This is a genomic window from Paraburkholderia sp. SG-MS1, from assembly GCF_012275575.1.
In the GTDB taxonomy this organism is placed as follows: domain Bacteria; phylum Pseudomonadota; class Gammaproteobacteria; order Burkholderiales; family Burkholderiaceae; genus Paraburkholderia.
In genome coordinates this window covers 1-45,898 of sequence record NZ_NPIH01000038.1, presented here as the reverse complement: position 1 = coordinate 45,898, position 45,898 = coordinate 1, and the positions used below count along the sequence as shown (strand labels likewise).

38 protein-coding genes and 1 pseudogene are annotated in these 45,898 nt (G+C 61.7%); 13 read left to right on the top strand and 26 right to left on the bottom strand.

What is annotated here, in order from left to right; translation table 11 throughout:
* Nucleotides 1-313: 313 nt before the first annotated feature.
* From prpR to CIC12_RS03155, 4 genes are all read left to right on the top strand, one after another.
* A complete protein-coding gene (gene prpR, locus CIC12_RS03170; RefSeq protein WP_168662092.1) occupies nucleotides 314-2,305 on the top strand; it encodes a propionate catabolism operon regulatory protein PrpR in 1,992 nt (663 codons plus the stop codon).
* A 251-nt stretch (nucleotides 2,306-2,556) separates the two neighbouring features.
* Entirely contained in the window at nucleotides 2,557-3,639 is a 1,083-nt protein-coding gene (locus CIC12_RS03165) for a tartrate dehydrogenase (protein ID WP_168662090.1), read from the top strand.
* A gap of 468 nt (nucleotides 3,640-4,107) precedes the next feature.
* Nucleotides 4,108-5,466, top strand: coding sequence for an MFS transporter (locus tag CIC12_RS03160; protein ID WP_168662088.1), 1,359 nt, complete (start codon nucleotides 4,108-4,110; stop codon nucleotides 5,464-5,466).
* Between the two features lie 226 nt (nucleotides 5,467-5,692).
* Nucleotides 5,693-6,019 (top strand): hypothetical protein, encoded by a 327-nt coding sequence (locus tag CIC12_RS03155; protein ID WP_168662086.1) that lies wholly within the window; start codon nucleotides 5,693-5,695, stop codon nucleotides 6,017-6,019.
* Nucleotides 6,020-6,102: 83 nt separating this feature from the next.
* Here CIC12_RS03155 and CIC12_RS03150 read toward each other — a convergent pair whose 3' ends face one another.
* From CIC12_RS03150 to CIC12_RS03125, 6 genes are all read right to left on the bottom strand, one after another.
* Complete coding sequence (locus CIC12_RS03150) at nucleotides 6,103-7,260, bottom strand: glycoside hydrolase family 53 protein (protein ID WP_168662084.1); 1,158 nt, start codon at nucleotides 7,258-7,260, stop codon at nucleotides 6,103-6,105.
* A 141-nt stretch (nucleotides 7,261-7,401) separates the two neighbouring features.
* A complete protein-coding gene (locus CIC12_RS03145; protein WP_168662082.1) occupies nucleotides 7,402-9,366 on the bottom strand; it encodes a beta-galactosidase in 1,965 nt (654 codons plus the stop codon).
* A 54-nt stretch (nucleotides 9,367-9,420) separates the two neighbouring features.
* A complete protein-coding gene (locus tag CIC12_RS03140) occupies nucleotides 9,421-10,272 on the bottom strand; it encodes a carbohydrate ABC transporter permease (RefSeq protein ID WP_168662080.1) in 852 nt (283 codons plus the stop codon).
* A 43-nt stretch (nucleotides 10,273-10,315) separates the two neighbouring features.
* Nucleotides 10,316-11,221 carry a carbohydrate ABC transporter permease gene (locus tag CIC12_RS03135; protein WP_168662078.1) on the bottom strand — a complete coding sequence of 302 codons (906 nt, stop codon included), beginning with the start codon at nucleotides 11,219-11,221 and terminating at the stop codon, nucleotides 10,316-10,318.
* Between the two features lie 65 nt (nucleotides 11,222-11,286).
* Nucleotides 11,287-12,540 (bottom strand): ABC transporter substrate-binding protein, encoded by a 1,254-nt coding sequence (locus tag CIC12_RS03130; protein WP_168662076.1) that lies wholly within the window; start codon nucleotides 12,538-12,540, stop codon nucleotides 11,287-11,289.
* 129 nt (nucleotides 12,541-12,669) lie between these two features.
* On the bottom strand, nucleotides 12,670-13,809 hold the full coding sequence (locus CIC12_RS03125) for an ABC transporter ATP-binding protein (RefSeq protein WP_168662074.1): 1,140 nt from the start codon (nucleotides 13,807-13,809) through the stop codon (nucleotides 12,670-12,672).
* A 204-nt stretch (nucleotides 13,810-14,013) separates the two neighbouring features.
* Between CIC12_RS03125 and CIC12_RS03120 the strand changes: the two genes are divergently transcribed.
* Complete coding sequence (locus CIC12_RS03120; RefSeq protein WP_168662072.1) at nucleotides 14,014-15,054, top strand: LacI family DNA-binding transcriptional regulator; 1,041 nt, start codon at nucleotides 14,014-14,016, stop codon at nucleotides 15,052-15,054.
* On the opposite strand, the gene CIC12_RS03115 is transcribed toward CIC12_RS03120, so the two are convergent.
* The 3 genes and pseudogenes from CIC12_RS03115 to CIC12_RS03105 form a co-directional block, all read right to left on the bottom strand.
* A complete protein-coding gene (locus CIC12_RS03115; RefSeq protein WP_168662070.1) occupies nucleotides 15,027-15,755 on the bottom strand; it encodes a haloacid dehalogenase type II in 729 nt (242 codons plus the stop codon). The two genes, CIC12_RS03120 and CIC12_RS03115, sit on opposite strands and share 28 nt — an antisense overlap.
* A gap of 59 nt (nucleotides 15,756-15,814) precedes the next feature.
* Nucleotides 15,815-16,009, bottom strand: a pseudogene (locus tag CIC12_RS03110) (4-hydroxythreonine-4-phosphate dehydrogenase PdxA); the annotation flags it as partial.
* Nucleotides 15,991-16,656 carry an MFS transporter gene (locus CIC12_RS03105; RefSeq protein WP_274597539.1) on the bottom strand — a complete coding sequence of 222 codons (666 nt, stop codon included), beginning with the start codon at nucleotides 16,654-16,656 and terminating at the stop codon, nucleotides 15,991-15,993. The pseudogene CIC12_RS03110 and the gene CIC12_RS03105, both read right to left, overlap by 19 nt.
* Before the next feature lie 482 nt (nucleotides 16,657-17,138).
* On the opposite strand from CIC12_RS03105, the gene CIC12_RS03100 reads away from it, so the two are divergent.
* On the top strand, nucleotides 17,139-17,282 hold the full coding sequence (locus tag CIC12_RS03100; protein ID WP_168662068.1) for a hypothetical protein: 144 nt from the start codon (nucleotides 17,139-17,141) through the stop codon (nucleotides 17,280-17,282).
* 138 nt (nucleotides 17,283-17,420) lie between these two features.
* On the opposite strand, the gene CIC12_RS03095 is transcribed toward CIC12_RS03100, so the two are convergent.
* Together CIC12_RS03095 and CIC12_RS03090 are read right to left on the bottom strand one after the other, a co-directional pair.
* A complete protein-coding gene (locus CIC12_RS03095; protein WP_168662066.1) occupies nucleotides 17,421-17,987 on the bottom strand; it encodes a hypothetical protein in 567 nt (188 codons plus the stop codon).
* Between the two features lie 12 nt (nucleotides 17,988-17,999).
* The gene (locus CIC12_RS03090; RefSeq protein ID WP_168662064.1) at nucleotides 18,000-18,746 is read right to left on the bottom strand and encodes a hypothetical protein; all 747 of its coding nucleotides are present in this window, start codon (nucleotides 18,744-18,746) and stop codon (nucleotides 18,000-18,002) included.
* A 331-nt stretch (nucleotides 18,747-19,077) separates the two neighbouring features.
* On the opposite strand from CIC12_RS03090, the gene CIC12_RS03085 reads away from it, so the two are divergent.
* Entirely contained in the window at nucleotides 19,078-19,476 is a 399-nt protein-coding gene (locus CIC12_RS03085) for a hypothetical protein (protein ID WP_168662062.1), read from the top strand.
* 74 nt (nucleotides 19,477-19,550) lie between these two features.
* On the opposite strand, the gene CIC12_RS03080 is transcribed toward CIC12_RS03085, so the two are convergent.
* Together CIC12_RS03080 and CIC12_RS03075 are read right to left on the bottom strand one after the other, a co-directional pair.
* The gene (locus CIC12_RS03080; RefSeq protein WP_168662060.1) at nucleotides 19,551-20,543 is read right to left on the bottom strand and encodes an ABC transporter substrate-binding protein; all 993 of its coding nucleotides are present in this window, start codon (nucleotides 20,541-20,543) and stop codon (nucleotides 19,551-19,553) included.
* Between the two features lie 95 nt (nucleotides 20,544-20,638).
* Nucleotides 20,639-21,715 (bottom strand): zinc-binding dehydrogenase, encoded by a 1,077-nt coding sequence (locus CIC12_RS03075; RefSeq protein ID WP_168662058.1) that lies wholly within the window; start codon nucleotides 21,713-21,715, stop codon nucleotides 20,639-20,641.
* A 151-nt stretch (nucleotides 21,716-21,866) separates the two neighbouring features.
* Between CIC12_RS03075 and CIC12_RS03070 the strand changes: the two genes are divergently transcribed.
* Nucleotides 21,867-22,811 (top strand): AraC family transcriptional regulator, encoded by a 945-nt coding sequence (locus tag CIC12_RS03070; RefSeq protein WP_168662056.1) that lies wholly within the window; start codon nucleotides 21,867-21,869, stop codon nucleotides 22,809-22,811.
* Between the two features lie 376 nt (nucleotides 22,812-23,187).
* Here CIC12_RS03070 and CIC12_RS03065 read toward each other — a convergent pair whose 3' ends face one another.
* The 3 genes from CIC12_RS03065 to CIC12_RS03055 form a co-directional block, all read right to left on the bottom strand.
* Complete coding sequence (locus CIC12_RS03065) at nucleotides 23,188-23,511, bottom strand: hypothetical protein (protein WP_168662054.1); 324 nt, start codon at nucleotides 23,509-23,511, stop codon at nucleotides 23,188-23,190.
* Nucleotides 23,512-23,700: 189 nt separating this feature from the next.
* On the bottom strand, nucleotides 23,701-25,083 hold the full coding sequence (locus tag CIC12_RS03060; RefSeq protein WP_168662052.1) for an undecaprenyl-phosphate glucose phosphotransferase: 1,383 nt from the start codon (nucleotides 25,081-25,083) through the stop codon (nucleotides 23,701-23,703).
* Between the two features lie 41 nt (nucleotides 25,084-25,124).
* On the bottom strand, nucleotides 25,125-26,642 hold the full coding sequence (locus CIC12_RS03055) for a mannose-1-phosphate guanylyltransferase/mannose-6-phosphate isomerase (protein WP_168662050.1): 1,518 nt from the start codon (nucleotides 26,640-26,642) through the stop codon (nucleotides 25,125-25,127).
* A gap of 618 nt (nucleotides 26,643-27,260) precedes the next feature.
* Here CIC12_RS03055 and CIC12_RS03050 point away from each other — a divergent pair.
* Together CIC12_RS03050 and CIC12_RS03045 are read left to right on the top strand one after the other, a co-directional pair.
* Nucleotides 27,261-28,508, top strand: coding sequence for an O-antigen ligase family protein (locus CIC12_RS03050; protein ID WP_168662048.1), 1,248 nt, complete (start codon nucleotides 27,261-27,263; stop codon nucleotides 28,506-28,508).
* Between the two features lie 90 nt (nucleotides 28,509-28,598).
* The gene (locus CIC12_RS03045; RefSeq protein WP_168662046.1) at nucleotides 28,599-29,234 is read left to right on the top strand and encodes a phosphatase PAP2 family protein; all 636 of its coding nucleotides are present in this window, start codon (nucleotides 28,599-28,601) and stop codon (nucleotides 29,232-29,234) included.
* Here CIC12_RS03045 and CIC12_RS03040 read toward each other — a convergent pair.
* From CIC12_RS03040 to CIC12_RS03015, 6 genes are all read right to left on the bottom strand, one after another.
* Nucleotides 29,210-30,400: a glycosyltransferase gene (locus tag CIC12_RS03040; RefSeq protein ID WP_168662044.1), complete on the bottom strand. Its 1,191-nt coding sequence runs from the start codon at nucleotides 30,398-30,400 to the stop codon at nucleotides 29,210-29,212. The genes CIC12_RS03045 and CIC12_RS03040 overlap by 25 nt on opposite strands.
* A 51-nt stretch (nucleotides 30,401-30,451) precedes the next feature.
* Nucleotides 30,452-31,768, bottom strand: a complete 1,317-nt coding sequence (locus CIC12_RS03035; RefSeq protein ID WP_168662042.1) for a lipopolysaccharide biosynthesis protein — start codon at nucleotides 31,766-31,768, stop codon at nucleotides 30,452-30,454.
* Nucleotides 31,769-31,797: 29 nt separating this feature from the next.
* A complete protein-coding gene (locus tag CIC12_RS03030) occupies nucleotides 31,798-32,808 on the bottom strand; it encodes a glycosyltransferase family 2 protein (protein WP_168662040.1) in 1,011 nt (336 codons plus the stop codon).
* A 120-nt stretch (nucleotides 32,809-32,928) separates the two neighbouring features.
* Nucleotides 32,929-34,374 carry a hypothetical protein gene (locus CIC12_RS03025; RefSeq protein WP_174771883.1) on the bottom strand — a complete coding sequence of 482 codons (1,446 nt, stop codon included), beginning with the start codon at nucleotides 34,372-34,374 and terminating at the stop codon, nucleotides 32,929-32,931.
* Nucleotides 34,375-34,395: 21 nt separating this feature from the next.
* Complete coding sequence (locus CIC12_RS03020; protein ID WP_168662038.1) at nucleotides 34,396-35,514, bottom strand: glycosyltransferase family 4 protein; 1,119 nt, start codon at nucleotides 35,512-35,514, stop codon at nucleotides 34,396-34,398.
* 66 nt (nucleotides 35,515-35,580) lie between these two features.
* Complete coding sequence (locus CIC12_RS03015) at nucleotides 35,581-37,905, bottom strand: polysaccharide biosynthesis tyrosine autokinase (protein WP_342030501.1); 2,325 nt, start codon at nucleotides 37,903-37,905, stop codon at nucleotides 35,581-35,583.
* Nucleotides 37,906-39,241: 1,336 nt separating this feature from the next.
* On the opposite strand from CIC12_RS03015, the gene CIC12_RS03010 reads away from it, so the two are divergent.
* Together CIC12_RS03010 and CIC12_RS03005 are read left to right on the top strand one after the other, a co-directional pair.
* Nucleotides 39,242-40,201, top strand: coding sequence for a helix-turn-helix domain-containing protein (locus CIC12_RS03010; protein WP_168662036.1), 960 nt, complete (start codon nucleotides 39,242-39,244; stop codon nucleotides 40,199-40,201).
* A 21-nt stretch (nucleotides 40,202-40,222) separates the two neighbouring features.
* Complete coding sequence (locus CIC12_RS03005; RefSeq protein ID WP_446727938.1) at nucleotides 40,223-41,251, top strand: ATP-grasp fold amidoligase family protein; 1,029 nt, start codon at nucleotides 40,223-40,225, stop codon at nucleotides 41,249-41,251.
* 157 nt (nucleotides 41,252-41,408) lie between these two features.
* Here the strand turns inward: CIC12_RS03005 and CIC12_RS03000 are convergent, their stop codons facing one another.
* The 4 genes from CIC12_RS03000 to CIC12_RS02985 form a co-directional block, all read right to left on the bottom strand.
* Nucleotides 41,409-42,116: a substrate-binding domain-containing protein gene (locus tag CIC12_RS03000; RefSeq protein ID WP_168662034.1), complete on the bottom strand. Its 708-nt coding sequence runs from the start codon at nucleotides 42,114-42,116 to the stop codon at nucleotides 41,409-41,411.
* Nucleotides 42,117-42,131: 15 nt separating this feature from the next.
* Complete coding sequence (ligK, locus tag CIC12_RS02995) at nucleotides 42,132-42,815, bottom strand: 4-carboxy-4-hydroxy-2-oxoadipate aldolase/oxaloacetate decarboxylase (RefSeq protein WP_168662032.1); 684 nt, start codon at nucleotides 42,813-42,815, stop codon at nucleotides 42,132-42,134.
* Nucleotides 42,816-42,817: 2 nt separating this feature from the next.
* Nucleotides 42,818-43,843: an amidohydrolase family protein gene (locus CIC12_RS02990; protein ID WP_168662030.1), complete on the bottom strand. Its 1,026-nt coding sequence runs from the start codon at nucleotides 43,841-43,843 to the stop codon at nucleotides 42,818-42,820.
* Between the two features lie 80 nt (nucleotides 43,844-43,923).
* Nucleotides 43,924-45,285, bottom strand: a complete 1,362-nt coding sequence (locus tag CIC12_RS02985) for an MFS transporter (protein ID WP_168662028.1) — start codon at nucleotides 45,283-45,285, stop codon at nucleotides 43,924-43,926.
* A gap of 374 nt (nucleotides 45,286-45,659) precedes the next feature.
* Between CIC12_RS02985 and CIC12_RS32900 the strand changes: the two genes are divergently transcribed.
* Nucleotides 45,660-45,898, top strand: a 239-nt coding sequence (locus tag CIC12_RS32900) for a hypothetical protein (RefSeq protein WP_238812343.1), incomplete at its 3' end; no start/stop codon positions are given.

The following is a 45,898-nucleotide window of genomic DNA, read 5'->3' as shown; positions in this document are numbered from 1 at the left end:
GTGCACAGCGCGGTGTTGCCCGCCGTCACGCCGGACAGCGCGACGGATTTCTTCGGTTTGAATGCGCCTGTGTCCGGCGTGCTGTTGTCTGCTTCACTCATCCGTTGTCTCCAGAAGGCATGGTGGGGGTTTTGACTGGCATCCTTAAACGCAAAGAACGGGCCAGCCGGGATACAACGCGCTAAGTGCCTGATTTAAAGGGCGACAGCCGCCACACCATAGCTACGACCCATTTCACAAATGAAATTGCCATTTCAGTTTGGGAATGGGCGCGCATAATAGACATACTCTCCCACCCTGCCGCGAGCCTCCCGTGAGCACACCGCTTTTCGAACCGTCCCCGCGCCCGCGTATCTGGGCGCTCAGCATCAGCCGCCTGCGCGATCTGTTCTTCGACATCGCCGGCGAATACGTCGAACGCGCGGACCTGCGCATCGTCTCGCACGGTTTCGAAGACGCCGTGCGGGAAATCGAAAGCGCGGGCGCGGGCCGCCCCGACGTCGTGATCGCGGGCGGTTCGAACGGTGCATATCTGAAAACACGCGTGTCGGTGCCGGTTGTGCGAATCAACCCGACCGGCTTCGACGTGATGCACGCACTCGCGCGGGCGCGACGCGACGGCGCGCGGGTTGCGCTCGTCACGCACGGCGAGACGCCCGACGAAATACGGCGCTTCACGGCCGCCTACGCGCTCGACATCACGTTCGCGTCGTATCAATCCGTGCAGGACGCGGAGAGCGTCGTGCTCGACCTGAGCGATCGCGGCGTCGACGTCGTGGTCGGCCCCGGCCTCGTCACCGATCTCGCGGCGAACGCCGGGATGGGCGCGGTGTTTCTCTATTCGCGCGCGTCGGTGCGCGCGGGCTTCGACACCGCGCTCGAAGTCGCGCAGGCCACTCGCCGCGAAACCGTGCGCCGTCAACGGCTCGACAATCTGCTGCAACATCTGCGCGACGGCGTCGTCGCGCTCGATGCGCAGGGCCGTGTCGAAGTGATGAATCAGCGTCTTGCCGGCGTGCTCGGCATCGACGCGACGAAAGCCGCGGGCCGCGTACTGCTCGAACTTGCGCCCGATCTCGCCGGCAGTCTGCCCGACGCGGACGGCGACAGTTTCTGCACGGTACGCGGCGCAAGCTATGTCGTGCATCGCGGGCCGCTCGCGAGCACCAGCGCGGCGGCGGGCACCGTGCTGACGTTCCAGGAATCGCGTGCGCTCGAGCGGCTCGACCGCACGTTGCGCGCGCGCCAGCGCGTGCAGCAGTTCACCGCGCGTTACCGGCTCGACGACATCGTCGGCGCGTCGGAATCGATCGAGCGGGTGCGCTCGCTCGTGCGGCGCTATGCGAGGTCGGACGCGACCGTGCTGATCCTCGGCGAGAGCGGCACAGGCAAGGAGATGGTCGCGCAGAGCATGCATCAGTTGAGCGCGCGGCGCGACTTCGCTTTCGTCGCGATCAATTGCGGCGCGTTTCCCGAGGCATTGCTGGAGAGCGAGCTGTTCGGTTACGAAGAAGGGGCGTTCACGGGTGCGCGCAAGGGCGGCAAGGCGGGGCTCATCGAAGTCGCGCATCGCGGCACGCTGTTTCTCGATGAAATCGGCGAAATGCCGCTGTCGTTGCAGAGCCGCCTGTTGCGTGTGCTGCAGGAGCGCGAGGTCGTGCGACTCGGCTCGACGGAGCCGACGCGCGTCGATATCCGGGTCGTCGCGGCGACGCATCGCGCGCTGACCGAGGGCGTCGAAACGGGCAGTTTCCGCGCCGATCTCTACTACCGGCTCAACATCCTGAGCATCGCGCTGCCGGCGCTGCGCGAGCGGCCGAACGATCTGCTGCCACTCGCCGCCGAATTGCTGCGCCAGGCCGCGGCGCGTGAACCGAGGCTCGCGGCGCGCGTGCCCGACGTGGTGACGGCGGAGCATGTGCTTGCCGGTCTCGGCGGATCGTTGCGGCGTTATGCGTGGCCGGGCAACGTGCGTGAATTGCAGAATGTGATCGAACGGATCGCGGTCGAACTCGCGGACGCGGACATGGGCTCGGAGACGGACGCGAGCGCGGGTGCGCAAGCCGGCAGCGCCTTCGTCGTCACCCGCGAGATGCTGCACACCATCGCGCCTGAAATCGCCGACGCCCACGCGCGCCCGGCAAAACCCGCTGCGCTCACGCTGCGCGAACGCAGCCGTCATGTGGAAGCCGACCAGATCCGTGCCGCGCTCGCGGCCCACGACGGCGATCGCGACGCGGTCTGCGACGCGCTCGGCATCAGCAAGACGACACTGTGGCGCAAGCTCAATGCGGCGGCCCGCTAGCGCACGTGCCGCCCATCTGAAACCCGCTTCGCGCTGCAGAATCGCCGCGACGTAGTGCAGCGCGCGTCCCACGAAAATAGTCGCGAGCGGCGGACGTACGCCGCCGACACTGACATCGACAGCGCCTGCGCCGCCGCGCTGAAACTGGATGACTTAACCAAAGCCGCCATTTTAGATAGAACGACGGGAATAGAATAAGCGCCGTTAAAGCGTCGAAAGCCCTGATCGAAGCCCCCAAGGAGGAGCACAACATGTCGAAGAAATATCGGATTGCCGTCATACCCGGCGACGGCATCGGCGTCGAAGTCATGCCGGAAGCCATTCGCGTGCTGGACGCGGTCCAACAGCGCTTCGGCATCGAACTCGAGTACCAGCACATCGAATGGGCGAGTTGCGACTACTACGCAAAGCACGGCAAGATGATGCCGGACGACTGGAAGACCCAACTGCAATCGGCCGATGCGATTCTGTTCGGCGCGGTGGGCTGGCCGGACACCGTGCCCGATCACGTCTCGCTGTGGGGCTCGCTGCTGAAGTTCCGCCGCGAATTCGACCAGTACATCAACCTGCGCCCGGCCCGTCTGTTTGCCGGCGTGCCTTCGCCGCTCGCGGGCCGCAAGGCCGGCGATATCGATTTCTGGATCGTCCGCGAGAACACCGAAGGCGAATATTCGTCGGTGGGCGGCGTGATGTTCGAAGGCACTGAGCGCGAATTCGTGCTGCAGGAATCGGTGTTCACGCGGCACGGCAGCGAGCGCGTGCTGAAGTTCGCCTTCGATCTCGCGCAGCGCCGAGAGCGCAAGCAGATCACCGTCGCCACCAAGAGCAACGGCATCGCGATCAGCATGCCGTGGTGGGACAAATGCGCGGCCGGCATCGCGGCGCAGTATCCGGAGGTCAAATGGGACAAGCAGCATATCGACATACTGTGCGCGCGCTTCGTGCTCAATCCCGACCGCTTCGACGTGGTGGTCGCTACCAATCTTTTCGGCGACATTCTGTCCGACCTCGGTCCGGCATGTACCGGCACGATCGGCCTCGCGCCGTCGGGCAACCTGAATCCGGACCGCAAATTCCCGTCGCTATTCGAACCGGTGCACGGCTCGGCGCCCGATATCGCCGGCAAGAACATCGCCAATCCGATCGCGATGATCTGGTCGGCCGCGATGATGCTCGATTTCCTCGGCCAGTCGAGCGGCAAGGAACGCGAAGCGCACGACGCGATTCTCGCGGCGATCGAAGCGACGCTGATCGAAGGCCCCCACGCCGGCGACCTCGGCGGCAGCGCAAACACGACCGAAGTGGGCGAGGCGATCGCGGCGAAACTGGGCTGACGCGGTCTGCCTGCTTCCTGCCAGTTAACGTTCAGCAATGAAGTTCTGGCCATCCTCACGGGCGCCGGGGTTGAAGCATTCAAAGCGGCGCCCTGCCCGTTCTTTCCTCTGCAGCCGGCGCACTGCGCGTGCGCCGCGGCATGCACGATCGCCGCACCGTTCCGGGCCGCTGCCCTGAGCCGATGTGCGCTCGCAACATCTCGGGTAATCCCGCCTTGACCCCCGGTTGCCAGAATACTTACAGTGCGAGTTCGTAGAAAGAATCGCCGTTCTATATACGAACACGCCTACAAATCAGTCATGCCACCGCCACGGCAATCGCCGGTTACGGCTTCCGACCGCGCTGCCGTCGTCATGCAAACGGTTTGCGGCGGCGGGGGCATCGTGCATCGCTTCCAAACGGCGTACGATCGTGAAAGAAAGGAAAGGCTCGTGTTCCACGAGCCTTTTGACAATCGGGAGACCATCATGAGCCGCAGCACTGCTGTGAACGTTCAGACATTCATCAATGAACACCCCTTCTCGCCGTTCCAGTGGCTGGTATTTTTCATGTGCTTCATCATCGTCCTGCTGGACGGTTTTGACACGGCCGCCATCGGCTTCATCGCGCCTTCGCTGATCGGCGAATGGGGCATCGCCAAGCCGGCGCTCGCGCCGGTGCTGAGCGCCGCGCTGTTCGGCCTCGCGTGCGGCGCGCTCGGTTCGGGCCCGCTATCCGACCGCCTCGGGCGGCGCGTGATGCTGCTGGGTTCCGTGCTGCTGTTCGGCGTCGCGTGCCTCGGCTCGGCCTTTTCGAACAACATCGAACAACTGACCGCGCTGCGCTTCATCACGGGCGTCGGCCTCGGCGCGGCCATGCCGAACGCCGTGACGATGATGGGCGAGTTCTGCCCGGACCGCCGCCGCGCGACCGTGATCAACCTGATGTTCTGCGGCTTTCCGCTCGGCGCCGCATTCGGCGGTTTTCTCGCCGCGTGGATGATCCCGCATTTCGGCTGGCGCAGCGTGCTGCTGCTCGGTGGCATCACGCCGCTGCTGCTGACGATCCTGCTGGTGAGCAAGATGCCGGAGTCGGTCCGCTACATGGTGGCGAACAACAAGCCGGTCGAGCGGATTCGCGCGGCGCTCTCGCGCATTTCGGGCGACGCGGTGCAGGCGAGCGCCTTCACGATGACCGAAAGCGCGCCGCAAACCGGCAGCAAGGGTCTGGGCGTGGTGCTGTCGCGCTCCTACATCATCGGCTCGGTGATGCTGTGGGTGGCCTACTTCATGGGTCTCGTGATCTTCTACGCGTCGATCAACTGGATGCCGATCCTGTTGAAGGACGCCGGGCTCACGCCGCAACGCGCGACGCTGATTTCCGCGCTGTTCCCGCTCGGCGGCGTCGGCGCGGTGGTGTGCGGCGTGCTGATGGACCGCTTCAACGCGAACCGGATCATCGCGGCCTGCTATGCACTGACTGCGGTGAGCGTGTATTTCATCGGCCAGGCGGCCGGCAACGTGGGCGCGCTAGTGTTCATCGTGTTCGTCGCGGGCGTGCTGATGAATACCGCGCAATCGTCGATGCCGGCGCTTGCCGCCGCGTTCTATCCGACCGAGGGCCGCGGCACGGGTGTCGCGTGGATGCTCGGTGTGGGCCGCTTCGGCGGGATCGCGGGTTCGTTCCTCGTGGCCGAGCTGACGCGCCGCCACTTCACCTTCGGCGGCATCTTCGCGACTGTCGCGGTGGCCGGCCTGCTGTCGTGCGTGGCGCTGCTGATCAAACAGGCGGCGCGGCCGCATGTGGCGACGACGAACACGTCGAAGGCGGAGTCGTTCGGGCATTGAACGACGCGCGCGGCAAGAACGCGCCCGCCGGATCCGCTGTTTCCCGAAGCCGCCCGCCTGGGCGGCTTTTTCGTTTCCACCGCGTGCCAGCAAAGAGGGCGGAGGGTAAAAAAAGCGTGCCTCGCTACTTCCCGATAAACTACGCGGCTGTTTACCCGTGTGACCGCCGCGCTGGACGATGCCATCGTGGCGGCCGCACCGCTCATCTCAAGTCAGGATTCCAGTAATGAAACGCGTCGTCGTCTCCGCGCTGCTGGCGGTATGCCTTGCGCAACCGGCCGCACAGGCCGTTGCACAGACCGTCAACGATCAATGTTTTGCGCTCGGCGATATCGCCGGTCAGGTCGCCTCGTGGCGTGCCCACAAGAAGACCAAGGCCCAGGCGCTCGACCAGGCGGCCAGATACTACAAGGACCCGGCCGACTTGCAGGCGGTCGACGCGATCATCGAAAAGATTTTCAGCGCGGGCGCGCCGCGCATGACGCCCGACCAGGCCAGCATGACGTTCACGTCCGAGTGTCTGAAGAAGAACGGGCAGGCAGCCTCCCAGTGACGCCTGCCAGCGGCGCACGGGGCGGTGTGATCTGGCACGGCCCGCGCGCCGGACGCTAAGCGGCGCTCAGGCCGGTGCGGATGCTAGCGTCGGCGAAACGCATCCAGCGACGGCAACGCGTTGCCGTGAAAATCGAACAACGTGTTGTTGTCCCACTGATCGCCCGCACCGTTCTCCCAGCCGACGTTCGGCGTCGGAATCCATTCGGGCTCCCACCAGAACACGCCTTTGCCGCGGCCGTCGGGGATCGCCTTGACGACGTCCGTTACCGCACCGAGAAACTGCGCCTGCCCCGCCGGAGTCTGCGCAAAGGTCGAGGTGCCGACGTTGGTCATCGAGTTGGGCTCGGAATCGCCGTCGCTGGTGGTCCACGGATAGGCAGTCTCCACCACCATCACGTCCTTGTCGTAGCGCGCCGCCAGATCGTTCGCGTTGTTCTGCAGGTCGCTCAGCGAGCCTTGCCACTGCGGGTAGTACGACAGACCGATCACGTCGAACGTCACGCCGCGCTGCGTCGCGCTGTCGAACCACCAGCGGCTCTTCGCGTTGTCGCCACCGCTGTCGATATGCAGCATGACCCTGGTGCGCGGATCGACGGATCTGACCGCGTCATGCCCTGCCTTCAACAGCAGCGCGAGGTTGTCCAGCTGGTCGTACTTGCCGAGCGGCCACAGCATGCCGCCGGTGATTTCGTTGCCGATCTGCACCCACTCCGGATGCACGCCGTCGCGCTTGAGCATCTTCAGCACGTTCGACGTGTACTCGGACAGCAGCGCGCAGGTCTGCGTGATGTCCTTGCCTTCCCACTCGTGCGGCGGATACTGCTTGCCCGGATCGGCCCACCAGTCGCTGTAGTGAAAGTCGATCAGCACGCGCAGGCCGAGCGCGGCCGCGCGCCGCGCCAGCACGCGCACGTGCTCGGCATTGTTGTAACCGGCGGCGGGACTCTGATTGGCCGGAAAATAGTTCGGATTGCCAGGGTCGTTCCAGACCTTGATACGAATCGAGTCGACACCATGGCTCTTCAGAATCCGCAAACAATCGAGCCGCTCGCCATGCTCGTAGAACTTCGCGCCGTTCGCTTCCAGTTCGAGCAGCGTCGAGACGTCCGCGCCCATCGCAAAGCGGGCATCGTGCGCGGCGGATTCCCGCTCTCCCGCGATGGCCGGCATCCCCACCGTCGTGCCGACACCCGCCGCAGCCGCCGATGCCAGCCACCCCAGCATTTCTCTTCGGTTCATTCGTCATCCTCCATCTATTGAATGGCGGCTCTTCTCGAGGCCGCCTGGTCCGGTGTGATGCGCCTGTGTTTCAACCTCCGGTCTTGCCACTTCTCCGACTACCCCTCTGCCAAGCCGATCCGGTAGGAACGGTCCGCTATTTCAGGCGTCTTTCCATACGCAGACATCGCCGGTGTTCAGGCGCGGCGCGCCGAGCACGAACGTCGCGTGGGGCGGCGCCGGCGCCTGCACCGGCTGCTCGCCGAAGTTGAACGCGAAGGTCAGGCCGCCGCGCCGGCGAATGCGCAAGCCGTCGGCCAGCAGTTGCGTCTCGATGCCCGCGTCTTGCGCGGCCTGCTGCAACACCGTGCGATGCAGCGCATGCGACAGCCACGCCGCCACATAGCGAACCTTGCCGTGCGTGAGGAGCGCCGGCCAGGCGTCGTCGAATTGCGCGGCGATGCGCGTGTCGGCATTGGCCCGCACATGCTCGCGCCAATACACGGCGGTGCCCTGCGTACCGTCGATCGACAGCGCGGGCGTGAGCGTGGGCCGCAGCGACTCGACTTCGAGCACCTGCATCGGCAGCACGCGCTGCAATGCGCCGGGCGGCAGGTTGCCGGGAATCGCGAACGCGTCCGTCCTGGAGCCGCTACGCGGGCCGAAGACCCATTGCGCGCTGCTGCGTTCGATCTGCTGCACCAGCGCGCCATCGATCACGGCGATACTCGGCACGACCACGAGGCGATACGCCGACAGGTCCGCACGGCTCGACACGATATCCACGTCGAGCCCGAGTTCACGCAGCGCTTCGTAGTAGTCGAACACCAGCGTCTGATAGTCGAAGGTCTTGCCATGACGCTGAATCTCGAACATCCATTGCGTCTCATAGTCGAAGACGATCGCCACGGACGCGCGCGCGGGCGCACCGAGTGTCGAGAGCGCCGTGCACTCCGCGATTTCGCGCGCCGCCTGCCGTACTTCGAGGCCGCCCGGCGAGAGTTCGTTGTTCGGCAGGTTGAGGCCCGAATGCATCTGCTCCTGCGCATAGGGACACTGACGCCAGCGGAAGTACGACACCAGTTCCGCGCCGTGCGCGAACGCCTCGTACGCCCACAGCCGCACCATGCCCTTCGCGGGCACCGGATTCCACGGCGCCCAGTTGACCGGCCCCGCCTGCTGTTCCATCACCCAGAAGCGTCCCTTGCCGATCGCGCGGTAACGGTCGTGGTCGAACGCGGACACGTCGGGATGCGCGGTGCGCGCGAAACGCGCCTTCTGCTCTTCCGGCAGCGCGATCGACTCGGTGCGCGCGATCGGATAGCTGTCCCATGCCGCGACGTCGAGCGCGTTATCTTCGGAGAAACGATAGTGGTCGAAGGTCGTGAAGAAGCCCATGAAGTTGTGCAGCAGATCCGCCGTCGGCGCATGCTCGCGCAGCACTTCGATCTGCTCGCGATGGAAGCTCGCCACTTCGTCGGACATGAAGCGGCGGAAGTCGAGCAGGTGGCTCGGGTTGGCGTCGGTCGGCGTCAGGTTCGGCAGGCCGATCGCGTCGAACGACGGGTACTCCATGCTCCAGAACACGTTGCCCCACACATCGTTGAGCGACGCGATCGTTTCGTAGCGCTGCCGCAGCCATGTCTGGAAGCGCCCGAGCGCCGCAGGCGAGTAACTCGGCACGGTCTCGTGACAGCCGAGTTCGTTATCGGTCTGCCACGCGACGATCGACCGATGCCGCCCGTAACGCTGCGCCATGGCCGCCACGATGCGCGCGCATTCGCGCCGGTACGTCCCGCTCGAAATATCGTAGTGACGGCGCGAGCCGAAATTCCAGCGGGTGCCGTCGGCACGCACCGGCAACACATCCGGATACGCGTCGATCAGCCACTTCGGCGGCGACGCGCTCGGCGTGCCGAGCACGAGTTTCAGCCCTGCAGCAGCGAGCGTTTCGACGGCCTCGTCGAGCCATTGCCATTCGAAAACGCCCGCGCGCGGTTCCATCCGGCTCCACGCGAATTCAGCGATCCGCACGTGCGTCATGCCGAGTTCGACCATACGCTTTGCATCGTCGGCCCACATCGCGCGCGGCCATTGTTCCGGGTAATAACAGACACCAAGTTGCATGAGAGAAGTCTCGTTATGAGTTGACGAGTAGAGGGGTTGAGCTCAGGCAGGTGCTCAGCCTTTGCTTGCACCGAAAGTCAGGCCGGCGACGAAGTGCCGTTGCATCGCGAAGAACATCAGCACGGACGGCAGCGCTGCCAGCACCGAGCCTGCCGCGACCAGGTTCCACGCGGTGGTCCATTGCCCCTTGAGCGCGGCGACGCCCACGGTGATTGGCGCGGCCTCGTCGCCTTGCGTGAGACACAGCGCCCAGAAATAGTCGTTCCAGACGAACGTGAACACGAGGATGCCGAGCGCGGCGAGCGCGGGACGGATCAGAGGCAGCACGATGCGCAGATAGATGGTCCATTCGCTCGCCCCTTCCACGCGCGCCGCCTCGATCATCTCGAAGGGCAACTGCTTGATGAAGTTGCGCAGAAACAGCGTGCAGAACCCGGTCTGAAACGACACGTGGAAAATCACCAGCGCCCACACGGTATTGAACAGGCCGAATTTCAGCGCCATGTCGCGCACCGGAATCATCAGGATCTGGATCGGTACGAAGTTGCCGGCGACGAAGGCGAACAGCACCGCCGTATTGCCGGGAAAACGATAAGTAGCCAACGCGAAACCGGCCATCGACGCCAGCACGATCGCACCGAGCACCGAGGGCACCGTGATCAGCACGCTGTTGGCGAAGTAATGCAGCATCGGCGTTTGCGTGAGCGCCGCGCCGTAGTTTTCGAGCAGTGCAAAATGCTTCGGCCAAGTCCAGTAATCGCCTTGTGCGAGCTCGTCCGACGAACGGATCGACGTGACGAGCACGGCCAGCATCGGCAGCAGCCAGAGCAGCAAGGCCAGCGGCAACGACGCCTTATAGAGCGTGCGATTGACGGGTTTCCAGCGTTCGACGGGAAGCGGATACATGACACGTAACTCCTGGCAAGCGGCAAAAAAAGCAAGCGGCGAATCAGCGTTCTTCGCGCAGCATGCGGCGAAGATGGAACACGATATAGACCAGCATGATCGCGAACAGCACGACGGCAATCGCCGCGGAATAGCCTTCGCGGTAGTACTTGATCGCCTGGTCGTACATGTAATAGGCGAGCACGGTGGAGCTGTCGAACGGACCGCCGCCGCTCATCACCGCGATCAGGTCGAAGCTGCGCAGCGCGCCGATCACGGTCAGGACGACCGCCATGAAAGTGGCCGGGCGCAACTGCGGCAGGATCACGTGCCACAGCAGACCCAGGCCCTTCGCGCCTTCCATGCGCGCCGCTTCGACCACTTCGGGATTGATGCCCGTCAGTCCGGTGAGATACAGCACCATGCAGAACGGCGTTTGCGGCCACAGCGCGGCGAAGATGATGCCGAACGTCACCGTGCGCGGATCGCCGAGCACGGGAATGCCGTGCCCCACGATCAAACGCAGCAGGCCGAAGCCGGGGTCGTAGAACCAGCTGAACACCAGTCCGACCACCACGCCCGACAGCACGAAGGGCGCGAAGAACAGCGACTTCACGACCCGCATGCCGCGCACGCGCTGGTTCAGATACAACGCGAACATCAGACCCAGCGGCGGCGCGAGCAGGAACAACGCGAGCCAGATGAGGTTGTTCTTGAGCGCCGTATAGAACGTGTCCGACTGGAACAGTTCGACATAATTGCCGAGACCCACGAAGGTCTTCGGCGTCATGCCGTCCCAGTTGTAAAAGCTGAGCGAGATGCTGCTGATGATCGGGTAGACCACGCACAGACAAAACAGCAGACATCCCGGCAACAGGAAGAAAAACGCGGCGCGGTGCTGATGACGGCGCGTCGTCGAGACGTGACGACGCCGGGCCGCCGGTAAGCGGCTCGCTGCGGAATGAGACATGGATCGAGCCTCGTCGGGAATCGAAGGCGGGCGCCGGCGGTGGTTACGCCGCCGGCGCTGCGGACTTACTTCTGGTAGATGCGCTTCCTGGTCGCTTCGAGGCGCGCGAGCACGGCGTCGAGTTGCGACGGATCGCTGTAGAACTGCTGCATGGCCTTCATGCCTTCGTCGGCCATTTCCTTCTGCATGTCGCGGTCGTAGAACTGCGCGATGCCGCCCTTGGTGTTCGCGAGCGTCTGGAAGCCGACCTTCGAGATCGCGTCCTCAGGCGCAGCGGCCTGGCTGTTCGACGGCAATTGACCCCACCCCTTCGCCAGTTCGGCGTTGATCTGCGGCTGCTCCATGAACGCAAGCAGCTTGCGCGCGTCGGCCTTGTTCTTCGCCTTGGCGGGAATCAGCAGCACGTTCACCGGGCCGTCCTCGGCCATCGGCACGTTCGCGTCGATCACCGGGAAGCGGAAAAAGCCGATCTGCGGTTTGATCGACGGCGGCAGACCCGCCGAGAAGAAGGTGCCCATCAGCATCATCGACGCCTTGCCGCTTGCGAGGAATGGCGCGATCGAATCAAGATCGTACGAGAGCGCGTTGTCGATGAAGTAGTGATCGTCGATCAGCGTCTTCCACGTCGTGTAGACCTTCTTCACGCGAGGATCGGTGTAGGGAATCTCACCGGCCATCAGCTTCTGATGGAACTCGTTGCCGTTGATGCGCAGATTCAGGTAGTCGAACCATGCGGCGAGCGTCCAGCTGTCACGCGCGGCCACCGCGATCGGCGCGACCCCGATCGCCTTCAGCTTCTTGTTCGCTTCGAGGAATTCGTCCCAGGTTTTCGGCTCGCTCTTGATGCCGGCCTTCTCAAAGAGATCCTTGCGATAGAAGAAGCCGTACGCGTCGTAGCCGAGCGGCGCGGCGTACTGCTTGCCCTTGTACGTGGACGCTTCCTTGACCGACGCATACTGTTGCGACCAGCCGTTCCTGCTCCAGTCCGACGACAGGTCTTCGAGCAGGCCACGTTGCGCGTAATAGGCCATCCGTTCGCCGTCGTGCCACGACACGACATCAGGCGGATCGGTGGCGAGCCAGCCGCCCATCTGCACCTTGTACGCTTCCTCGGTGATGTAGGTCACCTTGAGATCGACGTCGGGGTTGGCTTTCTTGAACTTGTCGAACGCATCCTGCCATGTGGAGCGCTGGTTGCCGCGCGCCGATACGTTGACGTTGAGCGTGGCGGCGTCGGCCGTGACGCTGGCTAACGCGCCGGCCACCAGGGCGGCGGCAATCGACACCTGAGCAAGACGGCGAAGGCGAAGAGCAATCATCTTGTGTCTCCTTGACTACCTTGTTGACTGACAGCGCACGGCTGTCAGCGAAGTAACCCGCTCTGTGGCGGAATTCGGCTGGGTGAACCCGGCGGATTCATGGAGTTTCGGCATCCTGACTACCTTGGTTCAGGCGGCGATGCGCTCGGGCTCGAACGTGCCACGCCGCAATGCGATTCCTTCCGCGTCGAACAGATGGCACGCGGACGGCGGAACATGAATGCGGATGCGCTCGCCGGAGCCGATCGGCGTATCGCCGGCCGCCTTTGCGATCAACGTGCCGGTCGCGTGGTCCGCGTGAATGTAGCTGTGCTCGCCGAGCCGTTCCGAGAGCACCGTCGCGCATTGAATGAACTGCTCGTCGCCGTCGAGCCGCACATGCTCCGGCCGCACGCCGAGCGTGACCGGCTGGCCGCGTTGCAGACGCTGGCCGTCCACGTGCGCGATCAGCTTTTCGCCGCCTTGCGCGAGCGACACCGTCACGCTGCCCGGCTCGATCGCATCGACCGTTGCGTCGATGAAGTTCATGCGCGGCGAGCCGATGAAACCCGCCACGAAGCGCGACTTCGGATGGTGATACAGCTCGAGCGGCGCGCCGGTCTGGGCGATGCTGCCGAAGCGCTCGGCGTCCGCGCCAGCGTGCAGCAGCACGATGCGATCGGCGAGCGTCATCGCTTCGACCTGATCGTGCGTCACGTAGACCACGCTCGCATTGGCAAAGCGCTGATGCAGCCGCGCGATTTCGACCCGCGTCTGGCCGCGCAATGCGGCGTCGAGATTCGACAGCGGTTCGTCGAACAGAAAAACGCCCGGCTCGCGCACGATGGCCCGGCCGATCGCGACGCGCTGGCGCTGCCCGCCCGAGAGCGCTTTTGGATATCGCTCCAGCAAGCTGTCCAGTTGCAGAATGCGCGCGGCTTCGCGTACCTTTCGCTCGATCACGTCCTTGGGCTGCTTCGCGAGCTTCAGGCCGAACGCCATGTTGTCGAACACGGTCATGTGCGGGAACAACGCGTAGCTCTGGAATACCATCGCGACGCCGCGCTGCGCGGCGGGCACGTCGTTCACGAGACGCTCGTTGATGTGCAGTTCGCCTTCGCTCAGGTCTTCGAGACCGGCGATCATTCGCAGCAGAGTCGACTTGCCGCATCCCGAAGGGCCCAGGAAGACGCAGAACTCGTGCTGCGCGATCTCCAGATTGACGCGCCGGATCACCGGCGAATGGTCGCCGTATGATTTGTGCACGTCCGTCAAACGAATGCTCGCCATGCTCTCTCCCGTTGAATTTAACCGCTTAAATTTTACGAAAAAATAACCGTCCGGCGCTTGTGCAGTCGGCATTTAATCGCTTAAATTGGAGTTCGAGGGAAAAAGTCATGGCAGGTTGTCTCCGTGTGTTTTCCAGAAACTTAGCAATGTCGCAGAACGCTTGCAAGATTTGAATCGCATTCCCCAAATATGGGATAAACGACCATGGTCACGCTGTCCGAAGTGGCAAAGCGCGCGCACGTCACTGCCGCCACCGTCTCCAACGTGCTGCGCAATCGCGATAAGGTCCGGCCTGAAACGGCCGAGCGCGTGCTGAAGGCGATCGCCGATCTCGGCTACCGGCCGAACCTGAACGCACGCGCCTTGGCCGAGGGCCGCTCGTCGACGCTCGCGCTGATGCTGTCGAACATCTCGAACCCGTTCTACCCGGAGTTCGTGCTGGCCGCCGAGCGCGCCGCGCGCAAGACCGGCCACTTCCTGATGGTCTGCAATACCGACGACGACGCCGAGATCGGCCGCGCGTATCTGAACCAGATCGCGGGCACGCTGGCCGACGGCGTGCTCGTGATGAACACCGACATCACGATCAACGATCTGTGCGCGTCCGCCACGCACAGCGCGCCGATTCTGCTGGCGATGTGGGAACACCCGGAGTCTCCACCCGCGCTGCCGTGCATCGCAGTGGATTTCGCGCATGCGGGCGAGCTGGCCGCGCGGCATCTGCTCGAACTCGGCCATCGCGAGATCGGCCTGTTGATCGGCGACGGTTGCGGCGGCTTGCAGGATGCGCGCTCGAACGGCTTTCGCGCGGCGATGCGCGCGGCCGGCATCGAAGCGGATGCCGCTGCGGTGCTGCAGATCCGCGACTCGATCGATGCGGGCTACGCCGCCTGCATGCAGTTGATGGCGAACCGTCCGCACCTGAGCGCGATCTTCGCGACCAACGACCTGCTCGCCATCGGCGCGGCGCAGGCGTTGATCACGCTCGGCCGCGCAGTGCCGGACGACGTGTCGGTGATCGGCATCACCGACATTCAACTCGCCCATCAGGTGCACCCCGCCCTGACCACGGTCGCGATCCAGACGGCGGCGGTCGCGGAGCTGTCGATAAACAGCCTGATCCGCCTGATTCAGGCGCCTGAGCAGCAGCCGTCAATGGTGCTCGCGCCGTTGCCGGAACTGGTGGTGCGGGCATCGACGGGACCTCGGCGGCCGAATCAGACTTTCTGCCGCACCGCCTCCTGATGCGCTTTCACGAACTCGGCCATGCTGTTGAAGCGGAAGTCGACCCTCGGCAGCGAGCCCGGCTGCATCGTCGCGCCGAAGCCCTGCTTCGCATGCCGGCGATAAATCCAGCACGACGCCAGACCGAATTCGTTGGCGGGCTGGTGATCGTGAAACAGGCTCTCGGCCGTGTGCAGGATTTTGTCTTTGCCGATGCCCCGCTCGCCGAGTTTTTCCAGCATGTATTCGAAATTGCGCGGCGACGGCTTGTATGACCCGACGTCTTCGGCGGTGATGATTGCGTCGAATTCGACCTGCAGTTTTGCGTTGCTGCAGGTGAAGCTCTCGTTGTCGACATTCGACAGAATGACGAGCTTGTAATGCTGCTTCAGGTAATGCAACGCTGCTGCTGAATCGTCGAACGCGGGCCAGTGGCGGATGGACTTGCCGTACGCAATACAGTCGGCAAGTGTGCAGGGCACGCGCCATTCCTCGGCGAGACGCTTGTAGACGATCGGCAGCAGCTCCTGATAACGCCGCGCGGGCGTGTACTTCTGCTGCGACGACTCATGCCGCGCGTGCGCTTGGAGCACCTGGTCGCGCGTGAGTCGGGGCACGACGCGCTCCAGCAGCGGCCGCAAGCCGTCGAGGATGCCGGTCTCCCAGTCGATCAACGTCCCGTAGCAGTCGAAGGTCAGCGTATCGAAGTCGGTCAGTTGCATAGGGATGTCCTCATCGGATGATGGGCTCGCGCTGCGCATCGATCCCGCCCATCATGCGCTCATCGAGACACGCGGTCCATCGCCATGCGCGTGACGATGTCGAAGGCCTTCTGGGTCGCGCCGACATCGGCCTTGCCCTGGCCGTGTATGTCGAATGCGGTGCCGTGCGCGGGCGTCGCGATTGGAACCGGCAGGCCGCCGTGCACGGTGACGCCGCGCCAGAAACCCATCAGCTTCATCGCGATCTGGGCCCGATGCGTTTGAGAAGACGCCGCCACGGTGTGGGCTCGCGCGTTTTCTCGACCACTACCTTGCCCGCCGGCGGCAATTGCGCTTCTTCCTGCGGCGTCATATGGCGGTGCTTGCGCGGGTTGTCGGTGAAATACCATGCGTAGACCACGACCCACACGAACGTCAACGCACCGACCACGAAGAACGATGCGCGCCACGACGAGTACGCGACCAGCAACGCGACGAACGGCGGCGTGATGGCATTGCCGAGCCGCGAGAACGAATGCGTCAGCCCTTGCACGAAGCCGCGCTTGCTGGAGGGGAACCAGTTGGTCAATGCGCGCGCCTGCGCCGGCAACGCCGCGCCTTCGCCGATGCCGATGCCGATGCCGATGCCGAGCAGCATGCGCGCACAGAACAGCGACACGATACCGCCCGCGAGCCCGGTGGCAACCGTCGCGACGATCCAGATGCTCGCGCAGGTGACGAGCGTGAGCTTCGCGCCGAAGCGGTCGCTGACCCAGCCGCCGATCACCTGACAGATCGTGTACGTGTATGCGAATGCCGCGAAGACGAGCCCCACATGGGTGTTGCTCAAATGCAGGTCGTCGCGGATCAGACCCGCCGCGGCCGACAGATTGACGCGATCGAGATACATGATGAACGACATCGCGCACATGATCGCGAGAATCGCTCGACTGACTTTGGGTCGATGCAACATTGTCTCTGTCTCCTCCGGATATTTCGCCTCGTTGCCCCATATGACTCGGGATGCGGGCTGCTGATGCGTCCAGCGGCTTAGGAAGCGTGGTGCTCAGTTTTGTGCGGCCATTATCTGGACCCCCGCGATAATTGGCCAATGAATTGTTTCGATACTGCGATCACCGGTGGTTATCGCTGAACGTGAGCGCAGACCGGTTCGCCTTCGCACCGCTGGCAGGCCGTGCGCCGCCGCAATGGGCATTCGACATGCTGGCGCGCCGCACGGCGAAAACGGCCGCCCGCTCATGCACGAAGCGCGGCGCGTCGCCGCGGATGCTGCGGTGTCATCGGCGGATGTCGTGCGGATTGCACACGCCGCGCTGGTAGTTGCGGAACCGAACGACCCGCTCCAGAGTGTCGGCCCGGCGACCCATTGACAATGGAGAAGCCATGACAGTACGACTTGCGAGGTATACGGACAGCGAAGCGTTTCCGACGTTGACCCTAACGCTTGGAGAGCAGGCGCGCGCCGAAGCGATCCGGCGCGGCGGCGAATGGAAAACACACGCCGCTCACACGCCGCTCTCGCAGTGAAATGGTACGGGCGCAGACCATGCAAGGGGGGACGATCTGCGCTTCGTGTTTGACGAAGTATTCCGTGTGAACAACTCTCCCCGGAATATTGCAGTGCCCCTTCCCGACTTACTGATGTGAACTGGCGGGCATCGAGGATTACCGCCTTCGTGCAAGAAGAAGCGACACCAGCACGAGCGTCACTGCAGCGGCGGCACACAGAAAAACTGCGGATCGGTTCCATCCATTGGCGTAGCCAACTAAAGCCGGTCCAAGCAACATAGCGGCGAGAATCTGAATCAGCTTCTCCCGCAAACCAAGCTCAAGAGTTGGCCTGCGAGCCAACCAGAAGGTCGGCCCGTACGTGCACGATGAAATCCACGCTTTTGACTGCCTGTCACGAATCAGTGCCATCGCACCGAAACGCAGGATGACGCAAGCACCGATCAAAAGAAAGGCCCACGCGCCAATGCGCAGAAGCCAGGGCTTACCGAAAGGCCACCAAAAGAGGCTCAAAGGCGCAAGTAAGATAAAAGTACCGTAAGCCCACCTGCGCCGCCGTAGACAACCTATCAGCACGACTGGATGAACGCAGACCGCGACCGCCAAGGCGACCATGCCGATGGATGCCAGGGATTGTGACTGGATCAGCACGACGACAATCGCCAGTTCGCACGCGGCGGCTAGAGACCACACCGAGAGCGCCAGTTTGATGCGGGTAAGCATTGGCCTCATTCTCTACCTGAACTTGACGTTCTTGCAGTAGTCCATCCCGCTGACTATATCGCCCCATCCTTCCTTGGCGCTCAGGTATCGGCAGTAGTTTTCCTTGTATGAATTTTCATTGACCGGCGTCAGGCTACCGGGAATAGGCGAGTAATTCATAAACAGAGGCCCCGTAGTGCCTTGATCACTCAAGCAGACGAACAACCCCTGCTGGGTTAGAATTTCGTCGTAGGTAGCCAAAGTGACGGTCTGCGAACTCGGTACAGTGGCCCAATAGAGTGACGAACTGGCGGTGGAGATTGGGTCGACGATTGGTAGTGTGTTCTGCATGGCAGTTCCTGGCCAGATTTTTAACGAAGGCAGGTAAGGTTGAGCGGCCGCCTGCACGTCTGCCGCGAGAGCCAGCGCCGCCACTGTCAGAGCGACCCCTTCGCCAATTTCGGCCCACACCAGCATCTGCATGACCACTGCGCCCGATCCTGAAACGAGCGTCAGCACGTCCCCCGGCTGAACCCGCTTCTTTGGATCGGTCCAGTCGGCGACAATTTTTGCCATCGCGGTCGTGGCTAGCAGACCGTTCGACACGATTCTAACCGGCTGCAGCATTGGAACGATGTTTGTCACAACTGCCAGCACACCGACACTACTCTGTACGATAGATAGTGAATCTGAACCACTATGTGCAACGTCCAGCAGCGTCTGATAAGTATTCGCACGCATTCCGATTCGCAGATCGAGCAAATCGCGGTGTCGCTGCATGAATGGGGCTGGACAAAACCGATACTGGTCGATGATGCGGCCAGCTGATCGCCGGGCATGGCCGCGTGCTCGCTGTGCATCGACTCGGATTGATCGAAGCGCCAGTTACGGTGGCGCGGGACTGGACCGATGCTTAAAAGCGCGCCTACGTGTTCGCGGACGATAAACTCGCGTCCAGAACGGGCGCGGCGACGATTGCGCTCATCAACACTGTCGCGCAGTTCGGCGGAAAAGAAGCGGCTGCGCTGGCGTCGATAGCCGACGGCCGTTTGGACCGCGCGTGAGTCGCTCCCCAGCGGAACCGGATGATGAACCCCTAACTGTGAGCCCCATGGCGCAATACCTGAACGCTGCAACCCTGCTCGAGCTCGCGCGCGCGGCGCAAATGCGCGCCACCGCGCCTTGCGCATGCACGAAAACGCCGCTGGACGGCTGGCAATCGCAGCCGCTGTCGTTGGACGAGACGCAATTCGAGGAAATCGGCACGCTGTTGCCGCAAGACGATCCCGAACCGACCTTCAGCGAGTATCTGCCGGGCAAGACGAATTACTGGTCGGCCGATGCGCCGATCGCGCCGCGCTACTTCCCGTACAACCGCTGCGCGGTCTGGCAGTGCGCATTGTGTACGCGGCTTTATCTTCGCTACGTCGAAGGCGGCGGGTATTTCGTCGACCGCAGAATCCGTGCGGTGCAGGCAGAGTTGATCGAGGACGTGCCGCTTCCGGCGTGAGGCGTGTGGCGTGACGAACGCTTCGGCATTGCGTGTCGAGGCGTTCGTCACGCACAGATACAACGACGCACCGCTCAAACGCTCGCGATATGCGTGTCGGAAATCGCACGCACGTCGATACGGCGCGGCAGAATCGCGTCGCGGTTCGCGCTGTCGGCGACCTTCTGAAGCGCGGCAATGTCGGCGTCGGTGACGAAATGCTGCTTCAGCGACGCGCGCCGCGTGATCCGTTTCGCGGCATCGAGCGGCGAGCGTGTCAGCGTCGCGTAGATTAGTGCATATGCGTCGGGATTGGCCAGCGCCCAATCGCCCGCGCGTTGCAGTCTCAGCAGAAAATCGGCGATCGCCTTGCGCTTGTCCGCATCCGCGAGCGCGGCGCCCGAAGCGGTGATAAAGCCCAGCCCGCTATTGATGCCGGTGCCATCTCGCAGAATCCGCGCGCCGCGTTGCACGGCGATGCCGTAGTAAGGATCGAACGTCGCCCACGCTTCGATCGATCCCGAGGCGAATGCCGCGAACGCATCCACCGGCAGAATGAAGCGGACCGTCACGTCGTCTCTGGACAATCCCGCCTCGGCAAGCGCGCCATATAGCTGGAACTGCGAAATGCTGCCGCGTGCCGACGACACGAACACCGTGCGCCCTTTCAGGTCCGCCACCGTCGCGATCTTCGAATTCGGCGCGACCAGAATGCCCAGTTGCACACCCGAACCCACACGCGTTGCGACGATCTTCAGCGTGGGATCGCCGAGCGCGGCCGCGAGCACCGGCAAGTCGCCCGCTGGCGCGAGATCGACGGCGTTCGCGCGTTGCGCTTCGAAGAGCGGCGCCGCGCCCTGAAAGTTGGCCCAGCGATACGCGTACGGCGCACCGTCGAGCACCTTGGCGGCTTCGACTAGCGCGCGCGTACCGCCCGCCTGGTCGCCTAGCACGAGCGTGGTCGACGCTGCCCCGGCTGCGTGTACTCCACGTGAAGCAAACACGCTCGCGGCGAGTGCCGGTGTGGCGCCGAGCAGTTGCAACGCACGGCGTCGCTGGAAAAACGACGGGGAAACGGATGCGGCCATATGCCCTCGCTTACGATTGAGTGACAAGCGTAGCGGCGGGCGCGGGCCGTGGGAATGAATCGATTGCGATATGTATATGAACGCTCGCGTGAATATCATTGCTCGTGATCGATAACCACGCATTCGAAGCTGGTCGCGCACGCCGCCGCCTCCATCGCTTCGGGCAGCGCGGCAAACGGATAGACACGCGGACGCAGCGCCGCGAGATCGAGCTGCCCGCTGCGAACCAGGTCGAGCAACCGACGATACGATTCACGCGGATACATGAACTGGCCGAGAATTTCCCAGCTGTTCAGCATGACTTCGGTATAGGGAATCGGCAGCGGCACGGTCATGCTGCCCATCAGAACCAGCCGGCCGCCTTGCGCGAGACCACGTAGCGCCGCTAGCGTGAGATTGGGATCGCTCGCATTGCCGACCATGTCGAATGCCATATGCGCGCCGCCGTGCGTGGCCTCGCGCAGCGCTTGCGCATCGGTCTGCACGTCGCCGGTGGCCGTGACCGTGACGATCCGCGCGCGGTCGAGCGCCCCAAGCGCCTCGAGCGCTCGCGCATTTCTGCCGACCGCGACGATCCGGCTCGCGCCCATCGCCAAGGCAAGCAGCATGGCGCCGGTCCCATAGGCACCCGTCGCGCCGGACACGATCAGCGTTTCGCCGGCGGCCAGCCGGCCGCGCAACAGCCCGCCGAACGGCACGATGCAGCGGGTAGTCATCGCGAGCTGAACGGAACTCAGATGCGGCAGATCGTCGGCCGGCGTCACCGCGCTCGCGGGATACGACGCGTATTCGGCCAGCGTGCCGTCGGGCCAGTCGGCCTGCACGCGCTCTGCCGCCGCCCCGTTAGCGGTCACGCGGAGCAAGACCTGTGCGGGCTCCCGCACATTTTCCTGCGCGACGAAATACGACGACAGAACGACACGCTGCCCGGGCCGCAAATGCCACACGTCGCGACCCACCGCATGTACGACACCCACGCCGTTGCCGCCCGGGACGAACGGCTGTGACGGCACGTGATAGATCGGCAGTTTGCCGACCACGTAGGCCTTCATGTACGACATCAGCGAGGACGCTTCGACGCGAACCACGACGCCTCCCGCGCGGGGCTGCGGAACGGGAATGTCGTTCAGGCTCAGGGCGCCGCCCAGCCGTTCGAGTTGCCATGCTTTCATCGAAGATGATCCTCCTTGTATGGACGTTGTCACGGCTCGCTTGTTGTTGCATCAAGCCGCACGATTCGTCGCGTGAATGGCGCTATGATCCCGCCAAAGAACCTCCGTGCCTATAATAGAAAAGCCCTCATTCCTATTAGACCGTACATTTATGGACGCGCTTTCCGACGTTCTCTCGATGCTGCGCGTGAGCAGCGTGCTGTCGTCCCGGTTCGAAGGCAGTGGGGCGTGGGCCTTCCGCTTCCCGGCGTATCAGGGCATCAAGTTCGGTGGGGTGCTGGCGGGCCGCTCTCATCTGTGGATCGAAGGCAGCGAGGCGCCGCTGACGCTCGAACCAGGCGACTTCTACATGCTGACGGACGGTCAGCCGTTTTATTCGGCAAGCGACCCGCGCCGCGCGCCGCTCGATGGTCCGGCAATTTACCGCGCTATTCGCAGCGCGGATGGCGTCGTGCGTTATCGCGGTGAAGGTGAAAGCGGCGGGCGACGTGGTCTCGACCGCGTGATCATCGCGAGCGGCCGCTTCACGTTCGAAAACGACGTCACAGGCAAGCTGCTGAGCCATCTGCCGCCGCTGATTCATCTGCGCGCCGCGGAACTGGGTTCGCACGCGCTGTCACGTGTGCTCGATCTGCTCGAATGGGAGACGACCGGCCTGCATGCGGGTGCGGACATCGCGCGCAGCAGTCTTGCGGCGCTGGTGCTCGTGCACGTGCTTCGCACTTATCTCGCGTCTACGCCGCAACCCCAGGGCTGGCTGGGCGCGCTTGCCGATCCGAAGATCGGCAGTGCGTTGTCGATGATGCACGCGCAGCCTGGCGAACGCTGGACCGTCGAGAGCCTGGCGTACGCGGTAAGTATGTCGCGCACCGCGTTCGCGGCGCGCTTTCGCCGCCAGGTGGGCAGTGCGCCCGTGGAATACCTCGCGCAGTGGCGGATGACGATCGCGTGTTCCGCGCTCAAGCACTCGGAAGCGTCGCTGATCGACATCGCGTCGCGCATCGGCTATTTGTCCGACACCGCATTCAGCATCGCATTCAAGCGCTCGACCGGGCAGAGCCCCGGCCGTTTTCGCGCGCTCAGCCGCGAGACGTGATATTGCCGGACGGCGCCGGGCACTTCGCTGGCGGTGCGCCGATAGAAAGTGAGTCACAGGGTGCTTTTTTTGCGTTTCAAGCCAGCTTCCGGCGCCCGCGCTCGCCCTTCGCTCAGGCCGCGCGATACATCGGCATCCACGACGATCTCAGCGCCGGTCATTCCCGACGCGCCCCTCGACGCAAGAAATAGCACGGCGGCCGCCACGGGTAAAACCGTTGTGCGCCGTCTCGCTCGCGTTGCCATGACGGTCGTTCAGGCAACCAGCCAATCTATTTCAATGAAGCCCACACGTGTGGCCCGTGTATTTTTCGTTCCGGTGACGGCAACCGGCAGGGCTCTCAACCGGCCCGCCGCCCGCCCTACTCAGACTCGCGCTATTTGCCGCGCGCCACGGACACCAATTCCTTGACACGCCGTGCGATGCTGCCCAGCACACCATCGGCTCCATTCGTGGCCGCCCGTCTGTGCGGCATGTTTTGCAAATCGTGCCAGTCATCATGGAGCGAACGCGCATGACTCGCCGGTGTGAACGGCCATTCGATCACCACTGCCCGCAGGATCGCCGCACGCGGACCTTTCTCGGCCCTGTCGATATATGCATTGATCGCCAACGCTTCTTCCGTCGCCGATTCCCGGGAATCGGTGGCAATGAAGTCGTTCAGTCCTTCGATATGGACGCACCATAACTGTTCGCTCACGTCCTGTCTCCGTATGGGTTCCTGTTGGCCGACCCGCTTGCTGCGAATAACGCGCCATTCGTCTGCGGCATTCCCGCTCAGAACATCACCGGTATACCGCCATTTTTATACCGGGGCCATTCGGGGCTCCGCTTTTCAATACCCACTACCGAACTTCCTGTACCGTATTACTGGGGCCTCGATCTAAGATCAGTAAGCATTAGGATGATGAAGCCCCTTGAATACAGTCGCGAAAATGATTTTTACGTCCAGTGCGAATGACCAGTTGCGCAGGTAATACAAATCGTGCGCGACGCGGCCCTCCATCTTTTCAATGCGATCGGTTTCACCGCGAAAGCCATTGATCTGCGCCCATCCGGTGATGCCGGGTTTGATCCGGTAGCGATGGATATAGCCGGACACGATGTGCTGATAGAGATCATCGTGTTCGAGCGCGTGAGGACGCGGCCCGACCACCGACATATCGCCGCGCAGCACATTGAAGAACTGCGGTAGTTCATCGAGACTCGTGCGCCGAAGGAATCCGCCCACCTTCGTAATGCGTGGATCACTGCGTGTCGCCTGCTCCAGCAAGCCCGGCTTCTGCTCGTGCAGACGCATGGTGCGAAACTTGTAAATGCTGAAAACCCGCCCGTCCGCGCCTTTGCGGCGCTGCCTGAAGAAGACCGGGCCGGGCGAACTCAGCTTTACGGCAATCGCGCAGGCGAGCAGAATCGGCGACACCGCGATCAGCGCCCCGAGCGCAAAAAGCCGGTCGAACAGCTCCTTTTGCACCAATGCCTTGGGCGGTAGCGGCGACGCGGCCAGATTGATCGTCGGCAGCCCCAGCAGGTCGGTCATGCTGCCTTCGAAGAGCGCAAGCGTGCGCACATCGGGCATGAACCGGATATTGATCAGGTCGTTGCGAAACTCGTCGACGAGCCGGAGAATCGAACGCTCTTCGCTCAGCGGCAACGCCAGCCACACTTCGCCGATATTCTGCTCACGGACGTAGCGGGCAAAAGCGGCATGCTCTTCAAAGACCCTGACCGGCGCCGCGGTCGCGACTGCGCTGCCCGGGCGCAGGTTATACAAGGCATTGGCGCGAAAACCGGCGGCGGGCGACATTTCCATCTTACGAATGATCTCGTCGCAATGCTCTGCGCACGCCGCAACCGCGACCTGCTGCAAATTCAGTCCGGCGTTGCGCATGCGCCCGAGCAACGCATGCGTCACCATGCGCCCGGCCATCATCGCCGCACCCGAAATACCGGTCCAATACACGAACCAGAGACGCGATACGAAATCGATCCGGTGCAGCGAAAACATCAGCACCATCGCGCACGCCTGAACGAGCAGCCAGCCGAGCGCGACGTGCCCCGCGAGCGCGCGCTTGGAACGGCCGCGCCAAGACTCGTACACGCCCAGCGCCGGAAACAGCGCGAGTGCAAAGGCCGCCGCAAAGGCCACGAACGCCAGATAGAAACTGCGCTGCGAGTCCGTTTCGAAACGGATCTGCGAGGCCACGAGAGCGCCCGAGAGGATCATCGCCACGTCGAACAATCTTGCCAGTAGACCAGTAATCAATCGCATTGCAGCCCCCTAAGAGCACGCATCCGTTCGACCCACCTGATTCAGCCGCAACGCCCATACTTGTCGTCGAATCTGACGATGTCGTCTTCGCCAAGATAGGTTCCAGACTGAACTTCGATGATCTGCAGCGGCACGCGGCCAGGATTTTCCAACCGATGACGAATGCCCAGCGGGATATACGTCGACTCGTTTTCGCCGAGAAGAAACTGCTCTTCCCCGCGTGTGACGAGCGCGGTCCCGCTCACGACAACCCAATGCTCCGCGCGATGGTGATGCATCTGCAACGACAGGCGCGCGCCCGGCATCACGACGATGCGTTTGACCTGAAAGCGATCGCCGTGGTCGATCGAATCGTAAAAGCCCCACGGCCGGCGTACTTTTCGATGTGCGTCGGCTTCCGGCGATTTTTCCCGCTTGATGCGCGACACCAGCCCCTTGATGTCCTGAACGTGCGAGCGGTCCGCCACCAGCACGGCGTCGTCGGTCTCGATCACGATCAGATTGTTCGTGCCGACACAGGCGAGCAGCCGGCCGCCTTGCGAACGCGCATAGGTTGCGGTCGCGCCTTCGAACAGTACGCGCCCATTTGATGCGTTGCCGCAGTCGTCCTTTTCCATCGCCTGCCAGACCGCATCCCACGACCCGAGATCCGACCAGCCCGCGTCGAGCGGCACCACCACGCCGGCGAAAGGCGAATCCGGCTTACCTAACTGCTCCATCACCGCGTAATCGATCGAATCGGAGGGCGAGCGCAGGAATTCGGTGGCGTCGGGAATGACGCACTCGGTGGTTTTTCTCGCGCCCTGATGCGCCTGAACGCACGCGGTGTGTATCTCCGGCTGAAAACGTTCGATCATCGCGAGCCATACCGAAGAACGGACCACCACCATCCCGCTGTTCCACCAGTAATTGCCCGACTCCACATACTGAGCGGCGAGTTCCGCTGCAGGCTTCTCGACGAAGCGCTCGATGCGACGTGCGCCATCGCGCAACTCGCTGCCGAGCCGGATATAGCCGAAACCGGTGTCCGCGCGGTCAGGCGGAACGCCTAACGTGGCGATCGAACCTGCTTGTGCGTGGCGTGCTGCGATGTCGATGGCGCGATGAAGCGCGTCGAGATTCGCTATCGAATGATCGGCGGGCATCACGACCAGAATGGCGTCCTGTCCATCGGCGCAAGCGGCCAAGGCGGCGAGCGTGAGCGCCGGCGCGGTATCGCGGCGCGCCGGTTCCACCACGATGCGCGCGTTCACCCCGACCTCGCGCGCCTGTTCGTAGGTGGCAAAGTAATGCTCGGCACCGCAGACGACGACCGGGTCGGCCGAAACATCCCACAAGCTGCTGAAGCCCGCCATGCGCCCCATCGTGGCTTGCAATAATGTCTGGTTACCGATGAGGTCGATCAACTGCTTTGGAAACTGCTCGCGCGACATCGGCCACAGACGAGTCCCCGATCCCCCGGCGAGAATGACCTGCACGAGCGGCGGATAGTCCACCAGAGCCTTTTCGATCGAATCGGCATCCGTCGTTGCGTCCGTCACTGCCGTAACCTTTCCCATATAAAGCTCCCTTAGCTCGATGCCGGCTCGAGAGCGCCCGCTCGATGTCCGCGCATAACGCATAGCGACGCGAAGCGCGTCGAAAACTTCTCATGTGATTGCTGACAGGACGTCTGTAACGGACGGACAGAGCCAACCAGTTCGTTGCGCGGAGGATGTCCGTGGCGGCCTATCGATCTGATTCGGCCTCCCAACGCAAACATCGGCGCGATCGGGTCGCGGCAGATCGCGTAAGGGCAATAAAAGCGAACCGGCGTTATGCCGACAGACTGATGCCCATAGCGCCGCACTCGATGTGATCAATCATAGACAGCCTACGCTGCACCACAGCATACGTGGCGCGAACAGTGGAGATTTTGGCTCTGCTCGTGGGGCCGGATTTCTTGAATATCTGGATGAAGCTGACGCGGCCAACACAGGCCTACGCCGAGGTTGGAAATCAATTGCGACACGTGATACCGTGCAGTGAAGGTGCTCCCGTTTGATTCCTCAAAGATACGGACACCGATGTTGTCCATGCCAGTATGACGCTGGCTTTTCCGTCTCCGACTCCATGGCGGCTTTCCACATGGACGAGTCTTCGGACACTGTGCGCCATTTCGTTTTCATGGAGTCGCAATGGCTTACATATCGTTACTTGCGCTATTTCTGACCGTGACCAATCTGGTACCGGTAAGCGCGGTAGGACTTGCCCCGCTCATCTTCTGTTCATGGCGCTTTTTCGGCAGAAGTTACCCCGCGTTTATCACGCCACTGACCTTGTTGACGCTGTTAATCGTGGTTTCGACACTGCTCTACGATCCCGCGTCGTTTCTTGAATTCGATTTTTATCGGCGCGATGGCAATTTTTTTATCTCCTATGCGCCGATCTTTGCCGGTTGCCTGTACATGCACCGGTGGGATCTGAACAAAGTGCTTCGCACGTTCTTCGTGTTTGCGGTAGTGATCAACTTGCCGCTTTACGCTTACTACGTTCTTGAGAATGGCTTACTCAGCATTTTCATGCATCCCGACGCCAGCTTTGGCAGCTACTTCATTGCACGCAACGCGGCCGGCGGCTTCTTTGCAATGCTGTTCTGCCTGGGCGCCGCGTGCTATCTGCAAAAACGCAGCAGGCTGGTTCTTGCGCTGCTGGCCGCCAACGCGTTGATGCTTTTCTCCACTTATAGCCGGGGCTCGCTGCTGGGCGCTCTGGCGGTGCTGCCCTATGTCTACTTCGGCCGCAAGCGCTGGATGCTGGCCTCGCTGATCGCCGGTCTTCTCGTGGCGTCCATCGCCATGGCGCTCTACAACACCGACCCGACGGTCAACTATATGGGTTACTCCTTCACGATTCAGAATCAGGATGCGAAGGTCGCCAATCTGAGCATCCGCTACGAATGGCTGTGGCCGCGCGCGCTCATGTACTTCGAACAAAGCCCGATCATCGGCCTCGGGTTCGGTTCTTTCGACGACCATATCGGCAGCGTCATCTCATACTTCCACATGGTGGGTATTCCGTCGGATGTGTCAATCGAACATAGCGACTCGCATGCACACAACTCCTACCTCAACTTCCTCGCGGAACTCGGCCTGGTCGGACTCGCGCTGTTACTGAGTTTTTTCTGGAAGTTGATTGAATGGAGCCAGCACGGCGCGGCGGCCGCCGCGCTGATCGGCCGTGGACAAAACTTCGCCGCGTTCCGGTTTGTCGAAATTTCGTCGGTTTGCCTGCTTGTGATGGCCGCGACCGAACATCGGCTCGTCTCACCGTCGAACGTTCTGATCCTTTCGCTTGTCATCTCGTTGTTGCTCGCATGGCGGCCGTCCAGCGCCGTCGCGTTCGAACGGCCGCCGCGCGCGCCGAATGGCCGCACGCCCTCGTGAGCGACAATACGGCGGCACTCAATCAATCTGCCCGCGAGAGGCGCTCTTTTCAGCCACGCGGCCGCCAGAAAGCGACAACGAGAGAACTGTATGTGGACTGTGTTCACCAACCTGGGCGACGCCGCCATCACGTTGCCCGTGGCGGCCATTTGCGCCGGCTGGATTGCGCTATTCAATGTGCGTCTGGCATTTCGCCTGATCGGCGTACTCGCCGTGGGCACCGCGCTCGTGGGCGCCACCAAGATCGTCTATGCGAGTTGGGGAATCGCTATTCCGGCTGATGATTTCCGCGTCATTAGCGGTCACACCGTGCTGTCGACGTCCATCTGGATGGTCGCCATTACGCTCTTGCTGAAGTGGTGGCGGCAACCGCTGTTGCCCGGCATCGTCGCGGGCATGGTGATCGGGGCGCTGACTGGCGTCTCCCGCCTCGTCGACCATTCACATTCGCTGCCCGAAGTCATTTCCGGCTGGCTGCTTGGCGCACTCATGGCGCTAGTTTTCTTGCGGGCGGCCGTCAACGTTGAGCCCGAACGATTCGGAGCCATCTGGCCCACGCTAAGCCTTCTGCTTGTCTCCACGCTCGCCTATGGTCACAAGGCGCCGCTTCAACATCTGATCGAAACACGTTCGCCGCAAATTCGCAAACATGTGCCATCCGTCATGGCCGCGCTGGGGCGGATTCGCTATCGCATCAGGTCTTACGATGCCACGTCGGCCAGATGACGTTCGTCGACGGACTGCGGGTCTCTGACCGGATACGGAAGAAACTGCTCGACACAGGCGTACGGAAGCCGGGAGTCGATGAAATCCGTCAGTGCCGCCTTGAAGTTCTCCGTTGAAAAGCGCTCGGCATTCCGGCGGCATTGCCGGGAGTCGAACAGACCGGCATTGTTTTCAAACCGGCCGACTGCTTCCAGCAGCGACTCCAGTGTCTGCTCGCCAAAGAACACGCCTGTTGGCCGATCGAGCGGCAAGCCGACGACCGTTTCGAGCGCGCCGCCCCGGCCGAATGCGATGACCGGCGTTCCGCATGCCTGCGCTTCCACCACGGAGATACCGAAGTCTTCTTCGGCCGCAAACACGAATGCGCGGGCGCGTCGTAAGTGATCGACGAGAACTTCTGATGGTTGATGACCGAGAATCGTGACGTTTTCTCCCGCGCACGATTTGATCTTCTTCATCTCAGGGCCATCGCCGATCACCACGAGCCGCCGCTCGGGCGTTTGCGAAAACGCTTGCACGATCAGATCGATGCGCTTGTACGGCACCATTCGTGACGCCGTCACGTAGAAGTCGTCCTTCTGGGTGCACACCGTCATGCTGGCAAGGTCGACCGGCGGATAGATGACGGTTGCCTCGCGTTGATAGGCCTTCCTGATCCGCCGCGCAATGAACTGCGAATTCGCGACCATGTAATCGACGCCGTTGGCCGAGCGTGAATCCCATCCGCGGATGTAATGAAGCAGCACGCGGGCCATCGCGGACTTGATGCCGGTACTCAGGTGAGATTCCCTGAGATACTGATGCTGCAAGTCCCACGCATAGCGGATGGGCGAATGAACGTAACTGACGTGGACCTGGTTCGGCCCGGTCAGTACGCCCTTCGCGACCGCATGCGAGCTGGAAATGACGAGGTCATAGCCGGACAGATCGACCTGTTCGATCGCGATCGGCATGAGCGGCAGGTAGGCGCGGTAGCGCCGCCGGGCAAAAGGCATTTTCTGAATGAACGACGTATGGACGGTCTTTCCCTTCACGCAGTCGCGGTCTTCCAGAAAATCGACAATCGAGAAGATGTCCGCGTTCGGGAAGCACTCGATGATATTTTTCAACACCTTCTCCGCGCCGCCCGAGACCACCAACCAATCGTGAACAATAGCGACTTTCACTTCGACCTCCTGTGAGATAGCAACCGGGACCCCCGCGTGCGAGGTCCTGCTTCATTCATCCTTGGCGGCGCCTGCCTGAGGCCGAAAGCCGCACGCCATTCGAACCATGCCAAACGCCCGCTCGGCGCCCGGCAACAGATTGATCAACTCGAGGCGGATCATGATGCTCATCAGCATCACGGCCAGTGCTGCTTCGCCGATCACCCGAGCAGACGCCATACCTACCGCACCGTATCGGGAGGCAAGAAAAAGGGCCGCCACGACATTGATCAACCCGGAAACCACACCCGTCATGGCAAGCAGCTTGTCTTTCTTTCGCGGCACGAATACATAGAACGCGACAAACTGGTTAAAAGCGGCGAAGGGGAACATCCATGCGAAGATCTGCAATACGTGCGCACTCGGTTCAAATGCGGGTCCCAGGATCAACGGCAGCACAAATGGCGAAAGCGTGAGCGCACCACAAAACGCCAGTAATCCGTAGCCGATCAACAAGGTGGCGCCTCGCCGGGTCGTGACATGCGCGCCTTCTTTGTCGCCGAGCGCGAGTTGCCGCGATATCGTCGGAATGAACACCTGCGACGCCGGCCCCATCAGACTGAGCCCGATCGTCGCGAAGCGTTCGGCCGCGCCGAAGTAGCCCACCTGGGCGGGCGTGGACAGGAGCGTCAACAGGTAAGTCGACGACGCCGTGAGCACGACCGAACCCGACGAGTAGCAGAACAGCATCGTCGAGCCTCGCACGAGAGGCACGACGCCCGCGAACCTGAGACGCGGCAAGCCCAGTTGCCAGGTCGTCAAACCGTACGAAATGATCGAGGACGCTACGCCCGCGATCAGCAGACTCGCCAGCACCCACACGGCGTCACCGGGCCCCTTGACCAGATTCAGAACCAGCACGAGACTCAGTGCGAAACCGAACACCTCGATCATGATCGGGGTTCGAAAGTGCTGGCGCCCCTGGAATAACCAGCCCAGATTCATCGCCGACACGATACCCAGCAGCGTGGCAAGCAGACCGATCATCGGCCGCTCCGACAGGACCGGCGAGCTCATCGTCGCGACGACGCCGATGCTGCCACCCAGCAATCCCATCACAAGGCGTGCGCTCACATGCAACGAGTAGATGGAGTTGCACTCCGCCGCCGATTGCGCCTTCGACACCTCGCGCATGCCGACGAACGTGAATCCATAACTGGCGAGCATCCATATCACGTTCATCAGCGACATCGACGCCAATACCCGGCCGTACTCGGCGACGCCGAGAATCCTGCCGTAGAACGGCACGACGATGATGAGATAGATGTACCTCATCAAATAACCGCCGTAGACAAACGCAATAACGTTGGCGCCCGCTCGTCTATCCATGCTGCCCCCTTTCTCGCGCGTTCCGGAATTCAGCGCCCGGCCGCGCGGCGGCGGGCAAGCGGGTTGGAGATATAACGCACGACGAAGTCGGACAGCGGCGAGTAAGGCACGAGACACAAACTCGACAGCACGAGCGTGCCGAGTTTCTTCTTCACCCCCCAGAACGGGTTCGCGATGATCGTATGCAAATAGGTGCGGGAGTCCCGCGTCATCCAGCGCCAGCGTGTCGGCAGGGTCGCGCGATAGACGCTCGAACAGAACGTGGCCCTTTCGTGAGAAAAATCGTAAAAGACTGGCGGCAGTTCTGTCTGCAACCGGGTGCGGGCGATCTCCCTCAGTATCGCCCAGCGGAGGTTGAAGATTTTCGGCGCCTTGTTGATCTGCTCCGAATTGGCGAACGAGACCGTCTCGCTGTGTGCGTTATGCACACGATAGCCGCCGAGTGATTTCGGCACCGTGGCAATAGGCCCCGTTAATGCCGCGCCGTAGATCGCGTAGAAATCCGCGCCGTAGCGGTTAATGCCTTCCTCCGGTATGGGAAAGAAGCGCCTCAGGGCACTCACACGATATGCATTGCCCGACGCGGGCGGAGAGGGATAAAGCCAGCCGCCCAGCAACAGCTTTCTGCAGTCGTGTGGTGGTTCGCTATGGGGTACATGAGTGCCGGTTAGCACGCTGGAGCTGTCCATCACGTCAAGGCGGAATTGCACCTTCGCCCAGTTTCCCTCCGCAAACAGGCGCATCACTTCAGAGACCGCACTCGGATAAAGAATGTCGTCGGAATCGAGGAAGATCACATAGTCCGTTTCGAGCACGCCGATCGCATGGTTATACGCGGAGACCTGGCCGCCGTTCGTCTTGAAGATGGAGGAAATGCGCGTGCCATACTGTTCGATGATCGCTTGCGAGCCGTCGGTCGAACCGTCGTCGATGACGAGCACCTCCGTTCCTGGATAGTCCTGAGCAAGCGCCGAGTCGATCGCCTCCACCAGATAGCGCTCGTAGTTGTAATTGCAAATCGCAACGGTAACGTGGTTCATGATTTCTCGACGGTATCCAAAAGTTCGATCAAGCGAAATCCGATGACCGTAAAACTGACGACACACCCGGCAAACACATCGCTTCGGCTGGATCCGGCATAGCTTTGCCTGATCGCATGACTACGTGGCACGATGCAGAACTACATAAGCGAGGTGCTTCGGCGGATTGTTGCCAGCACCGTTGACTTGATCCGGCACCCTGAATCGAACCTTCACCCTCTGGTCGTCCCACGTCAACGCAACGTCGTCGGGGGCGCTCGCCGCGCCGGTGAGTGCATCGATAAACTCGACCCGCGTAACGCGCGACGACGACGGCGGTCCAAGCCCCGGCAAGCCGACCGTCTGCCAGCCCGGGTCCGCCCTGACCTGCATCACGATGTCGCTGCCGGAAAACAAGGCGGTTCCTGCGGCGCCTGGACTGAACTGCAACGGCTTCGACAAACTGGCAAGCGGTCCATTGACGGTCCGATGCAGTACGACCAGACTCTGCCCGGATACGTTGTAAGTCCGCTCGGGCGGACCTCGATGCGTAAGACGGAATGGCTCATAGCCATCCCAGTGATAGATCATCGACAGATACTTGTCCTGGTCGTTCCAGTTTCTATCCAATGCCCATACGGCGAAGTCGAAGAAATAGCGCGGCAGGTAGTGCGGATCTTTCATGTACGCATCACCTATTTCCGTTTGCCAGATTCCGCGTGCAGGACCGTTCTTCACGTACTGCTCATACAAAGGATCCAGATCGGCGACGGGCAGGTAATGCGTGTCGAGGTAATCGACCCAGTCCAGCATGCGTTCATTCAACACCGGGCTCCTGTACTCCAGCCATCGCTTGAAGTTGGAGAGCCCGCCCTGATCCGGCCAGCCGCCGTACACGACATACGCGTGGTAACCGCGGATAATTCGTGCCGCCGGAATATGAATCCGCTCGACGTAATCCTGCATGGCCCGCTCATAGGGCCTCGCGCGCTTGCGGTCCGGACTGAAATCCGGGCCGTGCCAGAACGAGGCCTGCGGCGAACCACCGGACAATGGGCCGGCCGCCTCGTTCCAGATCTGGAAATAACGCAGGTTGAACGGCGGTGTCGAATACTTCCGAACCACCGCGTCGACGTAGCGCGTCCATGCCTTGTCGTCGACAGGCGCCGACTTCGAGTCCCCCGGCACGCTCGCGTTCCACTTCGGCGTGTAGGCGAGCAGCAGCAACGAGCCGATTCCGTTGCGATCGTTTCGAATCAGGACCGACGGCAGATCGCTATTGAATGTGGGGCCGGTCTTGTCGATGCGCATCGCGTCTCCCGGTCCGTACTGCTGGCCAGGTCCCACCGAATCGCGTCCCCAACTGATGCCCATTGCGCGCCACATCTGAATATCGCCGGCCGATCCGGGCCAGCCATTCGAGCCGATCAGGTCGATAATCCTGCGAGCAGTAGCACGTGGTTTGCGCGCATCGGACACCGCCGCGAGCGCGCTCCGCGTACGCACCAGCGGTATCGTCGCGCCCGCGAGCGCAGCGAGTATGCGCAGTGCTCGCCGTCGGCCGGCACCATTTTCGACGCGATGCATTTGCCTGCCCAGAACCATGCGTCAACTCACCGACGCGCGCGGCGTCAGATCCGGCAAGCGATCGCCGGTGTGGCCGTAAAGAATCTCAAGCACTGTCTGCGCCGAATACTCCCAGCGAAACTCGCGGGCGTGAAGCAAGCCCATCGTTCGGTGACGCTCCCTGAGTTCTGCGTCGCCCATCATTTTTGAAATCTTTGCGGCGATGTCGTCAGCCGACATCGCATCGCAATACATCGCGGCATCGCCACACGCTTCGGGTATCGACGTGCGCGACGAGGCAATCACAGGACAGCCGCAGTACATCGCTTCGAGTGGCGGCAGTCCGAATCCCTCATACAACGACGGAAAAATGAGGCAACCGGCGTTCTCATACAAAGACTTCAATTCGCCGTCCGACACGAAGCCAGCCCACAACACCTGCTTCGAGAATGCCGGCTGCCCCTCATTACCGCTATTGAAGATGCGCGGATTTCTACCGCCCACTACGACGAACTTGATTCCGGTGAGATGTCCGAGCTTGTCGATCGCCTCCAGCGCCCGCTGCAGGTTCTTGCGTGGATCGAGACTGCCGACAATCACACAGTAAGTGTCTTTCGCCAGTCCAAGACGGCTCAATACCGCAGGATCCGACGTGACCCGGTCCAGGTGGTCCGCGCCGGGCGTCACGACCGTCACGCGCGATTCATCGATTTTCAGGTGATGGCAAATGCGCGTCTTCGAGAATGCCGAGACCGTCAGGATCAGCGGCCGGGTTCGTCGGAGGCATGCGAAGCAAACCCGGTACCAAAGCCGGAATTTTTTCGAGAAGCCTTGCGGGACATCGTAGATCGCCATGTCATGGACCATCACGACCTGTCCGCGCTTGAACAGCGGATTGGTATTGCACAGATTCAGGAGCATCATGCCCCGCGCCGCGATCGGCAGCGTGATCTGCTCCCAGAGCGTGCCGCGCAGCCACGGAAAACGCCGCTGGCGTGCGAGCAGCGCGCCTGGCTCGATTGCGTTTTGCGGCATGAAGACTTCCAGTTCATCACCCGGGAGTGCGCGCATCTGCTGCATCGCTCTCGTCAGTTCATAGGCGACCCGCTGGACGCCGGTGACGGGCTGGGAAGTGAACTTTCCGTTGATTGCAAAGGTCATCCGGTTCTCCGTTTATCGCCGTCACGAGATTACGCTGCCTGCCATTTGCCTGAGCCCCGAGTGAGATCAATGCACTGCTTCCGGGTCGCCTGCATCACTGGCGTAGTTCGTCGCGTAGCCGTAATTCCGTGTACTTCGCCGCAACGGGATGCCGTTGAAGACCGCGCCCGCTATGCGTCCCTCGGCGCGCTCCATCTTCTTGACCGTGTCGGCGATCTCCTCCTCGCTTTGCATACCCGAACGCAGGACGAGCAACGACGCGCCCGCTTCACTCGCGATGATGGAAGCGTCCGTGACCGCGAGAAACGGCGGCGTGTCGATGATCACCAGATCAAACTGAGCTGCGAGCCGCTCCAGCACATCCTTGAAGCGCGGTTTCATCAGCAGTGCGGCGGGATTCTCCGGACGCAAGCCGCAGGACAGGAACGTCAGGCCCTCGACGCTCGTCTGCCGCAATGCACTGCGCAAAGGCATTCGCTCCGCGAGCACCTCCGAGAGTCCGCCACGATTGCTGCCGTTGAACAACGACGCGAGATGTCCGCGCCGCATATCGGCGTCGATCAGCACGACACGCGTGCCGATCTCCGCGTGCAGGATCGCGAGGTTTGCGGCAACAAAGCTTTTGCCCGCCGAAGGCGTCGGCCCGATGACCATCAGGACGTTATTGCGCGCGTGTGCAAGATCGCGCGTCACCGCAGTGCGCACGTTGCGAAGCGCCTCGACCGAGGTATCGTGTGGAAAACGCGAAGCCAGAGCCCGGCTGATGTCGCCATCGAGCAAGGCCGCCGCACCATGAAACTGGATATCGGGCGCGCTTTTCTGGAAGGGCAGATTGCTTCGCCCTCCCAGACCCGGTAGTGATTTTCGGCCCACGCCAGCAGACATGCGATCGAGCAACAACTGCTGCTGGCTGAACAGGATTTCTCCGAATACCGGTACGCTCATGCGGCGCTCGACGTACTTGGGGTCGGTTACGCCGGTCATCACATGGCGGCGCATGAAGACGAGCGTGATGCCGGATACGAGCCCGAGTATCAAGGCGCCACCAAGCACCAGGGCGGGCTGCGGCTTGACCGGACGATGGGGGCGGATCGCCCGGTCGACGATATGCGCGCCGCCCGTCGTACTGGCGCGCCGAACCTGCAATTGCTCCGCTTTCTGAACCATCCCTAGATAGATCGTTTCCGCCACCTTCTGCGCGCGGAGCAGATCGACGCTCTCACGCTCGGATGAGGGCATGCCGCTGAAATGGCCGTCGAATTTCTCCTTCGCATCCTTCAATTGCGCCAGTTGCGTGTCGATGTTCTGTATCCAGCGGCTATCAGGTCTATAACGATCGAGGAGCTGCGTTCGCTGCAGTTGCAGGCTTGCTATCTGTCTGTCGAGGTCGATGCCGCCCTGGAGATACGCTTGTGCCTCGCTCGTCGGTTGCATCGACTGCACGCTCGAACGGAAATGCTTGAGATTGTCCTCGGCCTTTTTGAGGTCCGTGAGCAAGCGCGGAAGCTCTCCGTTAATGAAAGCGAGCGTGGTCGTGTCGTTGAGTTGCCGGCTGGCAATGGCGGAAGCAAGATATTGCTGAGCTACCGCATTGGTGACTTCAGTCGCCTTATCCGCGCTTTTATCCTCATACTCTATCTGAATGAGGCCCGACTCTTTCACCTTGTCGGTAATCTTGACGAGATTATCAAAACGTTTGACCGCGTCGAGTTCGTTCCAGCGAATGACCTGAAACTTCGTGCCTGGCCGCGCATCCAGCTGCTTCACGAGCATCGAAACGCCGTTGTCCATTGCCGGCGTGCCCACTATGCCTCTGACGAGCAACTGATCCGACGGTCCGCGCAACTCGTACGCGCCGTCTGCGAGGGCGATCAAGGTGAGCTTTTCTTCCTCGAGTTCTCGCGGCACATCCAGAGCGCCAATCTGAATACGCTCTCCTCCCCACGCAAAGGACTTCAACCCAAACCACGGCGCTGCCGGCTGACCCGGTGTCGCAAACTTCTCGGCGATGGCGCCCAGAACCGGAACCCTGTGCGGCGTCACCGACACGTCGAAGCGGAACCGGTCGATCACCGGATCGAGCACCGAGCGGCTACGCATGACGGCCATTTCGGTCACAGGGGACGGCGAAGGCGCCGGAAGCATCTCCTGGTTCTGCAAGGCCAGGCCAAGCGCATTCGGCTCCGGCGGGTCCACGCGCAGGAGGACATCTGCCGAGTAGATGGGTGTCGCGATGAGCAGATACACCACGGCAAGTGTCAGAACGACCACCGTCGTGACCACGATTTCCCAGATGTGATCGCGCATCAACGTGAGCATCCCACTCGCGCTGAGTTGGCCACGTTCGGTGCTGGCACCCGGAGAGAGCGAATTCTGAGGGTAGTAGTCCACCGGTTTGATCCTTCCATGTTTGATGGGCAGAGTAGTGATTCGATACTGCTCTGCTGCTCCACCAGTTCGCGATCTGAAACCGCCGCCGGACGATGTGGGTATTACATTGCCCGGCAGCACCTCGACGTGACGTGCTTCGTTAGATTGGCTCGGAGAGCCGCGTGGCGGACCGCGTACACGACGGATGACAGTACTGCGCACTACAAATCACCGGCGTGCTTCCTACATCATCTGCAACGCCCTCTCCACCACGATCTCAACGAATTAAATCCTCAAGATATTCGTGCTACGAAAAGCTATTCTGTAATGGACCCTGAAAAACTGATGTATTGAGATTGTTATGGTCATTGCCTGCCGCTACTTCACAAAATGGGAATAGCAGCTCATGGCATTGACGATGCCAACCTCCAACTGCACAGGTAGTTCGAGAGAACGCCTTGCGATCCAATGGCTCACGTCTGGCCTGATGGCCTTTTCGCCAATCAGACGCTCGCCCGGCAAGGTCGACCTTCATGTATGAGAACGCCGGATGATCCAACCATATGTCACGATCGCCACGAGCGCCAGCCGCGGCACGATCAACGCAGGCACCGCGCCCCTGCGGGCACGGCGGTACATGATCGCGCGTCTGCCTTCTCGCGCAATGCTTCGACCCGACACAAATCCAGCGGTCCAGGGAGGACGGTTATTGGACATATCCTCGCCGAAGCACGGCGATGGCGCGTTAAAGCATACTCATCTTGCGGAGTTGGAAATCGGCCCATTCAGGCCGCCAATTTCTCTCTTGATGCTGCAGTGAAGCATAGCCTGCGTAAAAAGCGGCAATTCGTGATCGGCATAAATTCGGGTGTTAATGGCCGATTATGCAGAGGGGATTACAAATGCTGAGCTATTGCAGAAAGCCTTGTTGCTATCTGCAATTAATGTAACAGAGTTATACGGGTCAGTGCATATGCAGTAACCGAAGCAGCTCCGCAATTCATGTACACAAATTGCCTGTCGGAGTGCACTTGTCGCGCGGCAACCCTTGTGCCACCGAGTAAAAGCGCGCCCAGGCGCACGCGCTATTCACAAGATCCTTGCGTATTAGTTACGGAAAATGTTTCTCGCGGAAATACATATTAGAACGCTTTTTCTTCCATTGCGAGGTAAGAATTTCCCTCGTCATGACTATTACGCCAAAACACCCGCGAATGCCAGCCAAGTTCGTCGTGGAAATTTCGATGCGTTAATCTCGCTACCTAGGGTGATTGGCCTGTGCAGAGAACTCAGCCTGATGACTTCCACCGATTGTCTTACGTCGGACGTGAATAAGCGTCGGAATGGACGGAATGCGATGAAACACATTGGCCTTCTGGTTTTTCAGCACTGTTCGATGGCAACCACAGGAGCTATCGGCGACATATTTCGCCTTGCCAACGAGTTCGAGAAAGCCGCGGGCAAGGAACCGCCATATCGACTGTCCGTGTTGTCCGATGCGGGGGGGCTGGTAACCAGTTCGTCCAGCATCTCGATCTGGACGCAAAGCTTGCAGCGTTATAGCCTCGCCGATTTCCACGCGTTCTTTGTAGCGTGCCGGGACGCGACCGACATCGCGGAGTCCAATGACCGCTTTCTTTCCTGGATCTCGCTTCAGGGGTCCATTGCATCGTTTCGTGTGCAGCAAGGCGCGAATCTGGCCGTCGTCTGCAGGAATCCATTGCAATCGACTGTGCCCATATTTCTCTTTGATGACAGCGGCGGCACTCGGGACGGCGGCGGTGTGAAACCTACAGACCTGGCTCTTTCCCAGATCGAGCGCGACCTGGGTTCCGACACCGCGCGAAAGATCGGCCGCATCCTGCAAACCGGCTATACAGAGAAGAACAAGTCGGAGCTGGACGATGCAAGCGTCACCACGACCACCGAAAAAGTCCGCGAGTCGGCGCGCTGGATCAAGGAGAACTACAGCAAGGCGATTTCAGTCGCTCAGGCCGCCGAGTCCGCGGCCATGAGCAAGCGCAATTTTCAGCGCCGCTTTAAATGCGAATTCGGTATGACGCCACTCGAGTATCTGTTGCGCACGCGCTTCGAGATCGTATCCGCGATGTTGAGAAACACCGATTTGCCGGTCGACAAGATTGCGCGGCGCTGTGGCATGGGTGACGGCAATCGTTTGGGGCGATTGTTCAAGGAACGGTATGGGATGTCGCCTACGCAATTTCGCGCCCGGCAACATTTCTCATCCGAAGAGCGATATCTGGCGCCCGAGGAAAACTGGAACACCTCTACCGAGATCGTGCGAGAAGCCCCTTAGGACTTTCAATACCGCTTCGCGGTGCCGCCAGTTACGGATGAAAACATGACGACGATAAAGTCCGCGCAGTTCGACGGGGATGCCGCTGCATCCGTTGCAAGGCACAAGGCAGTCGTGCTGCCCGAAGATATCCCGGTCGACGGGCCACAGCTATTGGCCGATCCGTATCGGTTGCCCGAGCACCCCGTCTCGACGATCAGAAGACTGAAGGAAGCGGCAAAGTCGTTTTTGCCGGACTCTCTTTTCCTGAGTCTGTTGCATCATAAATGTATCGGCCGCTATCCGAATCTTCGTCGCCCCGCCACTTTCAACGAGAAGATCCTGCAACGCAGTCTCAGGCCGGACGCTCGCTACATCGGCTTGACCGACAAGCTTCTGGTTCGTAAATACATTGCCAGCAAGATAGGTGCGAAGCATCTGATACCGCTCATCGCAGCGCCGGATGTGTTCACACGCGAAGTATTCGACGCGCTTCCGAGTGCTTTCGTGATGAAGGCGAATCATGGCAGCAGCTTCGTCGAGGTGGTGAGGAACAAGTCGGACACATCGTTCGAAGCGCTGCAGCGTCGCGCCGAGCAGTGGCTGGCAATCGACTTTTACAGCATTGCGCGAGAGCGGCACTATCGCACCATCGAGCCGCGTATCTTCTTCGAGCATCTGCTTCTCGATGCACACGGCCAGATACCGGCAGACTTCAAGGTTCACTGTTTTAGTGGTCGACAGGGACCGCCGATCATCTACATACTGGTGATATCGGACAGATTTGGAAACGCGACGCATGGCGACGTGTACGACATCAATTGGAATCACCTCGACGTCGAGATCGGCTTTTACAAGCGGAGTGCCGCGCCGGCTCCTCGCCCGGCGAACCTGGAAGCGGTGCTGGACACCGCGATCGCGCTCTCTCAAGACTTCGACTACGTCCGCGTGGACCTGTACGCACCTGATAACCTGGTCTACTTCGGCGAACTGACTTTCACACCCGGCGCGGGCGTATTACCATTCACGCCCGACAAGATCGACTACGAGTGGGGAAAGCTGCTGGCGTGAGTACGCGGCAAAAAGAGATCCCAAGTGCGGTGACGCGCCCGTTTGAGCGCTCGATAGCAACGGGGCTTTCCTTTGCGTCGCAGGGAATACGAGTTTTTCGCCTGGGAGAACATGACCGGTCGTTCGTATTGTTGAAATCGACCGGCTTTTGCCGCGATCAAGCGGGCTCCATCCCGTTCTCCAACTTGGCGCTGTCGGCTTCGCGCGACGTCAGAAACGCCAGCAGCGCCCGCGCGGTTTCGCGCTGGGGCGACGCGGCGCAGATCGCGGCCGCAAAGACGGTGATGGATTGCGCTTCGGGCGGCAATGCGCCAACCACATCGATACCCCGTACGTGGATCAATTCACTCAGTTGCTGAAAACCCAGCGCGACCTCGCCCCGAGCGACCAGTACCCCCACCGGGACACCGGGCGGCGCCTGCACGATGCATGGAGCAATGGTTTCCGCTATGCCCCAACGCTCGAACAGCCGGCTCAGATGCGCCCCGCTAGGACCCGTCGAGTAGCCGATGCTGCGTGCGCTCAGGATCGCGTCGCGCAGCGCCGCTTCGGTACTGACGTCCGGCCGCAGCTGCCCTGCCGCCACCGCAATGGCAATGCCTGAGCGCGCAAGTGCAACCCGGCTTGCCGGATCGACGCGGCCGGCCGCCGCCAACCGGTCGAGCGCGTCCGCTGCCAGCACGACGATATCGAATGATTCGCCTTCCTGAACACGCCTCGCCGCATCGACACCGCCGACCGACTCGATCGCAACCGGCTGGCCCGCCAAACGTTCGTAGGCGGCGGCGAGTTCGGCCAGTACCTGGCGCGTGGCCATCGACGAGATGCCGGTGATCGGCGTGCGCACGGTTTGACCGCTGACCATCTTTTGCCGCCCTCTTCAGTCTTTGTAACGCAAGCCGGCCTGTTCCAGTGGCCCGCGCATGGTGTACATGTCCAGACCCAGCACGCCGGCGGCCAGCTTCGCGCGCTTCTCGGCTTCGTTCGCTTCGCGGGCGGCCGCTTTTTCGAGCACCGATCGCGCCGACGCCGCGGGCACCACCGCGACGCCGTCGTCATCCGCGACGACGACGTCGCCCGGCGTGACGAGCGCACCCGCGCATACCACGGGGATGTTCACCGAACCGAGCGTCGCCTTGACCGTGCCTTTCGCGGAAATCGCCTTGCTCCAGACCGGGAAGTCCATCTCCGTCAGCACGCTCACGTCGCGCACGCCGGCGTCGATGATCAATGCGTGAGCGCCGCGCGCCTTGAAGCTCGTTGCCAGCAAGTCGCCGAAATAGCCATCGGTGCAATCCGCGGTGACCGCGGCCACGACGACGTCGCCCGGCCGGATCTGCTCGGCCGCGACGTGCAGCATCCAGTTGTCGCCCGGCTGCAGCAGCACGGTGACCGCGGTGCCGCTGGCGCGAGCGCCGACATAGATCGGCCGCATGTACGGCTTCAGGAGACCCGTTCGTCCCATTGCCTCGTGCACGGTCGCCGAGCCGAGCGCACCGAGTTTCGCGGCAACATCCGCGTCCGCGCGCGCGATGTTGCGATAGACGACTCCAAGTTCATACATGATTACTGTCCCTTCGATGTAAGCAATGCATCCAGACGCGGATAGACTCGCCGCGCATTTCCTTCGTAGATCTTGTGACGCTCTTCTGCATCGACATGCGCCGCTTCGATATAGCGTTTCGTGTCGTCGAAATAGTGGCCCGTCTCGGGATCGATGCCACGCACCGCGCCAATCATTTCGCTCGCGAACAGAATGTTGTCGACGGGAATCACGCGGGTGAGCAGATCGATACCCGGCTGATGATAGACGCAGGTGTCGAAGAAAATGTTGTTGAGCAGATGGTCCTTCAGCAACGGCTTTTTCAGCTCCTGTGCAAGTCCGCGGAAACGCCCCCAGTGATAGGGCACCGCGCCGCCGCCGTGAGGAATCACAAAACGCAACGTCGGAAAATCGCGGAACAGGTCCGATGTCAGGCACTGCATGAAGGCCGTCGTATCCGCGTTCAGGTAGTGCGAGCCGGTGGTGTGAAAACACGCGTTGCAGCTCGTGCTCACGTGGACCATCGCCGGCATGTCGTACTCGACCATCTTCTCGTAGATCGGATACCAGTAGCGATCGGACAGCGGCGGACTGGTCCAGTGACCGCCCGACGGATCGGGATTGAGATTGATCGCCACGTTGCCGTACTGCTCGACGCACTTGACCAGTTCCGGAATACACGTGGCGGTGTCGACGCCCGGGCTTTGCGGCAACATCGCCGCCGGCACGAAGTGGTCGGGAAAGAGTTGGCTCACCCGATAGCACAACTCGTTGCAGATGGCTGCCCACGTGCCGGAGATCTGCGCGTCGCCGATGTGATGCGCCATGAAACTCGCGCGCGGACTGAAGATCGTCAGATCGAGGCCGCGCTCGCGCATCAGCTTCAACTGGTTGCTTTCGATCGACTCGCGCAGCTCGTCGTCGCTGATCCGCAATTCGGACGCCTTCGGCATCTCGGACGGATTATTGATGCCCGCGATCTGGCGGTTGCGCCACAACTCCAACGCTTTCGGCGCAGTAGTGTAGTGGCCGTGAATGTCGATAATCACGGTCTCTCCTCAGAAAATTGATTCGACCAGCGACGCGCCCCGATAAAACTCGCGCGCGCCGCGTTCCATTACTATGTCACTCAATGTGCGGTATTCGGGCTTGCCGCCGTCTCGCCGGCACTCACGCGCTGACTGACGAGAATAGCGATCGCGGCCAGTGTAGCGGGGATCGCCAGCATCGCGAGAATCGCGCCGAACTGCCAGCCGAAGCCGAGCAGCGCACCGCCGATCGCCGAGCCGAAGATGCTGCCGAAGCGGCCCATGCCGAGCATCCAGCTCACGCCCGTTGCACGCGCGACGGTCGGATAGCGGCCCGGCGCATACGCGTTCAGGCCGGTTTGCGCGCCGCTCATGCAGAAGCCCGCAGCAAACACCAGCAATGCCAGCGATGAAGACAATGCGCCGATGTAGCCCAGCCCGAGCACGCACAGACCACCGCCCAGATAAGCCGCGCTGATCACCGGCGCGGGCCGGACCTTGTCCATTATCCAGCCGACCAGAACCGCGCCGACCGTGCCGCCGATCTGGAACATCGCCGTGATGTTGGCCGCCGCGGTGACGGTGAGACCCGCGTCCTTCATCAGCGTGGGCAGCCAACCGGTCAACAGATAGATCACGAGCAGGCCCATGAAATACGTGACCCACAGCGCGAGCGTCATCGAACCGTAGCCTTGCGAGAACAGCACGCCGATCGGCTTGCGCGTCGGCAGCGGCGGTTCGCTCGAAACGAACACTTCGTCGCCGGCAAAGCGCGCGCCGCACACGCGGCCGAGCACCGCGCCGATACGTTTGGGCGATGCGCCGCGCACGGCAAGCAAACGGGCCGATTCCGGCAGCAGCCAGATCTGGAACGGAATCAAAAGCAACGGAAGTGCACCGCCAAAAATCAGCACCGAGCGCCAGCCATGAATCGGAATCAGCCAGCCGGCAGCGAAGCCGATCAACGCCGAGCCGAGGTTGAAGCCCGTGAACATGATCGTGATCAGCAATGCGCGCTTGCGTTGCGGTGCGTACTCGGACAGCAGCGTCGTCGAGTTAGGCATCGCGGCGCCAAGACCGATGCCGGTCAGCAGGCGCAACAGCGCCATCGCGGTCGGCGTTTGTGTGAACGCGGTAGCAATCGTGAAGACGCCGAATAGAAACACCGACGTAATCAGCACCCACTTGCGCCCAATGCGATCCGACGCCGGTCCCGCGGTCAGTGCGCCGATCACCAGACCGATCGGCGCCGCGCTCATCACGAGGCCGAATGCGGGGCGCGAAATGCCCCAGTCGTGAATGATGGAAGGCGCGACGAATCCCATGATGGCGACGTCCATGCCGTCGGCCGTCACGATCAGAAAGCACAGCGCGACCAGTAGCCACTGGTAGGCCGAAATCGACCGTTCGTCGATGAACGCCTTGATATCAATTCTCTTACCGCTCGTTATTCCGCTTGTCATCAGATTTCTCCTGTCTCCTTTACTGGTTTTATCGCGCGGCCGAAGCTCGTGGCTTCGCGCTCTCGTTGATCCCGCTTGCCGTCATCTCGGTGCCTTGCATACCTTCCCCAAATGATCCGGTCTGAAGGTAGCGGTTCGGGCTCCAGCTTCAAAAGGGCGGGTTAACCAGATGTGTGAGTGCAGTATCCGGATTCTGGTTGTTCCGCATAGCATCGCCGGAACCCGCGAAACGCCCACATCAGCCCTTTAAATAAGGCTCGAGCGCAATCCGGCAGCCCTCGGAGACGGCCTCGCCCGACGCCCTTGCAAGCGCACCTCGATAAATAGATCAGATGACTCGGGAACGAAGTCGCATAGAACGGTGGATCGAGTCGATGCTTTTCGCCGCACGCCTGGGTTCTTCACCTCGCGATGATGCGAGGCTGATCGATATCGGTCCAATGCCGCGTTCACGAGGCAAGCAAATCGACGGGGATGACGAAGCTCGCACCACGCCGTCTTTTTCAATCTCTTTCGATCTCTTTCTCCATCTAAAAAAATTATTGCGTGTCGTCGTGCAGACTGCTCGCGCTAGCGCGATGCCGATCCCGGCGCGAGACGCGAATGCTTGTGC

What these genes read in the sequence shown, in the direction of transcription:
- CIC12_RS03050 (WP_168662048.1), top strand. Translation starts at nt 27,261, where the DNA reads ATGGCTTACATATCGTTACTTGCGCTATTTCTGACCGTGACCAATCTG.
- CIC12_RS03145 (WP_168662082.1), bottom strand. Translation starts at nt 9,366, where the DNA reads ATGCAACTTGGTGTCTGTTATTACCCGGAACAATGGCCGCGCGCGATG.
- CIC12_RS03090 (WP_168662064.1), bottom strand. Translation starts at nt 18,746, where the DNA reads ATGCAGCGACACCGCGATTTGCTCGATCTGCGAATCGGAATGCGTGCG.
- CIC12_RS03140 (WP_168662080.1), bottom strand. Translation starts at nt 10,272, where the DNA reads ATGTATCCGCTTCCCGTCGAACGCTGGAAACCCGTCAATCGCACGCTC.
- CIC12_RS03030 (WP_168662040.1), bottom strand. Translation starts at nt 32,808, where the DNA reads ATGAACCACGTTACCGTTGCGATTTGCAATTACAACTACGAGCGCTAT.
- CIC12_RS03075 (WP_168662058.1), bottom strand. Translation starts at nt 21,715, where the DNA reads ATGAAAGCATGGCAACTCGAACGGCTGGGCGGCGCCCTGAGCCTGAAC.
- CIC12_RS03120 (WP_168662072.1), top strand. Translation starts at nt 14,014, where the DNA reads ATGGTCACGCTGTCCGAAGTGGCAAAGCGCGCGCACGTCACTGCCGCC.
- CIC12_RS03060 (WP_168662052.1), bottom strand. Translation starts at nt 25,083, where the DNA reads ATGCGATTGATTACTGGTCTACTGGCAAGATTGTTCGACGTGGCGATG.
- CIC12_RS03100 (WP_168662068.1), top strand. Translation starts at nt 17,139, where the DNA reads ATGACAGTACGACTTGCGAGGTATACGGACAGCGAAGCGTTTCCGACG.
- ligK (WP_168662032.1), bottom strand. Translation starts at nt 42,815, where the DNA reads ATGTATGAACTTGGAGTCGTCTATCGCAACATCGCGCGCGCGGACGCG.
- CIC12_RS03095 (WP_168662066.1), bottom strand. Translation starts at nt 17,987, where the DNA reads ATGCTTACCCGCATCAAACTGGCGCTCTCGGTGTGGTCTCTAGCCGCC.
- CIC12_RS03165 (WP_168662090.1), top strand. Translation starts at nt 2,557, where the DNA reads ATGTCGAAGAAATATCGGATTGCCGTCATACCCGGCGACGGCATCGGC.
- CIC12_RS03025 (WP_174771883.1), bottom strand. Translation starts at nt 34,374, where the DNA reads ATGCATCGCGTCGAAAATGGTGCCGGCCGACGGCGAGCACTGCGCATA.
- CIC12_RS03130 (WP_168662076.1), bottom strand. Translation starts at nt 12,540, where the DNA reads ATGATTGCTCTTCGCCTTCGCCGTCTTGCTCAGGTGTCGATTGCCGCC.
- CIC12_RS03055 (WP_168662050.1), bottom strand. Translation starts at nt 26,642, where the DNA reads ATGGGAAAGGTTACGGCAGTGACGGACGCAACGACGGATGCCGATTCG.
- CIC12_RS03125 (WP_168662074.1), bottom strand. Translation starts at nt 13,809, where the DNA reads ATGGCGAGCATTCGTTTGACGGACGTGCACAAATCATACGGCGACCAT.
- CIC12_RS03020 (WP_168662038.1), bottom strand. Translation starts at nt 35,514, where the DNA reads ATGACCTTTGCAATCAACGGAAAGTTCACTTCCCAGCCCGTCACCGGC.
- CIC12_RS03135 (WP_168662078.1), bottom strand. Translation starts at nt 11,221, where the DNA reads ATGTCTCATTCCGCAGCGAGCCGCTTACCGGCGGCCCGGCGTCGTCAC.
- CIC12_RS03115 (WP_168662070.1), bottom strand. Translation starts at nt 15,755, where the DNA reads ATGCAACTGACCGACTTCGATACGCTGACCTTCGACTGCTACGGGACG.
- CIC12_RS03160 (WP_168662088.1), top strand. Translation starts at nt 4,108, where the DNA reads ATGAGCCGCAGCACTGCTGTGAACGTTCAGACATTCATCAATGAACAC.
- CIC12_RS03080 (WP_168662060.1), bottom strand. Translation starts at nt 20,543, where the DNA reads ATGGCCGCATCCGTTTCCCCGTCGTTTTTCCAGCGACGCCGTGCGTTG.
- CIC12_RS03085 (WP_168662062.1), top strand. Translation starts at nt 19,078, where the DNA reads ATGGCGCAATACCTGAACGCTGCAACCCTGCTCGAGCTCGCGCGCGCG.
- CIC12_RS02985 (WP_168662028.1), bottom strand. Translation starts at nt 45,285, where the DNA reads ATGACAAGCGGAATAACGAGCGGTAAGAGAATTGATATCAAGGCGTTC.
- CIC12_RS03105 (WP_274597539.1), bottom strand. Translation starts at nt 16,656, where the DNA reads ATGTCGTTCATCATGTATCTCGATCGCGTCAATCTGTCGGCCGCGGCG.
- CIC12_RS03000 (WP_168662034.1), bottom strand. Translation starts at nt 42,116, where the DNA reads ATGGTCAGCGGTCAAACCGTGCGCACGCCGATCACCGGCATCTCGTCG.
- CIC12_RS03070 (WP_168662056.1), top strand. Translation starts at nt 21,867, where the DNA reads ATGGACGCGCTTTCCGACGTTCTCTCGATGCTGCGCGTGAGCAGCGTG.
- CIC12_RS03150 (WP_168662084.1), bottom strand. Translation starts at nt 7,260, where the DNA reads ATGAACCGAAGAGAAATGCTGGGGTGGCTGGCATCGGCGGCTGCGGCG.
- CIC12_RS03155 (WP_168662086.1), top strand. Translation starts at nt 5,693, where the DNA reads ATGAAACGCGTCGTCGTCTCCGCGCTGCTGGCGGTATGCCTTGCGCAA.
- CIC12_RS03010 (WP_168662036.1), top strand. Translation starts at nt 39,242, where the DNA reads ATGAAACACATTGGCCTTCTGGTTTTTCAGCACTGTTCGATGGCAACC.
- CIC12_RS03045 (WP_168662046.1), top strand. Translation starts at nt 28,599, where the DNA reads ATGTGGACTGTGTTCACCAACCTGGGCGACGCCGCCATCACGTTGCCC.
- CIC12_RS03035 (WP_168662042.1), bottom strand. Translation starts at nt 31,768, where the DNA reads ATGGATAGACGAGCGGGCGCCAACGTTATTGCGTTTGTCTACGGCGGT.